8 protein-coding genes are annotated in these 41,623 nt (G+C 72.6%); 1 reads left to right on the forward strand and 7 read right to left on the reverse strand.

Annotation, left to right across the window (positions count from 1 at the left end; genetic code table 11):
• Positions 1–122 precede the first annotated feature (122 nt).
• The 3 genes from idi to ACWD38_RS23045 all read right to left on the reverse strand — a co-directional run bounded on the left by idi (position 123) and on the right by ACWD38_RS23045 (position 6,139).
• Positions 123–713 (reverse strand): isopentenyl-diphosphate Delta-isomerase, encoded by a 591-nt coding sequence (idi, locus tag ACWD38_RS23035; RefSeq protein ID WP_184482717.1) that lies wholly within the window; start codon positions 711–713, stop codon positions 123–125.
• 150 nt (positions 714–863) lie between these two features.
• Positions 864–3,296, reverse strand: coding sequence for a right-handed parallel beta-helix repeat-containing protein (locus ACWD38_RS23040; RefSeq protein WP_184482714.1), 2,433 nt, complete (start codon positions 3,294–3,296; stop codon positions 864–866).
• Between the two features lie 20 nt (positions 3,297–3,316).
• Entirely contained in the window at positions 3,317–6,139 is a 2,823-nt protein-coding gene (locus ACWD38_RS23045; protein ID WP_184482711.1) for a LuxR family transcriptional regulator, read from the reverse strand.
• 284 nt (positions 6,140–6,423) lie between these two features.
• On the opposite strand from ACWD38_RS23045, the gene ACWD38_RS23050 reads away from it, so the two are divergent.
• A complete protein-coding gene (locus ACWD38_RS23050) occupies positions 6,424–9,243 on the forward strand; it encodes an AAA family ATPase (protein ID WP_450124884.1) in 2,820 nt (939 codons plus the stop codon).
• Between the two features lie 200 nt (positions 9,244–9,443).
• Here ACWD38_RS23050 and ACWD38_RS23055 read toward each other — a convergent pair whose 3' ends face one another.
• The 4 genes from ACWD38_RS23055 to ACWD38_RS23070 all read right to left on the reverse strand — a co-directional run bounded on the left by ACWD38_RS23055 (position 9,444) and on the right by ACWD38_RS23070 (position 41,257).
• Positions 9,444–10,019 carry a type VII secretion system-associated protein gene (locus tag ACWD38_RS23055; RefSeq protein ID WP_450124885.1) on the reverse strand — a complete coding sequence of 192 codons (576 nt, stop codon included), beginning with the start codon at positions 10,017–10,019 and terminating at the stop codon, positions 9,444–9,446.
• A gap of 33 nt (positions 10,020–10,052) precedes the next feature.
• Entirely contained in the window at positions 10,053–10,919 is an 867-nt protein-coding gene (locus ACWD38_RS23060) for a type VII secretion system-associated protein (protein ID WP_184482702.1), read from the reverse strand.
• Positions 10,920–10,941: 22 nt separating this feature from the next.
• Positions 10,942–11,520, reverse strand: a complete 579-nt coding sequence (locus ACWD38_RS23065; protein ID WP_184482699.1) for a type VII secretion system-associated protein — start codon at positions 11,518–11,520, stop codon at positions 10,942–10,944.
• Between the two features lie 103 nt (positions 11,521–11,623).
• Complete coding sequence (locus ACWD38_RS23070; protein WP_450124886.1) at positions 11,624–41,257, reverse strand: protein-glutamine glutaminase family protein; 29,634 nt, start codon at positions 41,255–41,257, stop codon at positions 11,624–11,626.
• Between the last annotated feature and the right edge of the window lie 366 nt (positions 41,258–41,623).

A 41,623-nucleotide genomic window follows, 5' to 3' on the forward strand; every position in this document is an offset into this window, starting at 1 on the left:
AGTCGGTCTCTCGCGAGGACAGCTTTTTCCCTCGTGGCGGAGCCACTTGGGAAAAAGATCCCGCAGCGAGAGACCGACTGAGGTTCCGCTACCCGACCACCAAAGCAAAAAGAGCCGTGAAATCAACCAGCCCGAAGAGGCTCACGAGCCGCGGGGGGCAGGTCGGCGGGGTTTCCTACCGCCCACTTCGCAGGATCCGTCCCGAGCTTGGTGAGTTCGGTGATCTGCAGGGCGCTCCACGGCGACACGTCCGCGGTCCCGGCGAGCACGTCGGCGGAGAACTCCGCCCACGGCACCCAGCGCACCGCTTCGACTTCGGCGGGGTTGGGGTCGGTCGTGACGTCGGCGATCACCCGGAACACCGGGCACATCTCGTTCTCCACGATGCCGTTGCCCATGACCGCGCGGTAGCGGAAGCCGGGCAGCACCAGTTCGACGTCGGGGACGTGGGTGCCGAGTTCCTCGCCGAGCCTGCGCAGCACCGCGTCCCGCGGGGTTTCGCCGGGCGCGGGGTGGCCGCAGCAGGTGTTCGTCCACACGCCGGGCCAGGTCGCCTTGCTCAACGCCCGCTGGGTCAGCAGGAACTCACCGCGCGTGTTGAACACGTAGCAGGAGAACGCCAGGTGCAGTGGCGTGTCCGCGTGGTGCACGGTCGCCTTGTCGGTGGTGCCGATGGCGTGCCCGTCCTCCGCGAGCAGGACCACTTCCTCCATGACCTTCCCTCCGATCGTCGCCCGTCGATTTGATCATGCCTGGTGACGGGCCGCCCCCGCCGTTCGGCAGCGCGGACGCAGCCCGTTTGCCCCATCGGATTCACCCTTCCGCTGGGCGCGTGATCACCGCGCGCAGCGGAACGGCCGGGGTCAGCGACCGGGCAGGTCTTCGGCGAGCAGCCGGGTGAGGTCTGCGGTGGAGGAGTCGGCCATCGAGCCGAGCCGGGTGGCCTGCCGGGCGACCATCGACTCGAAGGTCTTGCGCGCGGTGCGGCCGTTGCCGAACGTGCCGTCCTTGGGCATCTTCTCGAAGTGCTCGTGCAGCGCGTCGGCCGCGGACTCGTCGAGCTGGTAGTCGTGCCGGTGGCAGTTCTGGCGCACGATCGTCACCAGTTCGTCGGCGGCGTAGTTGGCGAACTCGATGGTGTGGCTGAACCGGGATTCGAGACCGGGGTTGGTCTCCATGAACTCCTTCATCTCCTTGGAGTACCCGGCGACGATGACCACGACGGTGTCGCGGTGGTCTTCCATGAGCTTCACCAGCGTGTCGATGGCCTCCCGGCCGAAGTCCGGTCCGGAGCCGCCCTGCCCGGAGCTCAGCGTGTACGCCTCGTCGATGAACAGCACGCCGCCGAGCGCGGTGTTGAACGCCTCGGTGGTCTTGATCGCGGTACCGCCGATGATCTGCGCGACGAGGTCCGCGCGGGCGACCTCGATGAGGTGCCCGGAGCTGAGCACGCCGAGTTCGGCGAGCACCGCGCCGTAGAGCCGCGCGACGGTGGTCTTGCCGGTGCCGGGCGCGCCCGCGAACACGAGGTGGCGGCTCATCGGCGGTGCGGACAGCCCGGCTTCCTGGCGGCGCTTGGCCATCTTGTTCAGGTTCACCAGGCTGGCCACGTCGCGCTTGACGCCTTCGAGGCCGACGAGCCGGTACATCTCGTCCAGCGGCGCGCTGTTGGTGGAGACCCCGGCCTTCGTCTGCTGCGGCTGCGCGGCGGCCGGGGCGGACCCGGCCTGCGCGGGGGCGGCGGCGGGCGGCGTCGCGGTCGGCGCGCCCCCGGCGGTGCCGTGCGCGTCGGGGAATCCGTTGCCGCTGCTGGACATCTCGGTGACGGTGAGCGTCGCCGTCGGCACCAGCTGGCGCAGTCCGGCGCCGCCGTTGTCCTTGGCGTGGCACTGGCGCACCACGACCTCTTCCTCGGTGTGCACCCGGATGCCGTCGCCCTCGTTCTCCAGGAATTCGCAGCCGGTGAGCTGCGCGCGGCCGGAGGAGGTGATGTGCAGGCCGTTGGCGTTGCTGGAGCGCAGCCGGCAGCGGTCCAGGGTGGCCTGGCCCTCCTGGCCGATGAACATCCCGTCGGCGCCGCTGCGGTACACGTCGCAGTCCTCGAACACGGCGTGGGCGGTGTGGTTCACGGCGAACCCGGAGGTGGCGGCGGCCCGCACGCTGCACCCCTGGACTTCGGCGCGGGCGCTGTCGGCGACGAGCACGCCGACGCCGCCGCAGCGGTCGATCTCCGCGTGCTCCAGCCGGGCGCGGCCGGTGCCGCTGATCTCCACGCCCGTTCCCGAGCAGTCCTGCACCTGCACGCGGCGCAGCACCGGCTCGGTGCCGGTGGTGACGCTGAGCGCGGTGCCGTCGCTGCCGCTGATGGTGAGGCGGTCGCAGTCGAACTTCGTCCGGTCCGCCAGCAGCACGCCCACCCCGGCGACCTCGGCGACGGTGGTCTCGGTGAACGAACCGGTGGCGCCGTCGGTGGTGCGGATGCCGTGGCCGGAGGCGCGGCGCACGGTGCACTGCTGCAGCGTGGCCTTCGTCTGCTCGGAGATGAGCACCCCGTCGGCCGCGGTGTCCTCGAACGCGCACTCCTCCAGCCGCACCTCGCCGGTGGTGGCGAGGTAGGCGCCGATGCCGGTGGTGCCGCGGACCGCGAGGTTGTGCAGCGTGGCCGAGGCCTGCTGCTCCACGGCGATGGCGGGTTTGGTGGCGTCGCTGAGCACCACGTTCTCGACGGTGATCTTGGCTTGGCCGTTGAGGCAGATCCCGTTGCCGCCGGAGCGCCCGGTGCGGCAGCCGCGGGCGGAGAGCACGCCCTGGTCGGCGACGACGATGCCGGAGGTGCCGAGGTCTTCGAACACGCACTCCTCGACGGTGCTGCCCGCCGCGGAGGTGACGACGACACCGGCGCCCTCGGGGTTGCGCACCTGGCAGCCGCGCATGGCGAAGGTGCCGTTGCCGAACGCGTACAGCGCCGCCCACGAGCCCGCTTCCACGGTGCACTCGGTGAGGCTGAGCCTGCCCTCGCCGGCGACGATCGCGGCCTGCTCGGCGTCCTCGCCGCGGATGGTGATGCCGGACAGCGTCGCGGTCCGCGCGGCCAGCGCGATCGCGGCGCCTTGGCGGGACACGAGCTCCACGGTCCCCGGCCCGTCCTCCGCGGTGAGCGTGACGGCCTTGGTCAGGACCAGGTTCTCCTCGTAACGCCCGGCGCTGATGCTGATCACCCCGCCCTCGCCGGCGGCGGACACGGCGTCGGTGAGGGTGCGGAAGCTACCGGGCATGGCCGGGGAGACCGAGATCATCTGCGTTCCTTCAGGTGCGGTCACGAGCCGGTCCGCGCGAGCAGCCGACCTTCCAGGGAGGCGGCGGCCAGTTCCACCCGCGAGCGGCAGCCCGTGCGGGCGAACAGCCGGGTCAGGTGGCTTTCCACGGTCTTCTCGCTGACCTGCACGGTCATCGCGATCTGCCGGTTGGTGAAACCGTCGCTGACAAGATCGATGATACGGATCTCGGTGGTGGAGAACGGCGCCTGCCGGGTGCGGGCGCGGGGCAGCGTGACGCCGCGTTCGCGCATCACCTCCTGCGCCAGGCCGCGGCCGCGGGTGGAGCGGAAGCGCTTCGCCAGCACGTAGGACTCGTGCAGCCACGGCTGCGGATCGGGGCTGACCGTGCCGACCAGCAGGCAGCCGAGCGCGATCTGCGGCTGCGCGCCGCGGACCCGGGCGAGCCGGACCGCTTGCTCGCCGAGTTCGGCGTCGCGGGTCACCACGCCCCGCATCAGCAGCAGCGTCTCCCGCGAGGTGGCGGTGCCGAGCCGTTCGTCCAGTTCGGCGAGCTCGTCGAGCAGGGCCTTCGCGCGCGGCTCGTCGCCTTCGCGCAGCGCGAACGCGACGAGCCTGCCGAGCAGCCGTTCCAGCCCGGCGGGGGCGCCCTGGTCGCGGTAGCGCAGGTAGTCCTGCCAGCCCTCGTCGAGCGCGGTGGTCACGTCGCCCGCGCGGTAGCGGACGCCGCAGCGCACCCACGCCACGATGTGCCCGCCCGCCATCAGCCGGGGGATGCGGTCGAGCCATTCGGCGGCGCGGCGGTGATCACCGCGTTCGGAGCAGATCTCGGCCGCGATCGCGCGGGACAGGTGCCGGGCGGGGGCGCCGCGGCCCGGTGGGTGGTCGGTCTCGCAGTGCCGGGTCAGCGACAGCGCGGTGTCCCACTCGCCGGCGTTGTAGGCGCGCAGCACCTTCTGGTAGCAGAGCACGCTGCCGCGGCTGGGTTTGCCGTAGCGGTCGCCGAGGATGAGTTCCAGCGCGGTCGCGTAGTCCGTCATCGCGCCCGCCTCCCGCAGTTCCTGCGGGTCCACGGCGGTGCCTTCGGGGCAGCGGCGCTGCCACACCGACCAGGCGTGCTGGAACTCGGTGTCGCTGCCGGTGAGCGCGTTCAGCAGCACCAGCACCTCGCCGAGGTCCACCGGGTGCTGCTCGCCCGGTTCCGGCGGCACGCCGAACATGGTGTTGAGCAGCGCGGCGGCTTCGCCGACGCGTCCGCCGAACATCGCCGAGCAGAACCGGCGTATCTCGGCGTCGAACCGGGAACCGGTGCCCAGCGACTCGAACAGCCGCGCGGAGCGGTCGGGTTCGGCGGCGCGCTCGTCGTGCAGCAGCGCCGAGAGCCAGCACATCCCGACGGTGACCAGCAGCGTCGTGCTCTCCCGCTTGTCCTGGTCGCCGCAGGAGGGCGCGGCGAGCACGGCGGGCGCGACGAGGCTGACGTCCTCGGTGAGCTCGCGGTACTGGCCCAGCGACATCCGCAGCCGCAGCAGGGCGCGCAGCAGCCGCGGCCAGCGCTGGTCCTCGGCGGGCAGGTGGCGCAGCGCGGCCTGGTACCAGCGGGCGGCGCGGGCGGGGGCGTGCGCGGCGGCGCGGTCGGCCTCCTCGATGAGCACCCCGGCGGCGAGCTGCCCGTCGAGTCCGGGGCCGGCCTGCACGATGTGGTCGGCCAGCTTGGTGCGGTCCACCGGCACGTCCCGTTCGAGCTGGGCGAGCATCCGGCGCGCCAGCGCGGTCTGCAGCGCGCGCAGCCGCTTGGCGCCCGCGCGGCGGCGCAGCGTCACGGCCAGCGCGGGCACCGTGAACCGCAGCCGTTCGCGCTCGTCGACGGCGAGCACTCCGGTCTCCACCAGCCGGTCCAGGACCTGGCCGGATTCGTCGAGGCCGACGGCGGCGGCAGCGGTGAGCATCGGCAGGTCGTCGACGCCGACCGGGTCGATGGCCGCGATGACGGAGGCGACGCGTTCGGTGCCGTCGCCGTCGCTGCGCACCGCGTGGACCAGTTCGTGCTCGGCTGGCAGCGCGATCGGCTCGTGCACGGGGGTGAGGCAGAAGTGCTCGTCGATCAGCACCAGCCTGCCGCGGGCGTGCAGGTCGTCCACGGTGGACAGCAGGGTGCCGGGGTTGCCGTAGAGCGGGCCGAGTCCGGTGCGCAGCGCGGTGACGACCGTCTGGTCCAGGGTCGCCCGGCCCGCGGCGGAGCTCCAGCGCGCGGCCAGCGCCGCGATGCTCGACTCCGACAGCGGCGACAGCGTCACCACGGTCTCGGCGAGGTTGCTCAGCTGGGCCGGGACGGCGGTGGGGAAGTCCTGGGCGCGCGCCGAGGTGATCACTGCCGCGCCCACCGCGCGGATCCGTTGCACCAGCGGCAGCAGCGCCGCGGCCAGCAGCGGGCCGCACCGGTCCACGTCCTCGATGATCACCACGGTGCGTTCGCGGGCGGCGATCAGGCCGATGGTGCGGGCCAGCTCGTGCACCAGCGGCAGCAGCGCCTGCTGCGGGGAGAGCTCCAGGTCGCGGCGGCGCTTCGCGGCGGCGGCCACGGCGTCCAGCAGCTGCGGGTCCCGGCCGCGTTCCAGGTGCGCGCGCACGCCGTTGAGCAGGGCGTCGAGAGCCCCGAGTCCGTTGTGGTCGGCCGCGTCGGCGGTCAGCACGTGCAGACCTTGCCGCTGCCAGCCGTGGGTGAGTCCGTCCAGCAGCGCGGTCTTGCCCTCGCCGGGCTTGCCGCGCAGCATCAGCAACGTGCCACCTGGCCGTTGCACGGCCGATTCGATCGCCGCCCACTGCTCGTCGCGGCCGAACACCGTCACGCGTTCCCTGGCCATCCGTCCTCTCTCCGGTCGGCTGCTGCCGCAACGCTGGGGGACCGACTTCACATCAGGGGAAGGGGCTGCGGGGCTCGCCGCGCCACCGATCCGCTCGCCCCTTCCTAGTCGCCGCGAAGCTTAAGCCATTCGTGTTGTTTATTACTCCGACCTAGGTCGAGGGACATCCCTCGGGTAACCCACAATGATGAGCACGTGCACTGTGCGCAGTCGTGCAAGGGTACGTTTTGTGCTCGTCCGGGGCAGTACGTGTCACCCTGCCCGCAAGGTCAGGAGAGGAACCGGTGGCTGACGGCGCGAGAAGAGTCGGCAAGAGCGGGACGACCGAGGCCGGAGCGCTCGGCGTGGACGCCGCCGAGGCGCTCACCGCCCGGTTGCACGGCCGCGAAGAGATCATCGCGGAACTGGTCGGTTCCGCGAAGCGCGGCGGTCCGCCGCTGACCGTCGTGTCCGGCGAGGCGGGCAGCGGGCGCAGCGCCGTCCTGGACGCGCTGCGCGGCGAACTCGCCGGAGCCAGGGTGCTGAACCTCAACGCGAGCGAGCACGACCGGCGCACCGCCTTCGGCGCGCTGTACCGGCTGCTGTCCGATCTGGACGGGCCCGACCCGAGCGCGGCCGGCGTGCGGACCTCCGTGCTCGGCGTGGTGGCCCGGCTCAGCGGCTCGCCGAGCGCGGCGGCGGCGCCCTCCACCGCGACCCAGCTGGCGATGGCCGTGTTCTCCGCGGCCCGCCGCTACCTGCCGCTGGTGGTGCTGATCGACGACGCGCAGTGGCTCGACGACGCCACCGCGGCCCTGCTGGAACCGCTCGTCCAGCACATGTCGGGCAGCCCGATCTCGATGGTGCTCACGGTGCGCACCGACGTCGCCCGCGACGCCGTCACCGCGCCGCTGCGGCGGCTGCGGGACGCGGGCCTGGCCCGGACCGTCACGCTGCGCCCGCTGACGCGCAGGCAGAGCCAGCAGATCATCGCCGAGACGGTGCGCGCCAACCCGGACGCGGCGCTCGTCGACGAACTGCACCGGGCCAGCCGCGGCCTGCCCGCCGCGCTCGTCGCGGGACTCGCCGGGCACCGCGAAGCGCGCTCGCTGCGCGTCGTGGACCGGCACGCGTACCTGGTCCGCACCAACGAGCGGCCCGTCATCTCCGGCAGGCATCCGCTGCTGCTGCCGGTGCGCGACGCGGGCGACGTCGAATGGGCGACCGCGCGGGCGATGAGCGTGCTCGCGCCGCTCGGCACCGCCGCCCCCGCGCTGATCGCGGACTCCGCGGCCATCGAGCGGGACGCCGCGCGGGAGAGCATCGATCGGCTGGTGCGCCTGCGCGTGCTGGTGCCCTCCGGCGCCGGCTGGCGGTTCCGGGTGCCGATGGTGCGGGCCGCGCTGGAGGCGAGCCTCGGGCCGTTCGAGCGCCGCAACCTCGCCGCGCTCGCGGTGACCGCGCTGTGGGACGGCAGCGCGGAGACCGACGATCCCGGCTACCTGCCCGATCGGCTCGTCGACGCGGGCAAGCTGATCGATCCGCAGCGCGCCGGGCAGGAACTGCTCGCGCACGGCGTGCAGGCCATGTTCGACGACGGCGGCAAGGCGGTGCGCTGGCTGCGTTCCGCGACGGAGAAGGTCACCGAGCCGCAGGCCCGCGCGCTGACGCTGCTCGCGCACGCCGGGACCTGCACCATGCACTACCGCGCGGCGGAGGCCGCCGACAGCATCCGGCTGCTGCTGTGGCGCCACGCCGAGGACCTGCCGTTCACCTTGCTGCAGCAGGCCGAGGTGATCTACCTGGTCTCCGCCGCCGCCACCGGGGATTGCGCGGAGCTGGCGCGCATCGCCGACGGCACCGGCCAGCCGCTGCCCGGTGGTCCGGCGCAGCGGGTGGTGGCCCGCATCGTGGCGCTGGGGATGCTGGGGCGATGGGGCGAGTGCGCGGCGCTGCTGGAGGAGCAGCGCGAGGTGTGGACCGGCGGCGACCCGATCACCGAGGACTTCGGCAACATCGCGCTGATCGGCGCGACCGTGTCGCAGGGCGACACCACCGAGCTGTTCCGGTTCGTGGACCGCCCGGAGCTGTGGCGCGCCCGGGACGTGCCGGACCAGCACTTCGAGGAGATCCGCCACCAGACGAACATGCTGCTGGGGCTCGGCGAACTCGACCGGGCGATGGAACTGCTGCGGCGCAACGAGTTCGAGACGACTCTGCTCTCGGGCACCGACCAGTTCCAGATCGAGTTCATGCGCGGGGACTGGTTCCGGGCGATGGCCACCGCCCGCCGCACCATGGCGACCGCGCCGAACCTGTCCCGCCCGATGGGGCAGCCGATGATGTACCTGGGCGCGGCGCTGCTGCACACCGAGGGCGGCATGCTCAGCCGCGCCCGGCAGATGATCGAAACGGGCCGCGCGGGGCCGATGCGGTACCTGTTCGACTTCGCCGAGGCGCGGGTGTCGCAGGTGCTCGGCGAGCTCGACGCCGCCGACGAAGCGCTGCGCACCGGGCTGGCGCGGGCCGAAGCGGACGGGGTCGCGTTCGGCACCGAGCACATCTGGGCGCACGTCGCGGTCCGCGCGAACGAGCGCGGCGACGTCGACGAGGCGAAGGAAGCGTTGCTGCGGCTGGAGAAGCTCGCCGAGCGGCTCGGCACCGGCAAGGCGCGCATCGCGCACCTGCTGACCCGGATGCGGGTGCTCGGCGACACCGCGGCGGCGGAGCAGGCGGTGGTGCTGGCGCGGCGCCGCGGCCAGCCGTACGAGACGACGCTGCTGTTCACGCTGCTCGCGCAGGCCGGCTACCGGACCGCGGAGCTGCTGCCCGAGGCGTACCGGCTCTCCGACGGGCTCGGCGCGCTGCTGCTGCGGTCGCGGCTGCGCCAGGTGATGCGCGACCACAACGTGCCGATCCCGAGCAGGGGCGCCACGACCGCGGAGAACGAGCGGCTGCTGGCGGTGCTGGTCACGGAGGGCCTCACGAACCGCCAGATGGCGGTGGTGTTCGGCGCCACGGAGAAGAGCGTCGAGGGCAGGCTGACCCGGATGTTCGCCCGCATCGGCTACCGCTCCCGGGTGGAGCTGGCAGCTGCCATGCTCACCGGCGAATACCCCGGCTGACCTCCTGGACGTCACCTGTCACGGTGTGGACGAATTCGGAGATTTCACGAGAAATCGAATCCCCCGAACGAGGTGAACCCTTCGATCCGTGGCCCCGATGACCAGTGCGGGCGGTTGTCCACAGGGGTGTCCGACTCGCCGGGGGCGTTCGATTCCTCGCGAAATCGCGGGCTCTCGAACGAGGTTCGGCGCGGTGCGGGTCAGGGTTCGGCGCGGAACGGGGGTTCTGGGGCGGGCGCGGCGGCGGGACCGGCCGCTTCCTTGAGCGCGCTCGCGAGCAGCCGCATCGAGGACGGGGCACCGGGGTTGAGCAGCACGTCCACGCCTTCGTCGGGCAGCGCTTCGGCGAGTTCCCGGGTGCTGACCTCGCGGAAGTTCGGGACGTCGAGCCGGGCGGAGTGCGCGGGCGCGGTCACCGCCAGCACCGACGGCACGTCGTCCGGGGAGGGCACGACGATCGCCTCGCCCTGCTCGTCGACGGCGATGCTCAGCACCGCGTCCCGCAAGGTCGCCAGCAGCGCGTCCCCTTCCGCCTGGCCCTGCACCACGAGCCGCAGCGTCGCGTCGACCGGGTCGGTCGCCGAATCCTCCGAGGACGGTTCGTAGTTCGGGTTCGGCTCGAACCGCTGCGCGGTGCCGTCCGCGGGCACGAACCAGCCGCCGACGACCGCCTCCTCCGGTGGCCTGGCGTCGTCTGATTCCGGGGTCCAGGCCGGGTCGACCAGCAGGACCCACTGGTCCTCGGTTTCCTGGTTCGGGGTGTCGTCGGCTGCCATCGGTGCTCCTGCGGTCGTGGGCGGGGTCGGGGGTCAGTGCTTGCCGGGGAACGACGGTGGCGGCGGCAGCGGGTCGTCGAACCCGTCGAGCTCTTCGGCCGGGTAGGGCGGCTGCTCGGCGTCCGGGGCGGTCATGGGCCGCCAGGCCGCGAGGTCGGCCGCGAAGTGCTCGGCGGTGGCGGGCGCGGGTTCGCCCGTCGCGGCGGGCGGTGCGGCGGCGGTGGCCCGCTGAGCGGTGGCCGGCGCGTGCTCGGCGGCCGGGTCGCCGGGATTCGGCCCGTCCGCCCGCGCCGCCGGAGCCGGTGCCGCCTCCGGCGTCGCGGACGTGGTCACTACCGGCTGCCCGGCGGCGTCCTCGTCGGCGACGGCGTCGCGGAACTCCTGCGCGCCGATCCGCACCGAGGCCGCGCCGCCGGGGTTGAGCAGCACGTCGACCCCGTCGGCGGGGAGTTCCGCGGCGAGCTCGGTCGCGCCGATCTCCTGCCAGCCGGGCACTTCCAGCTGCTGGGCCTGCACGGGCGCGGTCGCCACCAGCACCGAGGGCACGTCGTCGGGGGCGGGCGTCACGATCGCGGCGCCCTGCTCGTCCACGGCGATCCAGAGCTCGGCGGGGCGCAGCGTGCCGAGCAGCGACGCGGTGTCGGATTCGCCGCGCAGCACCAGCTTCAGCTCGGCGTCCACCGGATCGGTCGGCACGTCCGGGCTCGACGGCTGGAACAGGTGGTTCGCCCGGAACGTGCGGGTGGTGCCGTCGGCCTCGACGAGCCACGCGCCGACGATCGCCGACTCCGGTACCTCGGCGTCTTCGTCCTCCGGCTGCCAGCCGGGGTCGACGAGCAGCGCCCACTGGTCCCTGCCGGTGTCCGTGGGCGCGGTGTCGGTGGGGGAGGTGTCCGCCATGCCGGGTCCTTTCGGGGAGTGCTCAGGCCGGGAACGGCGGATCGCCGAGCACGACGGGGTCGGTGTCGGCGACGACGGTCTTGAACGCGATCGCCGCGATCCGCATCGACTCCGGAGCGCCCGGGTTGAGCAGCAGGTCGACGCCCTCGGCGGGCAGCGAGTCGGCGAGGTCCTTCGCGGTGATCTCCTGCCAGGTGGGCGCGTCGACCCGCCAGGTGTGCGCGGGCGAAGTGGTCACCAGCACCGAGGGCACGTCGTCGGGAGCGGGCGCCACGATCGCCGCGCCCTGCTCGTCGAGCGCGATGCCGAACAGCGCGTCGCGCATCGTGGCCAGCACGGCCGCCTCGTCGTGCTCGCCGCGCGCCGCGCCGCGCACCGCCGCGTCCACCGGGTCGGTGGGCGAGCCGGGGCCGGAGGGCACGTAGCCGGGGTTGGCGCGGAACGGCCCGGTGACACCGTCGGAGTCGAGCGCCCAGGCGCCGAGCACCGCTTCGATCGGCGGGGCCTCGCCTTCGGCGGTGGGCTGCCACGCCGGGTCGAGGACGAGCGCCCACCGCTGCTCGGCGTCGCCCGCACCAGGCGCCGTGCTGTCGTCGTGCACCGAACTCTCCCGTTGATCGCCGTTCTCGCCGCGCGCCGCGGCCCGCGACACCTCAAGTCTGCCCCGTGCGGCCACCCCGCCTGCTCGCGGCCGGGGCCGAGCCTCACTCCGCGGCGGGCTCGGTGCTGTAGGTCGTGTACTTGTGGAAGGCGCGCTTGATGCGGCCGTTCTCCACGGAGCCGGACATCCAGCCCTGGTTGTTGTCCACCGAGATGAACGCCGCCTTCCGGGTCGAGCGCACCGACACCGAGTCCCGCCCCGAATAGAACATGTTGCCCATCCCGAAGGTCCGGGCCTGGTTCAGGAACGCCATGAACACCTTGCCTTCGGGGGCGCCGGTGTCGCAGCTGGTGAGCAGGAACTCGCTCTCCGGGCTGGCGGCGTACATCTTCTGGAACTCCGGCATCTGCACCAGCAGCTTCAGGTAGGTGTCGCCGGGCAGCCACATCTCGGTGCGCGTCTTGCCCCGCTGCAGGTGCAGGGCGATCTCCTCGTCGTTGCCGTGCGTGCTGATCAGGCTCGGCCCGACGTCGGCGTCGTGCGTGCGGTCGCGCTTCGCGTCGTAGACGACGCGCTCGTCGACCTTCCACGGGACGCGGGCCAGGCGCTGCTCCGGGTCCTCGCTGAAGATCTTGTCCAGGTACCGGTTGCGGACGTTGCGGAACGGCTCGCCCGGGGAGGTCCGCACGATGTACCGCATCCGGTCGATCTCCGAGGCGATGTGGTTCTCGCCGTCGAGCTCGCCCTGCTTGGTGAAGAAGTTGACACCGTTGATGCGGGTGAACCCGGCGGTCTTGACGGAGCTGGTGTTGCGCACGACTTCGTCCTGGGTGAACTCGATCGGCCGGTATTCCTTGTCGGTGGAGGTCAGCGGCACTTCCGCGTCGGGGATCTCCGTCGAGCCCGGCAGGTAGCGCTCGAAGAACTTGATGTTGCGGACGTTGCCGGACCCGTAGGTGCCGTGCAGCGTCTTCTTGCTGGTGCCGCGGTAACCGGCCCAGCCCTGGTTGTCCTCGACGCCGAACCGGCCGTCGGGCAGTTGCGAGACGGCGCCGCGGTTGCGCAGCACCGTGCCGTCGAACCAGCCCTTGTGCAGCTGGTCGGCGACGCCCTTGAAGTTGGCCTTGGACGAGGTCAGCAGCGCCACCCGGAACCGGGCGTCGGTGTCGCCGAACCGGTCGAACTGCGTCACGTGCTCCAGCACCGTGCCCAGCGTCTCCGGGGAGATCGACGCGGCGGCGCCGTCGGTGAGGACCAGCTTGAAGTCCTCGCCGTCGCGCGGGATCTCGGCGAAGAAGGTGCGCCCGTTGTTCCACTGGTGGTCGGGCCGCTTGGTGCGCCCGGACGCGTGCGCGGGCGTCTCGCCCGGCAGGGTCTGCACGAACGTCGCCGAGTTCGCGTTGAGCGAGTAGTTCGTGGTGCGGTGGAAGGACACGCCCGTGGTGCTGTCGTCGCTGCCCGGCAGCGGGCGGTAGTAGATCTCGCTCAGCCGGAACTTGATCTTCTTGCCCCGATTGTCCCAGCCGTTGATCTTGAGGTTCGGGTCGGTGTACCGGGCGACCGGCACCGTGGTGCCCGGCGTGGCCGACTGGTCGTAGCCCGTCGTGGGGTAGTGGGATCCGGAGCCGTAGCCCTGCGGGTAGCTCTGGTAGTAGCTGCCGTCGCCGTAGCCGTCCGGGTACCGGGGCTGCCGGTCGGCGCGGGTGGTGTGGGTGGCGCCGTACTCCGCGTCGGAGTCGCCGTACTCGTAGTCCTCCAGCGAGGCAGGGGAGTCGTCCTCGTCGAGAGCGCGGTCGCGCGGCTCGGTCGCGGTCGGCGAGTCCTCACCGTCGCGGGACTGCTGGACGTCCTCGGCGCGCTGGACGGTCTCCGCGTGCTGCCCGTCGTCGGTGTGCTGGCCGTCGTCGGACCGCTGCCCGTCCTCGGACCGCTGGCCGTCGTCGGGGCGCTGGGCGCCTTCGTCCGCGCGGACCGGGGAGTCCGTCCGCGTGTCCGAAGTGGACTGGTCCGGCGCGCGATCCGCCGCCGTGGACGGGGAGTCCTCCGTCCGCGGCGCCTCCGGGCCCTGCTCGCGCGGGGGCCGCAGGCCCATCTCGCGCAGGCCGTCCTCGTCGGTGTGGATGTAGGCGCGGTCCCGCGCGGTGCGCGGCGTGCTCCACTCGGCGGGCGCGTTGCCGGTGTACTCGGGCGTGATCGTCCAGTTCGCGGTGGCCCGCACCAGGTACATCGGGCCGTCGGACTTGCGGTCGCTCTCGTGCTGCTTGGTCTTCGAGTCCGCCTTCGTGGTGGTCGTCCAGTCGAACGCGGGCCCGGCGAGCGTGAGCTGCGGCGCGTTGCGGTAGTTCGCGCCGCCGGCGCGTCCCGCGATGGCGCGCGGGTCGGCCGAGGAGTCCAGCGGCACCCGGGCGTTGAGCTTCAACCCCGGACCGCTCTTGTGCTGCTCCTTGGTGGCGATCGTCGTGGAGTCCTTGCTCTTGAACCCGCCGTCGTCGCCGAGCTTGGTGACGTGCGCGTCCGCCAGGTCGGCGTGGAAGGTGAGCGACTTCAGCCGGTCGCCGTGGCCGAATCCGGCGCTGTAGTGGCTGTCGTGGTCGAGCCCGTCGACGCGGTGGCCGCGCTCGGTCATGGCGGCCGGCAGGTGCGCCGAGAGGGCGCTGGTGCTGGTGCCGGTGTTGACGGCCTGCCGCGCCCAGGTGGCCCGCTCGGGCACCGGCGGCGGCGTGCGGCCGGACTCGCCGGGCATGCTGCCGTCGAGCACGTCCTGCACGGCGGAGTGCACCGCGTCCGAGTTCGCCGCGGTCTGCCGGTGTCCGCTGGGCAGCGACTCGATCCGCCCCGGCTGGTGCTCGCCGGTCGCGAGCGAGGCCACCGGCACGTGCGTGTGCACGGCGTCCTTCGCGGTGGGCAGCGAGCGGGTCACCGCGGGGTGCTCGGGCAGGAGCAGGTCGGCGAGGCCCCCGGTGAGGGTGCGCGGCGCGTGGTTGGCGTGCGCCGTCTTCTGCACCGTCAGGTCCAGGTCGAGGTCGTGGCGGAACTTCGCGACGTCGCCCTTGGTGGTGACCTGGCGGGAGCTGTCGGTGCTGGTCGACTCGGTGAGCTTGCCCTCGGACTTCAGCGTCACGCCGGGCTGCGCCAGCAGTGCGCCGCCGGTCCCGTCGGTGGTGTGCCCGCGGGCCAGCACCATCGGCGCGATGCGGTGCGCGTGGCCGGTGGTGGTGGTCGTGGTCTCGCTGTCGGTGGTCTTCGTCTCGCGCTTGTCGCTCCAGCCGCTCTCGACGCCGTCGAAGGTGCCGGGGCCGGGGCGGCCCTTCAGGTTGAGCGTGACGTCGACGGCGCCGAGCGGGCCCTTCACCGTCGTCGACCAGGTCTTGCCCGGTCCGCGCAGGTCCGAGTACAGCGAGCCGAGGCCGCGCGGCGCGATGTCGCGGATGCTCTGGTTGAGCAGGTCGGCGCGCGCGTGCTGGTCGGCGGAACCGAACACCAGCGGCTCGGCCAGCCCGGACAGGTAGTCGCCGAACCGGCGCAGCGCCGAGGCGGGCACCTCGTCGTGCGGCACCTCGCGCAGCGCTTCCCTGATCCCGTCGAGCAGTCGTTCGGTGACCTCCGGGCGGATCGTCGCCGGGGCGTGGCCGTCGGCGTCGAACGTGGACGGTTCGAAGGTGGACTCGTCGGCGGCGCGGTCCGGCAGGTCCGCGTCGGAGAGCCCGACCTGGTCGATCTCCGAAGTGGGGACCCACACCTGCACCGAGTCGGCCTTGTGCGCCTCGCTGTGCTTCCAGGGGCCGCCGGCGTCGCCGTCGTGCGCGTCCCGGCCGCCGAGCAGCGTGCTCGTGTCGTAGGTGACCAGGTAGGCCGGGCCCTTGTAGGTGGTGGTCGTGGTGTGCTCGAACTCGTGCGCGGCGGAGCGGCCCGCCGCGTTCGACGGCGAGTTCGTGTAGCCCGTGATCGGCATCGCGGTGAACTGCTGGCCGGGCTGGTGCCCGGCGTAGCGGGCGCGGACGGTCGAGTCGTGGCCGGTGGCGGTCTCGGTGCCGTGGCCGGTGGCGCCGCTGGTCTTGCTGATGAAGCTGAGCTCGACCTTCTGCGGCGGACCGGAGATGCGCGGGTTGCTCAGCGCGGCGGAGATCTTCGCGTCGCCGAGGCGGTCCTCGGCGCCGAGCAGCCCGCCGCCCGCGTAGCGCTGCACCGGCGTCCGGTAGGTGCCGCTGGTGACGCCGTCCAGGTTCGTCGCGAGGCGTTCCCGCCCGGCGAACCGGTTCACCTGGTGCTGCGCGACGTGCCCGTGCTCGCCGAGGCCGCCGAGCAGCTCGCCGGTGATCTGCTTGCTCAGCCCGGAAGGCAGGTCCAGCGCGTGCACGGCGAAGTGGCCGGGCAGCGCGCCCGGACGCCAGCCCTCGGGGCGCCGCGGGGAGTCGTGGCGCACCTCGCGGAACGCGCCGTCGGCGTCGTCGCGGGCCGCGCGCGGGCCGCTGCTCGGCGCGAGCTTGCCGCCGGTGTAGGTGGTGGCCACGCCGCCGTCGACGATGCGCTGGTCGAGCACGCCGTCCTTGCCGGTCACGGTGATCCGGTAGTCCACCAGGTCCTGGTCGGAGCGCACGTCGGACGACTTCCAGCCGTGCCCGCGCCCGGTGCCCGAGGAGGATTCCAGCGTGGTCCGGGAGTCCTCCACCCGCTGCACGTGCTGTCCGTGCAGGTCGACGGTGCGGGTCGAGCCGTCCGACACGAGGCCGCCGCGCAGGCCACCGCCGCCGCCGAGCGCGGTGGCGGACTTCGCGCCGTCGCTGTGCTCGACGGTGTTCTTGCCGGTGAACTCGCCCTTGAGCGTCGTGCCCGGCACGTTGCGGCCGGTGCCGTTCTGGTCCACCGGCGCCGTGGGCCGGTCGAACGTGCCGTAGCCGGAGCCCGGCTCGTACGCCTGCTCGGCGCGCGGCACGGCCTCGATGAGCACGCCGACCAGGTCGTCGGGGCTGCCCGCGGTGGCGTGCGTGTCGCGGGTGAACATCAGCGACAGGCCGTCGCCGTTGAGGTCCGCCGAGCGGGTGGTGAAGCCCTGGTCGGAGACGAAGTCGGCGAGCACGGTCTCGTTGTCGGCGATGTGCGCCTTCGCGTCGGCGTCGCCGGAGCGCAGCACGCCCTCGGGCAGCATCTCGCGCAGCGCGCCGCCGACCGCGGCCACGTTGGGGAACACCGTCTCGGCCGCGCCGAGCACGGACCGCGCGGGCATCGGCTGCGTCGTCGTCGACGGCGAGACCGGCGCCGGTCCGGTGTCCGGCCGCCAGGTGGTGGCGCCGTCGGTGACCTGGTGCCGGTCGCTGTGCTGGCTGCCGTCGTCGAAGCGGACCCGCAGGTCGTAGGTCAGGTCGGTGCTGCGCCCGCCGAACGCGCCGCCCTTGCTCTCCCACACGTGGTCGGTGCGCAGCTCGTCGGCGGTGGCGGCGGTGTGGTTCTCGTGGCTGGACCGCTTGCCCTGCACGACGCCGCGCGCGTCGAGCCGCGTCCCGTCGGCGCCCTCGGCGGGTTCGGTCATGTTGTAGGTGAGCCGCAGCCGCCCGGTCATGTCCAGCGGCTGCTTGGCGGTGCTCTTGACGGACTGCTCGTCCTTGAGGCCCGTCTTGTGCGTCAGCTTGCCCTCGGGCTGCTTGCCGCCGTTCGACGGTTCGGTGGTCAGCGGGCGGCTCTCGCCGCGGTGCACCTGGAGGTCGATGTTCGCGGTGCGGGTGCGGCCGGAGTCGTCGCGGAAGGACACCGCCTCGGTGGTGGTGGCGCCGTCGAGCAGCGCGTCACCCCGGTGCGTGAGGTTGGTGCTGCCCAGCATGTCGTGCAGCGTGCCGCGCACCGAGCCGCCGATGCGGTCGGCCTGCCCGGCCCAGTCGGGGTGCCGGTCGAACAGCGCCGCCGCCTTCGCGAACAGCTCCGCGTCGCCGCGCAGGAAGGCCGAGCGCGGCCCGGTGTCCTGGTCGCCCCACTCGTCGGCCGGGCGCTGTTCGAGACCGCGCAGCGAGTCCGGCGTGCTCAGCGCCGCCCCGTCGGCCTGGTGGCCGGTGAGGTGCACGGGCGGCTGGTCGTTGCGGCGCACGGTGACGGCGTGGTGCAGGTCGTGGGTGCTGGCGGTGCGGTCGCCGGTCGGGTCGATGGAGGTGGCGTGCTGGAGCTCTTCGCTGCTGCCCGCCTTCCACTTCGCCTGCGGCGTCAGGCCCTTCACGTTCACGGCCGGGTTGATCGTGACGCCGTGCGGAGTGGGCAGTCCGGCGCGGGTGCCGAACCCGCTGCCGGGGCCGCCGGGCAGTCCGACGCCGCGCTTGGTCTTGCCGTAGCCGCCGGACCCGTTGTCGATCTTGTTGTCGCCCGCGTCAGGCATCCGGGTGGTGTCGGTTTCGCCGCCGCTGCGGTCGGCGGGCCGGGCGTGCGCGGTGAGCTCCACCGCGTCCGCGCCGATCCCCGACGTGAGTGTGAGCCCCTCGCCGTTGAGCGCCGTGAAGTCGTTCGTCAGCTCCTGGTCGGACAGGCCGTGCAGCAGCTGCTCGATCCGCTGCGCGGGCACTCCCGCCTGCTCCAGCGCCCGGCGGGCGTCGGCGCGCAGGGCGTCGCCGTTGATCTCGTCGGCGCGCACGGCGTTGCGGTCGAGCAGGTCGCGGACCTGCTGGGTGCGTTCGGTGACCGGGCCGAGCTCGGGGGCGCGGGTCGGGTCGTCGCCCTGGACGTGGCGGTCGGCGGCGGCCGGGTCGTCGTGCATGTCGATGACGGCGTCCCCGGTGCGCGGCGGACCGGCGGCGACCTCGGTGTCCGAAGTGGACTCCAGCAGCGGGGTGGTCTCGTCGTCGAGGGATTCGCGGGCGTCGACGAAGACGTCCTCCTCGTCGCGCGCGGGGGACTCCTCCCGACGCGTCGGGGCAGCGACGTCCTGGCCGCGGTCGGCGGTGCCCTGGGGCTCGGCGGGCCGCCGGTCGCCGGTGCCCTCGGGCGCGGGGTTCCGCTCGCCGCCGGTGTCCTGGCGCTCGTCGGCGCGCGCGTCCGTCGCGGAGTCGGAGTGCTGCTCGGCGGCGTCGCGACCGCTGCCCGCGGTGTCGCCGGGCTGCTGCGCGGTGTCCGCGGTCCCCTCCGGGTAGCGGGTCTCCGGGTGCTGGCGCACCTGCTCGCCGGTGCGGTAGCTGGCCCAGCCCGCGTTGTTCGCGACCGACACGTTCGGCTTGCGGTCCGAGTCGTAGGTGAGCTCGACCTTGTCCAGCGCGGCGTGCCCGGTGTTGCGGATGCCGAAGTGCGCCAGCGCCTCGGACAGCCTGGTCAGGTTCGCCCCGGCGGCGGTGCGGCAGACCAGGTGCACCAGCGACCCCTCCGGGTTGCGCCCGTACATCGCCTGGAAGTCCGCGTTGTTGACCAGGACCCGCGCGTAGACCTCGGGAGACACGTCGATCACGGTGTGCTTGCCGTGCTCGTCGAGGTCGATCTGGAACGCCTTCGTGTTCCCGTGCGTGGTCAGGAAGTTCGGCTCGACACCCTTCGCGTAGTCCTCCTGCCACGGGGCGGGCGCCTTGCGGTCCGGGGTGTTCTGCGCGAACGGGACCTTGTCCTCGCCGGACTTGGTGCGCAGGACGTCGGTGATCGGATCGAGCTCGGCCGACCACGTCTTGTCGAGCCCGCGGTCCTGGGTCTTCGCGGCGAGCGTGACGCCGATGTTCCGGCCGTCCTTGAGCATCGCGTCCGAGCTGACGTGGTGCGCGTGGAACTTCTTCACGGTGTTGGCGCCGTCGCGCACCACTCCGGTGAGCCGTTCCTCGGTGCCGCGCGGAATCCGGGAGTCGGGCAGGTGCTGCTCGAACCACTTGATGGTCCGCACGTCCTGCTTGGCGTACGAGGAGCGCGGGCCGGGGTTGGAGCTGCCCGCGGCTTCCCAACCGGCGTTGTCGTGCACGCCGATCGTGAGCTTGTCGCCGGCGCCCGTCGTCGACAGGTCGCCGCGCGGCGCGAAGGTGACGGGGTTGAGCCCCCGGTCGACCATCGAGTTGTGGAACGGCGCGCTCGCCGACCCGTTCGCGGAGTTCCCGGACAGCAGCACGAAGTGGTGCTTGCGGCCCGGCTCGGCGAAGTCCCGGAACGCGATCCCGTCGCGGACCACGGCGCCGTAGGTGTCGCCGCCGACCCGCACCGAACGCCCGTCGTGCAGCGGCAGCGTGAAGCCGTCCCGGTGCGCGTCGGCCTCCAGGAACAGCCGGCGCACGTTCGCGTCGCGGTAGCCGCTGTTCCACGCCGAGGAGTGCTCGGTGGCGGGGCGGTGCGGCGCGGCGGTGGCCTGCTCGGTGCTCTCGCCCGGCAGGGTCCGGATGATGCGGCCGTGGTCGCCGTCGGCCATCCAGCGGGCGGTGTCGGTGGTCTCGCGGGTGTAGGAGACACCGATGTCGCCGTCCCTGCTGCGCACGACGCGGTTCACCACGTCGTTCGAGGTGAACGTGACGGTGTTGCCGTGCTCGTCCACACCGGTCAGTCGCAGCGGGGTGACGTTCGCCGGGTCGATCTGCAGCGGGGTCTGCGCGGCGAACGGGTCGATCGGCGGGAGCGCGCTGCGCATCGGGCCGGAGTTCCACAGGTCCTCGGGCGACGGTGAGCGCTCCGGAGCGCCGTCGCCGGGAGCCCGCGTGCGCGGTGCCGCCGGGTCGGCGCTGCTGGTCGCCAGCGCGGGGCGCGGCGGCGTGGTGGTCTCGCTGCGCGGCTGCGGCCGGTGCTCGGCGGGCGCTTCGGTCGTGGACTGCTCGGGCCGGGCGTTCGGCTCGGGTTCGCCGGTGCGCTGGGCGGGCGAGGTCGTCTCGGCGGGGCGGGTGCTCGGCGCCGGGTCGGTGCGGGTCTCGGGCACGGGAGTCGGGCTCGGCTCGGCGGGGTCGAGGAACCCGGCGAGCGCGGACTGCGGCTCCGGCGACAGGAACGCCGCCAGCGGGGAGGACGGCGTGGTGTCCTCGACGACCGGTGCCGGTTCGCGCGGCGCGTCGGCGACGTCCTGCTGCTCGGCGGTGCGGTCGGCTTCCTGGAACTCGGCGTCCGAGCGCTCGGCGTCGGTGTGGGGGTTGCCCAGGTCGTCGAACGCGGGCCCGTCGGCCAGGTTCGTGTCCGCGCGGAGGTAGGCGTCCGGGTCGAACGAGTCCGGCAGCGGACGCTGGTTCGCGGCCGGTTCGGTGCTGCGGTCCCAGCTCGTCTCGTCGAGGTCGAAGAACCCGTCGGAATCCCGCGGGACCTCGGCCGGTTCCGCCGACCGCGTGGACGGCTCGGTGCGTCGGGAGGCCTCGCCGCCCTGGCGCTGCGCCTCGCGGGCGGCCATCGCCTCGCGGACGCGGGCCTTGACCTCCGCCGTGCGGTTCTGCTCGACGATGTTGTCCTGGCTGCGCCGCACGATGAGGTCGGTCATCGACATGTCCGGCGGAATGCGCAGCCTGCCCGGCTCGGGGTACTGGAAGGCGTTCGCGGTGGTGGCGACCACGACTGCCCGGCCCTTCGGGGCCATCGCCCCGTTGGGCGCCGTCGCCCACGGGTTCTTCGCGTGGTCGGCGTCGATCAGCTGCTGGATCCTGCCCGGCTCACCGGAGTAGATGGTCACCGACGACGGATCGCGCGGGTTGAGCCCGGTCTCGGCGTCCGGGCTGAGCTTCATCCGCCCCAGCCACGCCTCCACGGACTGCGGCCCGTCACCGGTCGCCGGGTCCAGCACCATCGGGCGCGACTTGCCGCCCCCGATGTCGACGCGGACCACGGGTGCGACGTGGTAGGACCACTGCACCGAGTTCGGCTTGCCCGGCTTCGACCCCGTCGCGTTCGGCGTGGTCAGCCACAGCGGCGGATCCCAGCGGCCCACCAGGATCTTGCTCGGGCTCGCACCCATCTTCATCAGGTCCAGCGACCACAGGTGCGCGCGCAGGTCGCAGCCGAACTCGGGGTGGTCGGTGCGGATCGGGACCGTGCCGTGGACGTGGCTCTCGAAGGTCGTGTCCTTGAGCGCCTCGTGCCACTGCGCGGCCTGCTCCAGCGTCGCCACCGGGTACAGCACGTTGCCCATGACCCGGTCGATCTCGGCCTTCTGCTCCGGACCGCCGAGTTCGTTGAGGTCGTCGAACAGGCTGCGGGAGAACTGCTCGGAGTAGGAGTTGCCCACGGCGTGGAGCCCGCGCCAGTCGCGCTGCAGCACGTCCATGTGCCGCATCGCGCCGTCGAAGTGCCGCTGCCGCACGGCGGGGTCGGTCGCGGCCAGCCCGGCGGCGACGTCGTCGTGCGCCTTGGCGGCGAAGGACATCACCGCGGGCAGCTGCCACGGGTACGACTCGGTCTTCGGGATGACGGGCGTCGTCGTCGACGGCGCCACCGACTCGGGCTGCTGCTCGCGGGACAGGTCGATCCGGTCGACGCCCTCGGTGAGCCCGGCCTGCTCGGTCGAGCGGTCCGGCGTGGCCGCGGCGTCCTGCTCGCGGGCCGCCGCGGTGCGCTCCGGGCTCGCGGTGTCGGCGGTCCGCTCGGAGTCGGTGTGCTGCTCGGTCCGGGTCGTGTCGGCGGACTCACCGGTGCGCGCGGGCTGCTCGGCGCGCTGCGGTTCGGGAGTGCCGGTCCGCTCCTGCGCGGCCGGGGTGGCGTCGGCGTCCTGCGTACGCGCGGAGTCGCCGGAGCGCTCGGCCTGCGCCTGCTCCTGATCCGCGCGCGCCTGGTCACCGGAGTCCTCGGCCCGGTCCTGGGCCCGCTGGGAGCCCTCGGTCGGCTCCTGGGAGCGGCGGGAGTCTTCGGCCTGCTGTCGGGTCCGCTGAGAGTCCTCGCTCCGGTCCTGGGGCCGCTGGGATTCCTCGGTCGGCTCCTGGGTGCGGCGGGAGTCTTCGGTCCGCTCTTGCGTCCTGTCGGAGTCCTCGGCCCGGTCCTGGGTCCGCTGGGATTCCTCGGTCCGTTGGGCGTCGCCGGTGCGGGAGTCGCCGTCCTGGTCCGCGCGCCGCGCCGAAGCGTCCACATCGGACTGTTCCCGCGCCGGGGTGGCCGAGTCGCCCTCGGCGGGCCGCTGCGGCGGGGCGTCGGGCCGCGCCGGGCTTCCGTCGTTCGCCCGCGCCTCGTCGTTCGCCCGTTGCGCGTCGCGGGCCGCCATCGCCTCGCGGACGCGCGCCTTCACCTCGGCGGAGCGGTTGTGCTCGACGATGGAGTCCTGGTGGCGGCGCACGATGCCGTCGGTGATGCCCAGTTCCGGCGGGATGCGCACCTTGCCCGGCTCCGGGAACTGCAGGGCGTTGACGCCGGTGAAGGCCACCAGCGCGCGGCCCTTCGGCAGCAGCGTGCCGTCCGGGGCCTCCGTCCACGGGTGGGTCTGGGCGTCCGCGTCGATGTCGCGCTGCACGTTCGCGACGTCGGTGTAGATGCTGTTGCGGCCGTCGCGCGGGTCCACGCCGATCTGCGCGAGCCACTGCGGGACGCTCTGCGGTCGCGCGCTCAGCGTCGGGTCCAGCACCACGGGGCGCGCCTGGCCGTTGCCCAGGTCCATCCGCACCACCGGCGCCACGTGGAACGCCCAGCCCACGGTGCCCGGCTTGCCCGGCTTGGAGCCGTTCGCGTGCTCCGAGGTCATCACCAGCGGCGGGTCCCAGCGGCCGACGAAGATCTTGCTGGGCATCGCGCCCTGCTTGAGCAGTTCCAGCGACCACAGGTGGGCGCGCAGGTCGGCGCCGGTGTCCGGGTGGTCGGTGCGGATCGGCACGGTGCCGTGCTCGTGGCTCTCGAACGTCGTGTTCTTCAGGGCCTCGTGCCACTGCGCGACCTGCGCCTGGCTCGCGACCGGGTACAGGACCTCGCCCATCGCGTGATCCACTTCGGCCTTGCGCTCGGGGCCGCCGAGCTCGGCGAGGTCCGCCGCCAGGTTCGTGCCGAACCGGTCCTGGTAGGAGCTGGTGACCGCGCGCAGCCCGCGCCAGTCCCGGTCGAGGGTGCGCAGGTGCTCCAGCGCGCCGTCGAAGTGGGTGCGGCGCGCGGCGGGGTCGGTTTCGGCGAGTCCGTCGCGCACGCTGTCGTGCGCCTTGTCGGCGAACGCCACGACACCGGGCAGCGTGGCCGGGTCGACCTGCGAGCCCGGCGGGACCGCGGTGGACAGCGGGGTCGCGGGCTCGTCGGTGCCCCGCGACCGCGGCGCCGCCGCGCCCCGGTGGTCGGTGTCGTTGTCGAAGGTGTCGCGGGCGTCGAAGAACTCGTCGCCGGTGGAGTCGAACCGCTCCTGGGCGTCGAAGTACTCGGTGCCGGAATCCTCGCGCACCGAACCGGAATCGTCGCGGACGGAACCGGAATCGTCGCGGACGGAACCGGAATCGTCCCGCACGACACCGGGGTCGTCGCGCACGACACCGGATTCGAGGTCGGCGAGCTCGTCGAAGAACTCCTGCTCGGAATCCCGCCGGGTGCGGGTGGAGGAGGCGTCGTCCGGCTCGGGGCTGGTGGAGCGCTCCGAGTCGGCGTCGTAGCCGCTGTCGTCCGGGGTGAACGGCCGCTGCACGCTCTCGCCGGAACGCAGCGAGGAACCGTCGTCGGTGGTCGTCCACTCCGAGTCCGTGCGTTCGACGGAGGAATCCCGCGTCCGCTGCGAGGAGTCGCGGCTGCTGCGGTCGGACGGCTGCGAGGAGGACTCGTCGTCGGTGGTGACCCAGTCCGACGAGCGGTCGGTGGTGACCCAGTCCGACGAGCGGTCCGTGCCGGTCCCGGACTCGTCGTCGGTGGAGCGCGACGTGGTCGAGCCGTCCTCGGTGGTGGTCCACTCGGAGCTGGAGTCGCGGTCGGACTCGCTGGAACTCTTGCGGGAGCTCGTGCTGGAGCTGCCGTCCTGCTCGCTGGAGCTCTTGTCCGAGCTCTTCCCGGAACCGGAGCTCTCCGACCCGCTCGACTCGTCCTCGGTCGTCGCCCACTGCGAGGAGCCGTCCTCGCTCGACTCGGAGGAGGAGTCGTCGTCGCGCCGCGGCGGTTCGAGGCCCATGGCGCGCAGGCCGTCGGCGTCGGTGCGGACGTAGACGGTGTCCCGCGCGGTGCGCGGCCCGTCGCCGTGGGTGGAGTCCTGGTACTCGGGCGTGATCTTCCAGTTCGCCCGCGCGGTGACCAGGTAGGTCTGCCCGTCGGAGGTCTTCCAGTCCTCGGACTGCTTGCCCTCGTACTCGGCCTTCTCGCCGCGCTGCCAGTCCAGCGTCGGGCCCTTCACCCCGACCTGCAGCGCGTTGCGCGCGTTGACGCCGGGGATCCAGGAGCCGTTGTCCTTCGGGGTGGGGAACAGCGTCAGCGGTGCTCGCCCGTCCGGCGTGCTCCACGTCGGGCCGAGGACGCTCTCGTCCTTGCCGGTGCTCTTCTTGATCTCGTCGAGCACGATTTCCTTGCCGTGGCGCGGTGGTTCGCCGACCGGCCGGACGTGCGCGTCCTCCAGGCTCTCTACCTGGAAGGTGAGCGACTTCAACGGGTTCCCGTGCCCGTAGCCCGCGCTGTAGTGGCTGTCGTGGTCGAGGCCGCCGATGCGGTAGCCGTCGCCCATCGCCTCCGGCAGGTGCGTGGACAGCGCGCCCGCGGCGACGCCGGTGTTGACGGTCTGGCGCGTCCAGGTGGCCTCGTGCGGCACCTGGTACCGGGCCTGCGAGCCGGCCGGTTCGCCCGTGCGCACGCCGTCGAGGATGTCGTCGACGACGTTGCCGACCTCGCCGGAGCGGGCCGTGGAGTGGTGCACCGCGGGCAGCTCGGTGATCGGGTCGTGCTCGGTGTGCGTGCCGGCGCCGATCTCGTCGACCGGGACGCGGGTGTGCACCGCGTCGGTCATGGTGCCCAGGTGGTGCGTGGTCGGTTCCGCACCGGAGGCCAGCCAGCCCGCGAGCCCGAAGGTCAGCGTGCGCGGCATCCGGGCGGCGTGCGCCGTCTTGGTGACCGTCAGGTCCAGGTCGAGGTCGTGGGCGTAGCGCGCCATGTCCCCGCTGGAGTGGTACGTGCGGGACGTCTCGGTGCTGGAGCCCTCGGTGCGGGTGTGCTCGGAGGTCCCGGTGATGCTCGTGGAGGTGGCGAACCCGGGCTGGCGGACCGTCAGGTGATCCGGCCAGGTCGGGAGGCTGACCATGAGCGAACCGTTGTGCTTGCGGGTGGTCTTGACGGTGTGCTCGGTGCCGCTGGTGGCCTTCGAGGTGTGCTCGTCGGACCAGCCCTGCTCCACGCCGTCGAGGCGGCCGACCGAGGACCGCCCGGACAGGTTCAGCGACAGGTCGTAGGAACCGAACGGGCCCTTGACCGTGGTGGACCACGTCTTGCCCGGCCCGCGCAGGTCGGAGTACAGCCCGCTCATGCCGCGCGGGGAGATGTCCGAGGAGATCTCGTGCAGCAGCTGGTCGCGGGCGCGCTGCTCGCTGCTGCCGAACACGAGCTGCTCGGCGCGGCCGATCGTCTGGGCGGCGATCGAGTCGTAGAACCGGCGCAGCACGCCCGGCGGGACCTGGTCGGCGGGCACGCCGTCGAGGGCCTGCTTGACGCCCTGCAGCAGCCGGTCGGTGACCTCCGGGCGGAAGCGCGCGGGGGCGTTGTCGTCGTTGCCGTACCGGGCGGGGGGCTCGGGAGCGGTCTCGGGCGTCCGGGAGCTCTCCGCGACGTCCTCGGCGTCGCGCGCGGGCAGCTTGCCGCGCGCCTTCTCGGACAGCTCGTTGTCGGCGGCCCGGTCCTGCTTCGACCCTTCCGCGTCGCGGGCGTCCTCGCGCGGCCGGCCGGTCTCGGTGTCGCGGGCGGTGGACTCGTCCTGCGCGCGCAGCTCGGCGACTCGCTCCGGCGGGAGCCCCACCTGGTCGATCTCGCTCTTGGGCACCCACACCTGCACCGACTCCTGGCGGTGCGCTTCGGCGTGCTTCCAGCCGCCGGCCGAATAGCCGTCGTAGGCGGCCGCCCCGGTGTGCTGCACGTCCCGGCCGCCGAGCAGCGTCGTGCTGTCGAAGGTGACGAGGTAGGCGGGGCCGCGGTACTTCGTCTTCGTGGTGTTCTCGAAGCCGCTCGTGACCGAGTCGCCGACGTTCTCCCCGCGGCCGTGCGAGTAGCCGCCGTTGACGCCGGTCCACACCCGGTCGTGCGGCACGAACGTCGGTGCCAGCGCGGCGTTGGCGCTCCAGCCGGAGGTGTCCCTGCTGTTGCCGTGGCCGGTGGAGCCGCTGGTGGTGTCGGTGAAGGTGAGCGTGACCTGCTGCGCGGGCGCGTCGACCCGCGGGTTGCTCAGCGCCAGGTTCATGCGGGCGTCGCCGAGGCGGTCTTGGAAGCCGAGGTATTCGCCTTCGCCGTAGCGGTGCACGGGGGTGCCGTAGGTGCCGGTGGTGGCGCGGTCGAGGTTGGCGGCGACGTTGTCGTGGCTGCTGAAGGTGTGCAGCTGGTGGGCGGCGATGTGGCCGTTGTCGCCGAACTCGCCCAGCAGGTTGCGGCCGATCTCGTTGCCGGTGCCCTGTGGCAGGTCGAGGCCGTGCACCGCGAAGTGGTCCGGCAGCTGTCCGGGCTGCCAGCCCGCCGGGCGGCGCGGGGCGTCCCGGTCGACGGAGGTGAAGCCGCTGTCGCCCGCTTCGCGGCCGGTGAACTTCGTGGTGCCGCCGGTCTCGCTGATCGCGTGCCCGCCGGTCACGAAGTGCGGCTGCCCGGCGCCGTCCTTGTCGAACACGGTGATCTTGTAGTCGACGGCGCGGGTGTGCTCGCGGGTGCCGGGCGTGGTCTTCCAGCCCTGGCTGTGCTCCTGGCCGGTCGAGGATTCCAGCGTGTGCCCGGTGGACTTGACGTGCCCGTCGGCGCCGAAGGTGCCTTCCAGGGTGCGCGGCGCGTCCGCGGTGGAGCCGAAGCCGCCGCGCAGCGTCGCGCTGCCGCCGAAGCCGTTGTCGAACTTCACGGAGTCCTTGTGCGCCGTGGTGGTGCTCGTCTTCGACTCGCCGCGCAGGATCGAGTCGGAGGCGTACTCACCGCCGTCGCGCGTCGCGCCGCTGCGATCGGAAGGCCCGGCCTGGCCGGCGTCCTCGGTGCGCGGCACCGTCTCGATCAGCACCCGCACCACGTCGTCCGGTGAGGCCGTGCCGGCGTGCTCGCCCCGGTGCAGCAGGAACGACATGCCGTCGCCGTTGAGGTCGGCGGAGTGCGAGGTGAACCCGGAGTCGGAGACGAGGTCGTTGAGCAGCGCCTCGTTCGCGGCGGTGTAGCGGTTCTCGCTCAGCCACGGCGCGCCCGCGTGCCGCGCCTGGTCCGGCAGGTGCCGGCTCGCGCCGCCCTCGGTGCCGAGGACCCCGTCCGGCAGCGCCGAGCGCAGCGCGGTCTGCACGTCGTCGACGCGGGTGAACCGGGTCGCCGCGCCGCCGAGCACCTTCTGCGGCTCGAAGGCGAGGCTCGGGTCGGCGTTGTCGTCGTGCGCGGGCCGGGCGCCTTCCTCGATGGTCCACGTCGTGGCGTGCCCGTCGACGGGGCGGCCGAGGCGTTCGCCGTGCGCGCCGTCGGTGGTCCCCCGGTGGTGGTCGTCGAAGAACACCTCGACGTCGAAGATCATGCCGGTGTCGCGGCCCTGCAGCGTGCGGCTCTCGCTGCGGAAGGTGTTGCTGGCCGTGCCTTCGGTGTGCGTGGTTGTGTGCTCGTCGCTCGCGCTGCGGGACGCGTGGCCCTCGGGGCGGAGGTCGAAGCGGTCGCCGAACGACCAGCTGTCCTTGCCCGGTTGGGTCGGGTCCTCGCGCGTGCTCCAGTGCATGCCGCCCGCGCCCATGCCGGAGAGCCCGAGGGACTGCTTGGCGCCGGAGGTGTTGACGTGCTCGGTCTTGCGGCCGATGTCCTGCTCGACGACCTTCGAAGGCCGCCGGTCGGCAGCGGCGAAGTCGCGGCGGTCGACCCCGTCGCCGGTCCGGTCGCCGGTGGTGCCGTCGCCGCGGTCCGTGCCGGAGGCGGTCGGGTCGGTGCCGGTCGGGTCGGTGTCGGACTCGTCGCGCGGCAGCTGCGCGCGGAAACCGTGCGATTCGCCCGGTGTCGCGGTGATCTCCACCCGGGCGGTGTGCTCACCGGCCGTGTCGTGGAACTTCACCGTGCGCACCATCTTGCCGCCGTCGAGCAGCTTCTCGCCCTCGCGGGAGAGCGTGGCGTCGTCGACGAGGTCACCGAGGTCCGCGCGCAGCTCCGAACCGAGCACGTCGGACTGGCCGCGCCAGCTCGGGTGCCGGTCCAGGACTTCCTTCACGCCGTCGAACAGCCCTTGGCCGCCGTGCAGCGAGATCGCGCGCGGTCGCCGCTCCGGCTGCCCGGTGGCGTCGAACTCGTTGCTGCGGATGTCGCGCAGGATCTCCGGGGTGCTGAGCTTCGTGCCGCCCTGCTGCTGCCCGGTGGCGCGGGACTGCCGGCCGTCGCCGGTGCGGACGGTGACGTCGTGGCGCAGGTCGTGGGTGCTGGAGCGCCACTGGTTCTCCGGCGTCACCGTCGCCGACTTCGGCAGTTCCGAGGACACCCCGGTGGTCTCGCTGGGCTGCGAGGTCAAGCCCTTGATGCCGAAGCCCAGCTCCAGCGAGCGGAAGAAGTTGCCGGTGCCCAGCGGGATCATCCCGTTGAACGACAGCGAGCCGTCGCGGGCGGGCGTCGCCGAGACCTCGTGCGAGGACTTCCCGGTGCTGCCGTCGTAGGCCTTGAGCGAGGCCAGCACCGGGTTGCGCGGCGCCGTCGCGCCGGGCGCGGCGGGGGTCGCGGAGGTGTCATCGCCGGGCCGGGCGCGGGCGACGATCTCGATGGCGTCGCGGCCGTGGCCGTCGCTGAGCACGACGCCGCGGCTGCCGTTGAGGCTCACCCAGTTGTCCTCGAGGGTGATGTCGGACAGCCCGTGCAGCATCCGGTCGCGACGGACCTGCGGGATGCCGAGGTTGGTGAGCAGCCGCCGCGCGTCCTCGCGCAGCGCGGTGCCGTCCACCGAGTCGGCCTTGACGGCTCCGATCCGGCGCAGGTCGCGCACGTGGTCGGTGCGCGGGTCGCCGGGCTGGTCGAGGAATTCCCGCGCCGCCCGGTCTTCGGCCGAGGTGACCGCGTCGGAGTTCTCGGACCGCGTGGACTCCAGCTCGAAGGTCTCGCCGTCGCCTTCGAGGCCGGGGCCGCGGTCGGTGGCGACCGGGTCGTCGGGGAACGCGCCGGGCGGGCGCGGGTCGGACTGCTCGTGCTGGGCGAGGATCCCGCCGGATTCCAGCTCGTCGGCCAGCTCGAAGGCGCGCCGCCCGGAGCTCTCCGCGCCGGTGTCGTCCAGGGCGGTGCGCGGCGCCGCGGAGCCGCGGTGCTCGATGCCGTTGTCGACGGTGGTGCCCGCGTCGACGAACTCGTCGCCGGTGGTGTCGTCGAGCGTTTCGCGCGCGTCGAAGAACTCGCCGTCGCTGTCGTCGTCGAGCCGCTCGCGGGCGTCGAAGAACTCCCCGTCGGAGCTCTCGGTGTCGGAGTCGCGGGTGCCGTCGCGGGCCGGGTCCTCGACCAGCACCTCGCCGTCGCGGGCGGGGGAGGTGCCGCGCGAGTCGGGTCCGCGGTCCTCGGAACGCGTCGAGCGCGAGTCGGACCGGACCGTGCCGTTCTGCTCACCGCCGCGGGACGTCCCGTCGCCGTCGCGCGCGGTCTCGCCACCGTCGCGGACCGTTTCCCCGCCGTCGCGGACGCTCTCGCTGTCGCGGGCGACTTCGTCGGTGTCGCGGGAGGTCTGCTCGTCGCTGCGGCTGTTCTCGGCGTCGCGCGTGTTCTCTTCGCTCCGGCGGGAGGATTCCTCGCCCTCGCGAGCGATCTCCTCGACGCTGCGGGTGTTCTGGTCGTTCTCGCGGGAGGTCTGCTCGTCGCTGCGGGTGTCCTCGGCGTCGCGCGTGTTCTCTTCGCTCTTGCGGGAGGTTTCTTCGCCGCCGCGAGCGGTTTCCTCGGTGCTGCGGGTGGTCTCCTCGCCGGTGCGGCCGGTGCCGTCGCCGTCGCGGTCGGCCGAGAGCTCGGTGTGCACCGAGGACGCGTCGTCGTCCAGGTGCGGCGGTTCGAGGCCCATGGCGCGCAGGCCGTCGGCGTCGGTGCGGACGTAGACGGTGTCCCGCGCGGTGCGCGGCCCGTCGCCGTGGGTGGCGTCCCGGTACTCGGGCGTGATCTTCCAGTTGGCGTCCGCCGTGACCAGGTACGTCTCGCCCTTGGAGGTCTTCCAGGTCTCGGATTGCTTGCCCTCGTAGTCGTTGTGGGATTTGTGCTTCCACTCCAGCGACGGGGCGTTGAGACCGGCGGTCGGCGCGGTCCGCACGTTCACGCCGGGCTCCCAGCTGCCCTGGGCGTGCTGGGTGGGGAAGATCGTCAGCGGCACCCGGATGTTCGGCGCGCGCCAGCTCGGCCCGGACTTGTGCTCTTCCTTGCCGGTGCTCTTCTTGATCTCGTCGAGCGTGATCTCCTTGCCGGGGGAGGGCTCCCCGACGGGCTGCACGTGCGCGTTCTCCAGGCTCTCGACCTGGAAGTTGAGGGACTTCAACGGGTTCCCGTGCCCGTAGCCCGCGCTGTAGTGGTTGTCGTGGTCGAGCCCGCCGATGCGGTAGCCGTCGCCCATCGCGGCGGGCAGGTTCGCCGACAACGCGGCGCTGGAGGCCCCGGTGTTGACGGTCTGCCGGGTCCAGGTCGCCTCGCGCGGCACTTCGTGGCGGGTCCGGGTGGACGGCTCACCGGGCTGCACGCCGTCGAGGATGTCGTCGACCACGCCGCCGACGTTGCGCGAGTTCGCCACCGAGTGGTGGTTCTCCGGCAGCGTCGAGATCGGGTCGTGCGGAGTGTGCGTACCGGCGCCGAGATCCCGCAGCGGCACGTACGAGTTGACCGCGTCCGGGATGGTGCCCAGCGCGTGCGTGCTCGGCGACCCGCCGGACGCCGCCCAGCCGAGCAGGCCGAAGGTCAGCGTGCGCGGCGCGCGCCCGGCGTGGGCCGTCTTGTTGACGGTCAGGTCCAGGTCCAGGTCGCGGGTGTAGCGCGCCGCGTCGCCCGAGGTGGTGTGCGAGCGCGTCGTCTCGGTGACGTCGCCGGTGACCTGCTTGCTCTCCGAGGAGAAGCTGAGGCCGGTGCCCGTCGCCCAGCCGGGACCGCGCATCGTCGTGTGGTCCGGGAAGGTCGGGATGCTGACGCCCGCGGCGAGATCATGGGTGCGCTTCGCGGTGGCGGAGTGCTCCTCGGTGATCTTCGTCTTGGTGGTGTGCTCGTTGGACCAGCCCTGCTCGATCCCGGTGAGCCGGCCCGTGGACGGCGTGCCCTTGAGGTTCAGCGAGACGTCGTAGGAGCCCAGCGGCCCGCGCACGGTGGTGGACCAGGTCTTGCCCGGCCCGTTCAGGTCGGCGTAGAGGCCCTGCAGGCCGCGCGGCGAGATGTCTCCGGTGATGTCGGCGAGCAGCTGCTCCCTGGCCAGCCGGTCGCTCTTGCCGAACGCGGCCTTGCTGATGCCTTCGAGGGTGTGCTCGTAGGCGGAGCGCAGGTTGTGACCGATGGTCTCGTTGGTGATGGCCTCGTAGAACCGGCGCAGCACGTTCGGCGGCACTTCGGCGGGCGGCACCAGGTCGAGGGCCTGCTTCACGCCGTCCAGCAGCCGGGTCGTGACCTCGGGGGAGAAGCTGGTCGGGTTGTGCTCGTCGATCTGCGGTCGACTCTGCGGCGCCCGGTTCTGCGTCGAGTCCGAATCCTGCTCGACGGGGCGTTCCGGCTCCTTGCCCTTGTCGCGGGACGGTTCGGCGCGGTCCTCGGAGCGCTGGTCCTCCGCGCGCTGACCGTCTCGCGAGGTCTCGCCGACGTCGGAACGCTCCGGGGACTCGAAGGCGACGCGCTTGCCCTTCGCGTCCGTCGACCGGCCCTGGTTCTCCGGCGGGGTGTTCTCGGCGGCGGGGTCCTTGACGGCGGAATCCTCGGCCGCGTTCTCGGTGCCCGCGGTGTCGGAGTCCTTCGAACCGGTGCCGTCGTCCTGCGCGCGCAGTTCCGCGACGCGCTCCGGCGGCAGCCCCACCTGGTCGATCTCGCTCTTGGGCACCCACACCTGCACCGAATTGCCGTGGTGCGCCTGGGAATGCTGCCAGTCGCCGATGCCGTTTCCGTCGTAGGCGTTGACGCCGACGTGGTCGACGTCGCGTCCGCTGAGCAGCATCGTGCTGTCGTATGTGACGAGGTAGGCGGGGCCGCGGTACTTGCGGGTCGTGGTCTGCTCGAACTCCGACTTCACCGAGTCGCCCTCGACGCCGCCGCGGGCGTAGGAGTAGCCGCCCTGCGGACCCGCCCACACCCGCTGGTGCGGCACCACGGTCAGGGCGGCGCCCGCGTTCCCGCTGTGCTGCGTGACGGTGTCGGCGCCGTGGCCGGTGGATCCGGTCGTCTTGTCGGTGAAGGTCAGCGTCACGTTCTCCGCCGGCGCCCCGACGCGCGGGTTGCTCAGCGCCAGCTGCATGCGCGCATCGCCGAGCCGGTCCTTGAAGCCGAGGAACTCACCTTCGCCGTAGCGGTGGACGGGGGTGCCGTAGGTGCCGGTGGTGGCGCGGTCGAGGTTGGCGGCGACGTTGTCGTGGCTGCTGAAGGTGTGCAGCTGGTGGTCGGCGATGTGGGCGTTGTCGCCGAAGTCCCCGAGGTCCTCCCGCAGCCGGGAACCGGCGCCCTCCGGGAGGTCCAGGCCGTGCACCACGAAGTGGTGCGGCAGCTGCCCGGCCTGCCACTCCGCCGGGCGCTGCGGCGCGTCGTGGTCGACGCGTTCGAAACCGCCGTCGAGGGCGAGCGGGTCCCGTCCGGTGAAGTGGGTGCGCCCACCGGTCTCGGTGGTGACCTGGGCGTCTTCGACGGTGCGCGTCGTCGGGGAGTCCGCCCCGAACACGGTGATCTTGTAGTCGACGCCGCGGGAGTGTTCCTGGGTGCCGGAGTGCGCCTTCCAGCCCTGGCCGTGCTCGTGGCCGGTGGAGGACTCCAGCGCGGTCTGCTTCCCGCCGAACTTGTGATCGGTGCCCGCGTTGCCCTCCAACGCCCGCACCGTCTGCGTGGAACCGAAACCGCCACGACCGGTGACGCCCCAGCCGGCGGTGTTGTGCGAGGTCACGGTGTCGCTGTGCGCGGTCTTGCTGGTCGTCGAGGACTCACCGCGCAGCGTCGTGTCCGACCCGGGCAGGCTGCGCGTACCGCCGTCCTCGCGGGGCACCGCCTCGATCAGCACTCGCACCAGGTCGTTCGGTGAGGCCGTGCCCGCGTGCACGTCGCGGGTCAGCAGGAACGACATGCCGTCGCCGTTGAGGTCCGCCGAGTGCGTGGTGAAGCCGGAGTCGGACACCAGCTCGTGGACCAGCGACTCGTTGGCGGTGACGTGCGGCTTGTCGCCCAGCACGTTGCCGACGGCGTGCAGCACCGCGTTCGGCATGTGCCCGCGCCAGCCCGCGCCGTCCTTGCTGAGCACCCCGTCGGGAAGCATCTCGCGCAGTTGCTGGGAGACCTCGTCGACCCGGGTGAACCGGGATTCCGCCGCGCCCAGCACCTTCTGCGGCGCGAACGCCACGTCGGACGAGTTCCGCCCGCTGCTCGCGGGGGTCCCGTCGCTTTCGACGGTGAAGGTGGTCGCGCTGCCCCGCGCCGGTTCGGCGCTGTGCGCGCCCGGCTCGCCGTCGGCGCCGCGGTGCTGGTCGTCGAAGTGCACCCGGACGTCGTAGGTCAGGTCGGTGCGGCGGGTCTGCAAGGCGCCGTGGTCGCTGCGGAACGTGTTGCTGGTCGTCCCGGAGGTGCGGGTCGTGCCGTGCTCGTCGCTGGCGCTGCGACCGCCGTGGAACTCGGGCCGGAGGTCGGCCCGGTCGCCGTAGGAGAAGCTCGGCTTGCCCGGGTCGGAGGCCTTCTCGCCCAGGCTCCAGTTCATCCCGAACGCGCCGGTGCCGGTGAGGTCCGTCGCGTGCTTGCCGCCGGTGGTGGTCGTCTGCTCGGTGGTGCGGCCGATCTCCTGCGAGACGATCTTCGACTCTTCGTCGGCCTTCTCGGACACCTCGGTGTCCGATCGCTTCGGCGGCTTGGGCTGGCCCGATTCGTCGGTTTCCGGCTCCGACCGGCGGGACGACTCGGCCTCGTCGCGGGGGGTGCCGGAATCGCCGTCGCCGCGCGAGGTCGAAGCCTCCGGGTCGAGGTCCGCGGTGGACAGGCGGGACGTGCCTTGCGTGGCGGTGATCTCGACCCGCGCGGAGTGCTCGCCGAACGCGTCGTGGAACTTCACGTCCTTCACGAGGGTGCCGCCGTCGAGCAGCACGTCGCCGTGGCGGGACAGGTTTCCGCCGCTGACGAGTTCCTCGACGTCGTGGCGCAGCTCGGAACCGATCTCGTCGGTGCGGCCGCGCCACTTCGGATGCTGATCGAGGGTCCCCGCGACGCTGTCGAACAGGGCCTGTCCGCCCTGCAACAGCGTCGCGCGCGGCCTGCGCTCCGGGACTCCGGTGACGTCGGTGGTGTTCTTGCCGTAGTCGCGCAGGATCTCCGGCGAGCTCAGCCGCGTGTCGCCCTGGTGGCGGCCCGCGCGGTGGTCGGTCCGGCCGTCACCGGTGCGGACGGTCACGTCGTGCAGCAGGTCGTGGCTGCTCTGCCGCCAGTTGTTGACCGGCGTGTGGTTGGAACCGGTGCCCAGCTCGGTCTTCGCGCCGGTGCTCGCCGTGGGCTGCGAGGTGAGGCCCTGGAACCCGCCGATCGCCTCGAAGGTCCGGAAGGCGGTCTCGGTGCCGCGCGGGAACATCGCGTTGAAGGTGAACGGTGCGTCGCGTGAGGTGGTGGCCGAGACCTCCTGGGAGGACTTGGCGACTTCCTTGTTCGGCCCCGTCTTGACGGTGCTCATCCGCGGGTCGCGCGGACCGGGGTTCGGCTGCCCGTCGCTCTTGGTGGGGTCGGAGGCGTTCACGGCGCGGCTCGCGGCGGAGCCCTCAGCCGGTTCGGCGGCCTTGGAACCGCCCGCCTTCGACGTGCCGGCCGTGGAACCGTCGGTCTTCGAGGTGCCGGCCGTGGAGGTGTCCACTGTGGAGGTGTCGTCGCCGGGGCGGGCCTTGGCGATGATCTCGATGGCGTCCTTGCCCTGGCCGTCGCTGAGCACCAGGCCGCGGCTGCCGTTGAGCGGCGTCCACTTGTCTTCGAGGGTGATGTTGGACAGGCCGTGCAGCAGCCGTTCGCGGCGCGCTTGCGGCACGCCCAGGTCGGTGAGCATCTCGTCCACGTCGGCGCGCAGCGTGCCGCCCTCGACGTTGTCGGCCTTGACGGCGCCGATGTTGCGCAGGTCCCGCAGGTGCTGGGTGCGTTCGCCGACCGGGGAGGTGAACGAGGTGCGGGTGGTGTCCACCGGCGGGTCGATGGTGATGATCGCGTCGCCGGAGCGCTCCGGGGCGCGGGACTCGCGACCGTCCTGCTCGGTGCGCTGCTGGTCCTGCTGCTGGTCCCGGTTCTGCTGGTCCTGCTGGTCGCGATCCTGCTGGCTCTGCTGGTCCCGGCTCTGCTGGTCGCGGTTCTGGTCCCCGGCGCGGTCCTCCGGAGCGTCGTCCCGGCTCTGGCGGCCGTCGCTCTGCGAGGTGTCCTCGACGCGGATCTCCGGCAGGTCGAGGTCGTCGCCGCGGGCCGATCCGGTGCCGGTCTCGCTGGCATCGTCGCGAACGAGGCCGTCGCCCAGTCCCTGTTCGGCGAGGTCGAGCGGATCCTGGTTCTGGTCCGGCCGGAGTTCCGGCAGTTCCAGGTCGTCGCTGTAGACGGACTCGCTGTCGTAGTCGCGGGTGAGCCCGTCCTCGGACCGGTTCCCGACGCCGTCGCCGAGTCCTTGCTCGGCGAGGTCGAGCGGGTCCTGGTTCTGGTCCGGCCGGAGTTCGGGGAGTTCGAGGTCGTCGCTGTAGACGGAGGAGCCGTCGTCTCGGACGAGGCCGTCGCCGAGTCCCTGTTCGGCGAGGTCGAGCGGATCGCGGTTCTGGTCCGGCCGGAGTTCCGGCAGTTCCAGGTCGTCGCTGTAGATCGAGGAGCCGTCGTCTCGGACGACGCCGTCGCCGTCGGACCGGTTCCCGGTGCCCTCGCCCGATTCCCGTTCGAGGAGTTCGGCCCGCAGCTCGGGCAGTTCCAGGTCGCTGAGCGCGGAGTCGTCGTCACGGGTGAGGTCGCCCTCGGCGTCCGCCCGCTGTTCGGCGGGGCCGCGCTCCTGGCCCTGGGCGTCGGAGTCCTGCTCGCGCGTGGGCTGCTCGACGGCGACCTCGTCGACGGCGCGACCGTCCACTGCGGACTCGTCCGGGCGGCGCACCGGCGCGCCCTCGGAGCGCGGTGGCAGGTCCTGCAGCTCGTAGGTCTCCGCGGCGCGCCCGGCGGGTTCCGCGGTGGTTCGAGCATCGGACGACTCTCCGGCCCGCACCCGCGCGGAGCCGTTCGAGTCGAACAGCTTGCTCATGTCGCGGAAGAAGTCGGTCGTCGCCGACCGCCACCGCTGCGAGCGCGAGGGCCTGCCGTCCTGGCGGGTGGAGTCCTCGGACCTGCTGCCGACGGGATCGCCGGTCCGGCCGCCCGGGAGGTGGTGCGGTGCGGCGCCGTCGGCGTCGACCGGGTCGAGTCCGACCGCGGGCCGGTTCCCGGCGCCGTCGTCGACGGTGATGTCGCCGTCGAAGATCCCGTCGTCGGACCCGAAGATCCGGTCCACGGCGCCGTTCATGGAGTCGCCGAAGTCGGACGCCGCCTGCGGCACGTCCGGCAGGTCCGAGTGCAGCGCCTCGGGCGGGCGTCCCGGCGCGAACCGGACCAGCGGTTCCCCGCCGATGTCGTGGCTGCCGATGATCAGGTCGTAGATGTTGCGCTCGTAGGTGCCGGGCAGCGTCTCCCAGTACCGGTGGGCGCCGTGCTGCACGCCCATGTCCTCGTCGACCATCTGCCGGACGTGGTCCTGGTAGGCCGAATCCGGCAGGACGCGGCCGTCGTTCGCGTCCCGGATGTTGAAGACGTCGTGGTCGCCCGCCACCGGCAGGTCGCCCACCGGCCGGTCGCCGCGCATCAGTTCCGGCCCGGTGCGGACCTGGCCGTCGACCACCCGGTACTGCCCCTGGTGCTCCAGGAGCCGCATCTTGTCGGACAGCTCCTGGTACTCGCGGAGGCGGAAGTCCGACCGCGCCTGCAACGCGTCCGCGGCCGGGTCCACCGGGTCGAGGCCCTCCGGCATCCGCGGCGCGAAGAAGCCGACCGAGCCGATGCCGTGCGCGGGCGCGCCCAGCTGCACGTCCAGCTCGTTGATCGTCTTGGCCTTGATGTCGATCGGCTTCGGGTAGGCGCCGTCCTTGAGCAGCCGCACCGAGTCCGGGTTGGTCGGGCGCACGTCGATGGCCAGGTTGTGGCGGTCGGCGTAGCTCTGGAGCCGCTGCTGGTTCTCGGTGGGGATGCCGTAGGTGCGCTCGATGACGTCGGGCGAGAGGTTCTCGCCCGGAGCCAACCGGTTCCAGCTCTGGTCGAGGCTTTCGCGCGCGGTGGGCGTCTCGCGCTCGATCTCCGAAGCTCTGCGGCCCTCGGGCTCCGGCGTCCGGTCCGACTCGGTGGTGTCGCGCGACGCGTCCAGCAGGTCCGCCTCGGACGGCCGCTCCATCTCGAAGGCGTTGCGGCCCGGCGTCTCACCCGGATCGGCCTCGCCGTCCCGCGGCGCGGTGGACGGCTGGCGCGCCGAGTCCTCCGTCGTGGTGTCCGGGGCGACGAACGAGTCGCCGGACCGGTCCCCGGTCGTCGCGCCGTCGCTGTTCAGCTCGGACGGCGCGGACGAGTAGCGGTGACCGCCGGAGTAGTACGGGTCGTAGGACCTGGACGGGTAGTACGAGTCGCGAGTGGAACCCGAGTAGGGGTCGCTCGTCGGCGGGGCGTAGTACTGCGCCGGCGGGGGCGGTGGCGGTGCGGGCGTCGAGTAGTACTGGACCGGCGCCGGTGCGGGCTGCTCGTAGTAGTGGCTGGAACGGCGGTGCCTGCGGTGGCCGGATTCCCGCTGCTCGTAGCCGTCGTAGTTCCGGCTGGAGCGTTCCCGGCCGCCACGGCCGCCGCCGTCGTAGGCGTCCCTGTTGCTGCCGTAGCCACCGCGATCGGTGCCGCCATAACCGCCACGATCGGTGCCGCCATAACCACCGCGATCGGTGCCGCCGTAGCCACCGCGATCGGTGCCGCCATAACCGCCGCCGGAACCGGAACCACCCGCATCGTCGTCGAGGTTGAGGTTCTCGAAGCCGAGGCTGCGCTCGTGCAGCGGAGTGACCCGGTCGATCGGCCGCCCGTACGGGTCGAGCTCGATCGACATGAACTGCGCGCCTTCGTAGATCGGACGGCGGTCCACCCGGCCGTACTGGGAGTCGACCCAGAGCACGTCGCCGTTGTGGTTGACGGCGTTGACGGCGTGCACGTTCCCGTTCGGCCGCTGGAAGATCACGATCGCCGACGAGCCGTGCCCGTGGCTGGTCAGCCGGTTCGCCACCGCGCCCAGCGTCACGTCCCGCGGCTCCGACGAGGTGCGCCATCCGGCGTTGAGCCAGTCGCCGCCGCGTCGTGAACCGGATTGCTCGACCGCGTTCGGGTTGATGTTGTTGTGGGCGTCGTACACCGGTGCCGCCACGGTCGGGCGGCCGTACCAGGTCGACAGGAACGACAGCGCGCTGTCGAAGCAGTTCGTGCGCCTGCCGCCGCGCGGCGGGCCGGGGTTGATCTGCTGCACCCAGCCCGCGCTGCCCGCGTCGGTCAACGTGGAGTTGCGCGGGTTGGAGCGGTTGAGCGCCCGCACCGGCCCGGCCAGCGCGAACGTCGCGCCACGCGGGTTCGGGAACAGCGCGGGAGCACCGGAGCGGTCCCTCGGGACCGACGCTTCGAGGCGCCGCTGGTGGCTGCTGCGCGGTCGTTCCAACTGGCCGGGGCCGTAGGTGCGGGTGTTCCGGACGTCGGTGAGCGGAGCGGCCGGGTTCTCGCTCGGGGGAGGTGCGGGGACCCGGTCGCGGGGAGTCGCCGCCGGCCGGTGCTCGGTCGGGTCGGTGTCGCGGGACTGGGTCTCGGTGCCGGGCGAGCGCTCCGGGCTCCGGCTGTTGTCCAGCACGGAGGAGATCTGGTCGAGGTTCTTGGGCGTCAGCGTCGGCGCGACCGCCTCGTCCGGGCTGCCCTTGCGGCCCTTGAACGCGTCGAGGCCCATGACGCCGGGCTCGTTGTCCCGGTTGAACAGCATCGACTTGTCGCGGTAGCCCTCGCCGAGCCCGAGGAAGTGCATGACCTCGTGGACCAGCGTCGCGCGCGGCTCGTCCTTGCCCCACGCGCCCTGCGTCGTGTTGCTGTGCTTGGTGATCCCGTTCTCGGCGGCCCGCTGCGCTTCCGCGTCGCTGACCAGGTTCACCACGTCGACCACGGCGTGCGGGTCGTTCCGGGTGAACTCGACGTTCACGTGGAACTGGTCGCCGTTGCCGAGGCGGTAGTGCCCGTTGATCTCGGTGTTGAGCGAGTTCCGGACCCGGTCGGCGACGGCCTGCATGTCGGCGCGGGTGATCCCGTCCTCACCGGGGCGCAGCCCCAGTCGCACGGTGAACTCGGAGACGTGGCCGCCGTCGCCCAGCGGGATGCGCCGGTGGTCGTAGCGGATCATCGTGCCCGCGCCGTCGAGGAGACCGGACTTCGGGCCCTTGAACCCGTGGACGCCGGGGTCGAACCGTTCGGTGCGGACCTCCGTCCACGGCGTCCTCTTGCGGGCGTCCTGCCACGTGGACGGCTCGCGGAACGGCTTGTCCCCCTTGGGATCGCGCGGCGGCCCCTTCGGCGGATCGTTCTTCGCGGCGTCATCGCCACGGTTGTTCCGAGCGTCCGGTTCGCCGTTGCGGCCGAGCGGGCCGCGAGTTTCCGGTCCGCCGAGGGGCACGACGGGCGTGACGCCGTCGCCGCGGCGGCCGGCGGTCGTCCCCGTCTCCGGGGTCGCGGTGGCGGTGCGCGGCGGCGCGGTGGCCGACGGGGTCGGGGCGGTGTGCGTGGGCGTGTTCTTGCCCGGTGCGCTCGGAGCGTTGTCCTTGGTGGTGCTGGAGGTCTCCGGGCGCTGGTCGCCGCCGGTGCGCGTGGTGCTGCCGCCGGATTCGGTGCTGACGTTGGGCTTCCCGCTCGCGGCGGGCTGCTGCGCCGGGGTGTGCGGGGTGCCGGTCGCGTTCGGGCTGGGGGTGTTCGCCGTGTTCGTGTTCGGCGTTCCCGTCTGGCCCGTCTGGCCCGTCTGCGGGGCCGTCGTCGGATTCCCGCCGCCGTGCACGGGCGCGACTCCGCCCAGCGGTGCGTTCGAGTTCTCCTGCACCGGAGTGACCGCGCCATCGTCACCGGAATCCCGGTCGACGGTCGAGTTCTGGTCAACCGAGGAGTTCCGATCGACCGTCGAGTTCTGATCGACCGAGGAGTTCCGATCGACCGTCGAGGACTGATCGACCGAGGAGTTCCGATCGACCGTCGAGGACTGATCGACCGAGGAGTTCCGATCGACCGTCGAGGACTGATCGCTCTGGCCGCGGGAAGCTCCGCCGTCCACGAGCCCGGAGTTCTGGCCGTTCGTCCCCTGGTCGACGTGCTGGGGGACGGGAGTCGTGGACTGCTGCGTCGTGTCGTTGGTGAGGCCGCCGTCGCCGATGCTGCTCGTAGGCGGCTGCGCGGGGAGGTTCGCGGTCTCGCTCTGCCGCGAATCGACGTCCGCGCTCTGCTCGCGGTTCGCCTCGTTCGGCGAGACGTCGCGGTCGGTGGTGCCGCCGTCGACGACACCGGTGACGGGCTGGTTCGACTGCTGACCCGGCGAGTCCTGCACCGCCCTCGGCGGAGCCTGATCCACCCCGACGCCCGTCCGCTCCTGAACCGGAGCGCTGTTGAGCTCGGTATCAGGCGACCCATTGCGAACCGAGTCACGCGAGCCGGACTGGCCGAGATCACGGGAACCGGACTCGTTGAAGTCACGCGAGCCGGACTCGTTGAAGTCACGCGAGCCGGACTCGTTGAAGTCACGCGAGCCGGACTCGTTGAAGTCACGGGAACCGGACTCGTTGAAGTCACGCGAGCCGGACTCGTTGAAGTCACGCGAGCCGGACTCGTTGAAGTCACGGGAACCGGACTCGTTGAAGTCACGGGAACCGGACTCGTTGAAGTCACGGGAACCGGACTCGTTGAAGTCACGGGA

Source organism: Saccharopolyspora sp. NPDC002578, assembly GCF_053592695.1.

Bases quoted from the DNA above. Each gene is read 5' to 3' on its own strand.
- idi (WP_184482717.1), bottom strand. From the start codon at position 713: ATGGAGGAAGTGGTCCTGCTCGCGGAGGACGGGCACGCCATCGGCACC.
- ACWD38_RS23060 (WP_184482702.1), bottom strand. From the start codon at position 10,919: ATGGCGGACACCTCCCCCACCGACACCGCGCCCACGGACACCGGCAGG.
- ACWD38_RS23055 (WP_450124885.1), bottom strand. From the start codon at position 10,019: ATGGCAGCCGACGACACCCCGAACCAGGAAACCGAGGACCAGTGGGTC.
- ACWD38_RS23045 (WP_184482711.1), bottom strand. From the start codon at position 6,139: ATGGCCAGGGAACGCGTGACGGTGTTCGGCCGCGACGAGCAGTGGGCG.
- ACWD38_RS23040 (WP_184482714.1), bottom strand. From the start codon at position 3,296: ATGATCTCGGTCTCCCCGGCCATGCCCGGTAGCTTCCGCACCCTCACC.